58 protein-coding genes (2 of these 58 only partly in view) are annotated in these 55,334 nt (G+C 68.7%); 42 read left to right on the plus strand and 16 right to left on the minus strand.

Annotated elements, in window-relative coordinates; genetic code table 11:
- From ACZZZN_RS16345 to ACZZZN_RS16365, 5 genes are all read left to right on the plus strand, one after another.
- Positions 1-1,591, plus strand: the 3' portion of a protein-coding gene (locus tag ACZZZN_RS16345; protein WP_463506181.1) for an alpha-galactosidase. It extends 530 nt beyond the left edge of the window; the window shows 1,591 of its 2,121 coding nt (coding positions 531-2,121); its start codon lies beyond the left edge, outside the window; the stop codon is at positions 1,589-1,591.
- A 161-nt stretch (positions 1,592-1,752) separates the two neighbouring features.
- The gene (rpmB, locus tag ACZZZN_RS16350) at positions 1,753-1,989 is read left to right on the plus strand and encodes a 50S ribosomal protein L28 (protein ID WP_194762288.1); all 237 of its coding nucleotides are present in this window, start codon (positions 1,753-1,755) and stop codon (positions 1,987-1,989) included.
- Entirely contained in the window at positions 1,989-2,159 is a 171-nt protein-coding gene (rpmG, locus tag ACZZZN_RS16355) for a 50S ribosomal protein L33 (protein ID WP_194762289.1), read from the plus strand. Before rpmB ends, rpmG begins: the two co-directional genes overlap by 1 nt.
- Positions 2,160-2,162: 3 nt before the next feature.
- Positions 2,163-2,468, plus strand: coding sequence for a 30S ribosomal protein S14 (gene rpsN / locus ACZZZN_RS16360; protein WP_017829734.1), 306 nt, complete (start codon positions 2,163-2,165; stop codon positions 2,466-2,468).
- A gap of 406 nt (positions 2,469-2,874) precedes the next feature.
- A complete protein-coding gene (locus tag ACZZZN_RS16365; RefSeq protein ID WP_463506182.1) occupies positions 2,875-3,564 on the plus strand; it encodes an endonuclease domain-containing protein in 690 nt (229 codons plus the stop codon).
- Between the two features lie 184 nt (positions 3,565-3,748).
- On the opposite strand, the gene ACZZZN_RS16370 is transcribed toward ACZZZN_RS16365, so the two are convergent.
- Positions 3,749-4,576 carry an alpha/beta hydrolase gene (locus ACZZZN_RS16370; RefSeq protein WP_463506183.1) on the minus strand — a complete coding sequence of 276 codons (828 nt, stop codon included), beginning with the start codon at positions 4,574-4,576 and terminating at the stop codon, positions 3,749-3,751.
- Between the two features lie 125 nt (positions 4,577-4,701).
- Here ACZZZN_RS16370 and ACZZZN_RS16375 point away from each other — a divergent pair, with 125 nt between their 5' ends.
- The 3 genes from ACZZZN_RS16375 (at position 4,702) to ACZZZN_RS16385 (ending at position 7,991) form a co-directional block, all read left to right on the plus strand.
- On the plus strand, positions 4,702-5,331 hold the full coding sequence (locus ACZZZN_RS16375) for a TetR/AcrR family transcriptional regulator (RefSeq protein ID WP_463506184.1): 630 nt from the start codon (positions 4,702-4,704) through the stop codon (positions 5,329-5,331).
- 187 nt (positions 5,332-5,518) lie between these two features.
- Entirely contained in the window at positions 5,519-5,806 is a 288-nt protein-coding gene (locus ACZZZN_RS16380) for an HU family DNA-binding protein (RefSeq protein WP_120230127.1), read from the plus strand.
- Positions 5,807-5,969: 163 nt separating this feature from the next.
- Positions 5,970-7,991, plus strand: coding sequence for a cytochrome c oxidase assembly protein (locus ACZZZN_RS16385; RefSeq protein WP_463506185.1), 2,022 nt, complete (start codon positions 5,970-5,972; stop codon positions 7,989-7,991).
- 140 nt (positions 7,992-8,131) lie between these two features.
- Here the strand turns inward: ACZZZN_RS16385 and ACZZZN_RS16390 are convergent, their stop codons facing one another.
- A complete protein-coding gene (locus ACZZZN_RS16390; RefSeq protein ID WP_463506186.1) occupies positions 8,132-9,205 on the minus strand; it encodes a hypothetical protein in 1,074 nt (357 codons plus the stop codon).
- A 57-nt stretch (positions 9,206-9,262) separates the two neighbouring features.
- On the opposite strand from ACZZZN_RS16390, the gene ACZZZN_RS16395 reads away from it, so the two are divergent.
- A complete protein-coding gene (locus ACZZZN_RS16395; protein ID WP_463506187.1) occupies positions 9,263-10,663 on the plus strand; it encodes an ATP-dependent DNA helicase in 1,401 nt (466 codons plus the stop codon).
- A 942-nt stretch (positions 10,664-11,605) separates the two neighbouring features.
- Here the strand turns inward: ACZZZN_RS16395 and ACZZZN_RS16400 are convergent.
- From ACZZZN_RS16400 to ACZZZN_RS16410, 3 genes are all read right to left on the minus strand, one after another.
- Positions 11,606-11,905 carry a GIY-YIG nuclease family protein gene (locus ACZZZN_RS16400; RefSeq protein WP_463506188.1) on the minus strand — a complete coding sequence of 100 codons (300 nt, stop codon included), beginning with the start codon at positions 11,903-11,905 and terminating at the stop codon, positions 11,606-11,608.
- Positions 11,906-12,128: 223 nt separating this feature from the next.
- A complete protein-coding gene (locus tag ACZZZN_RS16405) occupies positions 12,129-12,782 on the minus strand; it encodes a biliverdin-producing heme oxygenase (RefSeq protein ID WP_463506189.1) in 654 nt (217 codons plus the stop codon).
- A gap of 73 nt (positions 12,783-12,855) precedes the next feature.
- Positions 12,856-13,167, minus strand: coding sequence for a DUF2470 domain-containing protein (locus ACZZZN_RS16410; RefSeq protein ID WP_463506190.1), 312 nt, complete (start codon positions 13,165-13,167; stop codon positions 12,856-12,858).
- Between the two features lie 89 nt (positions 13,168-13,256).
- Between ACZZZN_RS16410 and ACZZZN_RS16415 the strand changes: the two genes are divergently transcribed.
- From ACZZZN_RS16415 to ACZZZN_RS16465, 11 genes are all read left to right on the plus strand, one after another.
- Entirely contained in the window at positions 13,257-14,549 is a 1,293-nt protein-coding gene (locus tag ACZZZN_RS16415; protein ID WP_463506191.1) for a serine hydrolase domain-containing protein, read from the plus strand.
- Between the two features lie 52 nt (positions 14,550-14,601).
- On the plus strand, positions 14,602-15,618 hold the full coding sequence (gene corA / locus ACZZZN_RS16420; protein ID WP_463506192.1) for a magnesium/cobalt transporter CorA: 1,017 nt from the start codon (positions 14,602-14,604) through the stop codon (positions 15,616-15,618).
- Positions 15,619-15,774: 156 nt separating this feature from the next.
- Positions 15,775-17,121, plus strand: coding sequence for an ABC transporter substrate-binding protein (locus tag ACZZZN_RS16425; protein ID WP_463506193.1), 1,347 nt, complete (start codon positions 15,775-15,777; stop codon positions 17,119-17,121).
- Positions 17,122-17,194: 73 nt separating this feature from the next.
- Positions 17,195-18,106 (plus strand): carbohydrate ABC transporter permease, encoded by a 912-nt coding sequence (locus ACZZZN_RS16430; RefSeq protein ID WP_463506194.1) that lies wholly within the window; start codon positions 17,195-17,197, stop codon positions 18,104-18,106.
- Entirely contained in the window at positions 18,103-19,029 is a 927-nt protein-coding gene (locus ACZZZN_RS16435; RefSeq protein ID WP_463506195.1) for a carbohydrate ABC transporter permease, read from the plus strand. The genes ACZZZN_RS16430 and ACZZZN_RS16435 overlap by 4 nt, the downstream gene beginning before the upstream one ends.
- Entirely contained in the window at positions 19,026-19,721 is a 696-nt protein-coding gene (locus ACZZZN_RS16440; RefSeq protein WP_463506196.1) for a hypothetical protein, read from the plus strand. Before ACZZZN_RS16435 ends, ACZZZN_RS16440 begins: the two co-directional genes overlap by 4 nt.
- Positions 19,718-21,745 carry a glycoside hydrolase family 36 protein gene (locus ACZZZN_RS16445; RefSeq protein WP_463506197.1) on the plus strand — a complete coding sequence of 676 codons (2,028 nt, stop codon included), beginning with the start codon at positions 19,718-19,720 and terminating at the stop codon, positions 21,743-21,745. Before ACZZZN_RS16440 ends, ACZZZN_RS16445 begins: the two co-directional genes overlap by 4 nt.
- Positions 21,742-22,635 (plus strand): family 43 glycosylhydrolase, encoded by an 894-nt coding sequence (locus ACZZZN_RS16450; RefSeq protein ID WP_463506198.1) that lies wholly within the window; start codon positions 21,742-21,744, stop codon positions 22,633-22,635. The genes ACZZZN_RS16445 and ACZZZN_RS16450 overlap by 4 nt, the downstream gene beginning before the upstream one ends.
- The gene (locus ACZZZN_RS16455; protein WP_463506199.1) at positions 22,632-23,633 is read left to right on the plus strand and encodes a hydroxyacid dehydrogenase; all 1,002 of its coding nucleotides are present in this window, start codon (positions 22,632-22,634) and stop codon (positions 23,631-23,633) included. The genes ACZZZN_RS16450 and ACZZZN_RS16455 overlap by 4 nt, the downstream gene beginning before the upstream one ends.
- Positions 23,633-25,246, plus strand: coding sequence for a glycoside hydrolase family 43 protein (locus tag ACZZZN_RS16460; protein WP_463506200.1), 1,614 nt, complete (start codon positions 23,633-23,635; stop codon positions 25,244-25,246). Before ACZZZN_RS16455 ends, ACZZZN_RS16460 begins: the two co-directional genes overlap by 1 nt.
- Before the next feature lie 94 nt (positions 25,247-25,340).
- Entirely contained in the window at positions 25,341-29,177 is a 3,837-nt protein-coding gene (locus ACZZZN_RS16465; protein WP_463506201.1) for a carbohydrate-binding protein, read from the plus strand.
- Positions 29,178-29,242: 65 nt separating this feature from the next.
- Here the strand turns inward: ACZZZN_RS16465 and ACZZZN_RS16470 are convergent, their stop codons facing one another.
- The 4 genes from ACZZZN_RS16470 to ACZZZN_RS16485 form a co-directional block, all read right to left on the minus strand.
- Complete coding sequence (locus ACZZZN_RS16470) at positions 29,243-30,367, minus strand: LacI family DNA-binding transcriptional regulator (RefSeq protein WP_463506615.1); 1,125 nt, start codon at positions 30,365-30,367, stop codon at positions 29,243-29,245.
- A gap of 73 nt (positions 30,368-30,440) precedes the next feature.
- On the minus strand, positions 30,441-30,749 hold the full coding sequence (locus ACZZZN_RS16475) for a transcriptional regulator (RefSeq protein ID WP_463506202.1): 309 nt from the start codon (positions 30,747-30,749) through the stop codon (positions 30,441-30,443).
- Positions 30,746-31,237: a DUF1129 domain-containing protein gene (locus ACZZZN_RS16480; protein WP_463506203.1), complete on the minus strand. Its 492-nt coding sequence runs from the start codon at positions 31,235-31,237 to the stop codon at positions 30,746-30,748. Before ACZZZN_RS16480 ends, ACZZZN_RS16475 begins: the two co-directional genes overlap by 4 nt.
- A 47-nt stretch (positions 31,238-31,284) precedes the next feature.
- On the minus strand, positions 31,285-31,557 hold the full coding sequence (locus ACZZZN_RS16485; RefSeq protein ID WP_463506204.1) for a multidrug transporter: 273 nt from the start codon (positions 31,555-31,557) through the stop codon (positions 31,285-31,287).
- Positions 31,558-31,805: 248 nt separating this feature from the next.
- Here ACZZZN_RS16485 and ACZZZN_RS16490 point away from each other — a divergent pair, with 248 nt between their 5' ends.
- Both ACZZZN_RS16490 and ACZZZN_RS16495 read left to right on the plus strand, forming a co-directional pair.
- Positions 31,806-32,450 carry an MIP/aquaporin family protein gene (locus ACZZZN_RS16490; RefSeq protein ID WP_463506205.1) on the plus strand — a complete coding sequence of 215 codons (645 nt, stop codon included), beginning with the start codon at positions 31,806-31,808 and terminating at the stop codon, positions 32,448-32,450.
- Positions 32,451-32,565: 115 nt separating this feature from the next.
- Positions 32,566-33,237, plus strand: a complete 672-nt coding sequence (locus tag ACZZZN_RS16495; RefSeq protein ID WP_463506206.1) for a GOLPH3/VPS74 family protein — start codon at positions 32,566-32,568, stop codon at positions 33,235-33,237.
- 6 nt (positions 33,238-33,243) lie between these two features.
- On the opposite strand, the gene ACZZZN_RS16500 is transcribed toward ACZZZN_RS16495, so the two are convergent.
- On the minus strand, positions 33,244-33,993 hold the full coding sequence (locus ACZZZN_RS16500) for a DeoR/GlpR family DNA-binding transcription regulator (protein WP_463506207.1): 750 nt from the start codon (positions 33,991-33,993) through the stop codon (positions 33,244-33,246).
- Between the two features lie 69 nt (positions 33,994-34,062).
- On the opposite strand from ACZZZN_RS16500, the gene ACZZZN_RS16505 reads away from it, so the two are divergent.
- Positions 34,063-34,419, plus strand: coding sequence for a DUF4406 domain-containing protein (locus ACZZZN_RS16505; protein WP_463506208.1), 357 nt, complete (start codon positions 34,063-34,065; stop codon positions 34,417-34,419).
- A gap of 10 nt (positions 34,420-34,429) precedes the next feature.
- On the opposite strand, the gene ACZZZN_RS16510 is transcribed toward ACZZZN_RS16505, so the two are convergent.
- Positions 34,430-34,888 carry an META domain-containing protein gene (locus ACZZZN_RS16510; RefSeq protein WP_463506209.1) on the minus strand — a complete coding sequence of 153 codons (459 nt, stop codon included), beginning with the start codon at positions 34,886-34,888 and terminating at the stop codon, positions 34,430-34,432.
- 194 nt (positions 34,889-35,082) lie between these two features.
- Between ACZZZN_RS16510 and ACZZZN_RS16515 the strand changes: the two genes are divergently transcribed.
- Both ACZZZN_RS16515 and ACZZZN_RS16520 read left to right on the plus strand, forming a co-directional pair.
- The gene (locus ACZZZN_RS16515) at positions 35,083-37,365 is read left to right on the plus strand and encodes a beta-galactosidase (RefSeq protein ID WP_463506210.1); all 2,283 of its coding nucleotides are present in this window, start codon (positions 35,083-35,085) and stop codon (positions 37,363-37,365) included.
- A 70-nt stretch (positions 37,366-37,435) separates the two neighbouring features.
- Positions 37,436-38,251: a suppressor of fused domain protein gene (locus ACZZZN_RS16520; protein WP_463506211.1), complete on the plus strand. Its 816-nt coding sequence runs from the start codon at positions 37,436-37,438 to the stop codon at positions 38,249-38,251.
- Between the two features lie 4 nt (positions 38,252-38,255).
- Here ACZZZN_RS16520 and ACZZZN_RS16525 read toward each other — a convergent pair whose 3' ends face one another.
- Both ACZZZN_RS16525 and ACZZZN_RS16530 read right to left on the minus strand, forming a co-directional pair.
- Positions 38,256-39,161: an SDR family NAD(P)-dependent oxidoreductase gene (locus tag ACZZZN_RS16525; protein ID WP_463506212.1), complete on the minus strand. Its 906-nt coding sequence runs from the start codon at positions 39,159-39,161 to the stop codon at positions 38,256-38,258.
- 24 nt (positions 39,162-39,185) lie between these two features.
- Entirely contained in the window at positions 39,186-39,758 is a 573-nt protein-coding gene (locus ACZZZN_RS16530) for an isochorismatase family protein (protein ID WP_463506213.1), read from the minus strand.
- 213 nt (positions 39,759-39,971) lie between these two features.
- On the opposite strand from ACZZZN_RS16530, the gene ACZZZN_RS16535 reads away from it, so the two are divergent.
- The 9 genes from ACZZZN_RS16535 (at position 39,972) to ACZZZN_RS16575 (ending at position 44,040) form a co-directional block, all read left to right on the plus strand.
- Positions 39,972-40,496 (plus strand): Asp23/Gls24 family envelope stress response protein, encoded by a 525-nt coding sequence (locus ACZZZN_RS16535; protein ID WP_463506214.1) that lies wholly within the window; start codon positions 39,972-39,974, stop codon positions 40,494-40,496.
- Entirely contained in the window at positions 40,493-40,681 is a 189-nt protein-coding gene (locus ACZZZN_RS16540; protein WP_201470711.1) for a DUF2273 domain-containing protein, read from the plus strand. Before ACZZZN_RS16535 ends, ACZZZN_RS16540 begins: the two co-directional genes overlap by 4 nt.
- Complete coding sequence (locus ACZZZN_RS16545; RefSeq protein WP_463506215.1) at positions 40,681-41,076, plus strand: hypothetical protein; 396 nt, start codon at positions 40,681-40,683, stop codon at positions 41,074-41,076. The genes ACZZZN_RS16540 and ACZZZN_RS16545 overlap by 1 nt, the downstream gene beginning before the upstream one ends.
- Entirely contained in the window at positions 41,073-41,657 is a 585-nt protein-coding gene (locus ACZZZN_RS16550) for a DUF6286 domain-containing protein (RefSeq protein ID WP_463506216.1), read from the plus strand. Before ACZZZN_RS16545 ends, ACZZZN_RS16550 begins: the two co-directional genes overlap by 4 nt.
- Complete coding sequence (locus ACZZZN_RS16555; RefSeq protein WP_463506217.1) at positions 41,654-42,268, plus strand: hypothetical protein; 615 nt, start codon at positions 41,654-41,656, stop codon at positions 42,266-42,268. The genes ACZZZN_RS16550 and ACZZZN_RS16555 overlap by 4 nt, the downstream gene beginning before the upstream one ends.
- A 20-nt stretch (positions 42,269-42,288) precedes the next feature.
- The gene (locus tag ACZZZN_RS16560) at positions 42,289-42,501 is read left to right on the plus strand and encodes a hypothetical protein (protein WP_463506218.1); all 213 of its coding nucleotides are present in this window, start codon (positions 42,289-42,291) and stop codon (positions 42,499-42,501) included.
- 100 nt (positions 42,502-42,601) lie between these two features.
- Positions 42,602-42,775 carry a CsbD family protein gene (locus ACZZZN_RS16565; protein ID WP_053098095.1) on the plus strand — a complete coding sequence of 58 codons (174 nt, stop codon included), beginning with the start codon at positions 42,602-42,604 and terminating at the stop codon, positions 42,773-42,775.
- A 78-nt stretch (positions 42,776-42,853) separates the two neighbouring features.
- Complete coding sequence (locus tag ACZZZN_RS16570) at positions 42,854-43,675, plus strand: hypothetical protein (RefSeq protein ID WP_463506219.1); 822 nt, start codon at positions 42,854-42,856, stop codon at positions 43,673-43,675.
- Positions 43,676-43,752: 77 nt separating this feature from the next.
- Entirely contained in the window at positions 43,753-44,040 is a 288-nt protein-coding gene (locus tag ACZZZN_RS16575) for a DUF7882 family protein (RefSeq protein ID WP_463506220.1), read from the plus strand.
- A 60-nt stretch (positions 44,041-44,100) separates the two neighbouring features.
- Here ACZZZN_RS16575 and ACZZZN_RS16580 read toward each other — a convergent pair whose 3' ends face one another.
- The 3 genes from ACZZZN_RS16580 to otnK are packed head-to-tail and all read right to left on the minus strand — an operon-like array spanning position 44,101 to position 46,795.
- Complete coding sequence (locus ACZZZN_RS16580) at positions 44,101-44,895, minus strand: DeoR/GlpR family DNA-binding transcription regulator (protein WP_463506221.1); 795 nt, start codon at positions 44,893-44,895, stop codon at positions 44,101-44,103.
- A gap of 12 nt (positions 44,896-44,907) precedes the next feature.
- A complete protein-coding gene (locus ACZZZN_RS16585) occupies positions 44,908-45,564 on the minus strand; it encodes a class II aldolase/adducin family protein (RefSeq protein ID WP_463506222.1) in 657 nt (218 codons plus the stop codon).
- Complete coding sequence (otnK, locus tag ACZZZN_RS16590; RefSeq protein WP_463506223.1) at positions 45,548-46,795, minus strand: 3-oxo-tetronate kinase; 1,248 nt, start codon at positions 46,793-46,795, stop codon at positions 45,548-45,550. Before otnK ends, ACZZZN_RS16585 begins: the two co-directional genes overlap by 17 nt.
- 163 nt (positions 46,796-46,958) lie before the next feature.
- Here otnK and ACZZZN_RS16595 point away from each other — a divergent pair, with 163 nt between their 5' ends.
- From ACZZZN_RS16595 to ACZZZN_RS16630, 8 genes are all read left to right on the plus strand, one after another.
- On the plus strand, positions 46,959-48,257 hold the full coding sequence (locus ACZZZN_RS16595; RefSeq protein ID WP_463506224.1) for a homoserine dehydrogenase: 1,299 nt from the start codon (positions 46,959-46,961) through the stop codon (positions 48,255-48,257).
- A complete protein-coding gene (locus ACZZZN_RS16600) occupies positions 48,254-49,252 on the plus strand; it encodes an amidohydrolase family protein (protein WP_463506225.1) in 999 nt (332 codons plus the stop codon). Before ACZZZN_RS16595 ends, ACZZZN_RS16600 begins: the two co-directional genes overlap by 4 nt.
- Positions 49,252-50,547 carry an MFS transporter gene (locus tag ACZZZN_RS16605; RefSeq protein ID WP_463506226.1) on the plus strand — a complete coding sequence of 432 codons (1,296 nt, stop codon included), beginning with the start codon at positions 49,252-49,254 and terminating at the stop codon, positions 50,545-50,547. Before ACZZZN_RS16600 ends, ACZZZN_RS16605 begins: the two co-directional genes overlap by 1 nt.
- Positions 50,540-51,472 carry an amidohydrolase family protein gene (locus ACZZZN_RS16610; RefSeq protein ID WP_463506227.1) on the plus strand — a complete coding sequence of 311 codons (933 nt, stop codon included), beginning with the start codon at positions 50,540-50,542 and terminating at the stop codon, positions 51,470-51,472. The genes ACZZZN_RS16605 and ACZZZN_RS16610 overlap by 8 nt, the downstream gene beginning before the upstream one ends.
- A gap of 37 nt (positions 51,473-51,509) precedes the next feature.
- On the plus strand, positions 51,510-52,817 hold the full coding sequence (locus ACZZZN_RS16615) for an MFS transporter (RefSeq protein ID WP_463506228.1): 1,308 nt from the start codon (positions 51,510-51,512) through the stop codon (positions 52,815-52,817).
- A 253-nt stretch (positions 52,818-53,070) separates the two neighbouring features.
- The gene (solA, locus tag ACZZZN_RS16620; RefSeq protein WP_463506229.1) at positions 53,071-54,198 is read left to right on the plus strand and encodes an N-methyl-L-tryptophan oxidase; all 1,128 of its coding nucleotides are present in this window, start codon (positions 53,071-53,073) and stop codon (positions 54,196-54,198) included.
- Between the two features lie 14 nt (positions 54,199-54,212).
- The gene (locus tag ACZZZN_RS16625; RefSeq protein ID WP_463506230.1) at positions 54,213-55,163 is read left to right on the plus strand and encodes an ABC transporter permease; all 951 of its coding nucleotides are present in this window, start codon (positions 54,213-54,215) and stop codon (positions 55,161-55,163) included.
- Positions 55,160-55,334, plus strand: partial view of an ABC transporter permease gene (locus ACZZZN_RS16630; RefSeq protein ID WP_431075175.1) — the 5' end (the start) only. It continues 788 nt past the right edge of the window; only the first 175 of its 963 coding nucleotides appear in the window; it begins with the start codon at positions 55,160-55,162; the stop codon falls past the right edge of the window. The genes ACZZZN_RS16625 and ACZZZN_RS16630 overlap by 4 nt, the downstream gene beginning before the upstream one ends.

A 55,334-nucleotide genomic window follows, 5' to 3' on the forward strand; every position in this document is an offset into this window, starting at 1 on the left:
CGGCGCGCACCTGCGACAGGTGCGTCGCGGACGCGGCGGCCACGATTCCCCCTACCTCACGGTCGTCGGAGTCGACGGGTTCGGCTTCCGTCGCGGCGAGGTGTGGGCCGCCCACGTCGCCTGGAGCGGCGACCTCGAGGTCGGTGTCGAGCGGCTGCCCGAGGGTGCAGGCGTGCACGGCGCGGTGCTCGGCGGCGGCGAGCTGCTGCTGCCGGGTGAGATGCGTCTCGCGGCGGGGGAGACCTACACCTCGCCGGTCGTGTACCTGGCCTACGGCGAGAGCGGGCTGGATGCCGTCTCGAGCCGCCTGCACCGCGCCGCACGGGCGCTGCCCGGCCACCCCTCGACGCCGCGCCCGCTCGTGCTGAACACCTGGGAGGCCGTGTACTTCGACCACGACCCGGCGAAGATCCGCGCGCTCGCCGAAGCCGGAGCATCCGTCGGGGTCGAGCGGTTCGTGCTCGACGACGGCTGGTTCACGGGACGCCCCGACGACCGCTCCGGGCTCGGAGACTGGTTCATCGACCGTGAGAAGTGGCCCGACGGGCTCCGTCCGATCGCCGACCACGTGCACGGACTCGGTATGCAGTTCGGCCTGTGGTTCGAGCCCGAGATGGTGAACCCCGTGTCCGAGCTCGCGCGACAGCATCCGGACTGGATCCTGCAGGCGTCGGCGGACTCGGCGACCTGGCGGCACCAGAACGTGCTCGACCTCACGAATCCGGATGCCGCGGCCTTCGTGCTCGAGCGGATCAGCGCGCTCGTGGCCGAGGTCGGCATCGACTTCATCAAGTGGGATCACAACCGTGACCTGCACGCCGCGGTGTCGCCGCTCACGGGGCGTGCGTCGGTGCACGCGCAGACCGCGGCGTTCTACGCGATGCTCGACGCGCTGCGCGAGCGGCATCCCTCGCTCGAGATCGAGTCGTGCGCGAGCGGAGGTGCCCGCGTCGACCTGGGCGTGCTGAGTCGCACTCAGCGGGTGTGGGCCTCGGACTCGAATGACCCGGTCGAGCGCCAGCGCATCCAGCGGTGGACGGGCACGCTCGTGCCCCCCGAGGTCGCGGGTTCACACGTCGGGCCGGCGATCGCCGAGACGACGCATCGCGCGGCATCCCTGCCGTTCCGTATGACCACGGCCCTGTTCGGCCATGCGGGCATCGAGTGGGACATCACGCTGTGCACCGATGAGGAGCGCGAGGCGCTGTCGCGATGGACGGCCCTCTACCGCGAGCTGCGGCCGCTGCTGCACGGCAGCGTCACGGTGCGCTCCGACGAGGTCGACGACGAGACGCTGCTGCACGGGGTGGTCGCGCCCGACGGGTCTCGCGGAGTGTTCGCCTGGGTGCGGCTCGGCACCTCGGTCGACGGGTTCACGCCACGCACCCGCATCCCGGGGCTGGATGCGCCGGCTCGATACCGCCTTCGGGTGCGCGAGGATCTCGGTCAGGTGTCGCGCCATCAGGTCGCCGACCCCGGCTGGGTCGAGATGGGGATCGAGGCGTCGGGGGCGTTCCTGGAACGCATCGGAGTGCCGCTGCCGCTGCTGGCGCCCGGGGCCGCGCTGCTGGTGGACGCCGTTCGGGTGTGAGCCTCTCTCGTGCTAGACTGACTCTTTGTCTGCGCACACTCCTGTGCGCAGTTCGCATGCTGTTCTCCTTCTGGGCCCTGAGCTCGTCGAAGAGGATGGCGTGCAGACAAGGGATCTTGGGTGGGGCCGTCCGGCCTCACGGTATAGAAGGAGTCACCATCATGGCAGCAGTGTGCCAGGTGACCGGAGCTGTTCCCGGCTTCGGTCACAACGTCTCGCACTCGCACCGCCGGACGAAGCGCCGCTTCGACCCGAACGTGCAGAAGAAGACCTATTACGTCGCTTCGCTCGGTCGTAAGATCACGCTCAACGTGTCCGCCAAGGGCATCAAGGTGATCGACGTCCGCGGCATCGAGAACGTGGTCAAGGACCTCCAGGCGAAGGGTGTGAAGCTCTAATGGCCAAGAAGGCTCAGGACATCCGTCCGATCATCAAGCTGCGTTCGACGGCAGGTACGGGCTACACGTACGTGACCAAGAAGAACCGCCGCAACACCCCTGACCGCCTCGTGCTCAAGAAGTACGACCCGGTCGTCCGTCAGCATGTCGAATTCCGAGAGGAGCGTTGATCAATGGCTAAGAAGAGCAAGATCGCTCGCAACGAGCAGCGCAAGGTCATCGTCGAGCGTTACGCAGAGCGTCGCGCCGAGCTGAAGAAGACCCTGGTCGACCCGAACGCCACCGACGAGGCCCGCGAGGCCGCACGCGTCGGCCTGCAGAAGCTGCCGCGCAACGCGTCGCCGGCTCGCGTGCGTTCGCGCGACGTCATCGACGGCCGCCCCCGCGGTGTCCTCACGAAGTTCGGCATCTCGCGTGTCCGCTTCCGTGACATGGCACACCGTGGCGAGCTGCCGGGTGTCACCAAGTCGAGCTGGTAAGTCTCAGCAGACAAGCCTGAAGGGGCGAGGATCTTCGGATCCTCGCCCCTTTTGCGTGTCTGGGGGTCTTCACCCGCAACGTTGTCGCCCCGTGGGGCGGACTTCTCCCTGTGGGGCGGACCTTTCGCGCAGCATCCTCCGCCCAACGAGGAGTTCTCCTCCCTATAGGTGCTCCTGCACATGTGAGGTGAGACCGATGCTTCCCACCAGCCGCCGGGTCCTGGCGATGGTGAATGCCGCTGGCACTGCGTGAGCTGGGCATGATCGGCGGATGGATGTCGTACTCGCACTTTCTGAGAGGCAAGGGATCGCCCGCATTCGAACGCTGCGCCGATCGGGGGTCACGGAATATGACGTGAAAAGAGCCGTCCGGAGCGGCGAGGTCATGTCGGTGTGCCGAGGCTGGGTGGCACTCCGTGATGCTGACCCGATGCTCGTGGCGGCTGCCAAGCGTGGCGTCGTGCTCAGCTGCATCACACTGGCGAAGCGGAAGGGGCTGTGGGTCACCTCTACCGGCGAACCGCACGTGGCGGCACCGTCGAAGTCCGGTCATGCGAACACAGTTCGCGGCGTGGTGCACTGGAGCGTCCCGATCTTTCCGCGAGATCCCGATCGGCTCGAGGATTCCATCGAGAACGCGTTGATCCTCGTCGCTCGATGTCAGCCGCACGAGGACGCGCTCGCGACGTGGGAGTCCGCACTTCGAAAGCGCCTGGTCGACCTGGACGTGCTCGTGAGGGCTCCGCTACCGCCTGCGGCAAGGAGGCTGCTGGAGGATGCGCGACCATTTGCGGATGCCGGAACCGAGACGATCTTCCACACGAGGCTTCGATGGCTCGACCTGTCGATCACTCCGCAGGTCTGGGTGTTCGGGCATCACGTCGACTTCCTGGTGGGGGAGCGGCTCGTCATTCAGATCGACGGCGGCCATCACGTCGGACCCCAGCGGTCGAGCGACATCGAGCATGACGCAGAGCTGACTGTGCGCGGCTATCACGTGATGAGGATCAGTTATCACCAGCTCATGAACGAATGGCCTGCCGTGCAGAACAGGATCCTGGCCGCCATCGCTCAACGCCTTCATCTTGCGGCGTGACTCAGTGTCTCGGTCGCGCCTCGTCGGGCGGAGATCGCCCCGTCGGGAGGAGGATCCCCGCTCAGACATCCGCCCAACAAGGACATGTCCGCCCAACGGGGTGAATCCGGTGCCGGTGCCGGTGCAGGTGCGGGTGCAGGTGCGGGTGCAGGGGATGCGGATGGGGTGGTGGGCACCCCGGGCATCAGGCGACGGATGCCGTCGAGTGCGCGACGGCCCAGGTGAGGGCGTAGTCGGCGATCTCTTCCCAGCCGTCCTGGCTGACGAGGCGGTGGGTGCGGCCGGCGTACTCCTTGCGCTCGACGATCGCGGGGCTGCCGGTCGAGTGGTACTTCTTCTCGATCGCGCGGACGATGGTCGGCGGCACCACGTGGTCGATCTCGCCGGCGATCAGCAGCAGGGGAGCGCGGTCGGTGCGGGCGTAGTCGACGTGCGTGACGCCGCCCTTCTCGTTCAGCACCGAGGTCACGCCCTCGAAGAACACCCGGTTGTAGGAGTTGACGGCGTACTCCTCCCACAGGGCGTCGGATGCCGCACGCGACAGGTCGTTGCCGAACGTGAAGTGGAAGTGGCGCTTCGAGAGCGGCTTGGCGCCGTTGCGGCCGAACGGGTTCGACAGGATCGGCGTGCCGGTCCACAGGGTCGAGAGCGGGAGTGCGGTGACGCCGGCGGTCTGTCCGGGGGCGACGCCGACGTAGGCGGCGCCGAGTCCGCGGTCGGCGAGCATCTGGGTGAGCACCCCGCCGAAGGAGTGGCCCATGATGATCGGCTTCACCGGGAGCTCGCGGATGATGCGCTCGTAGTGGTCGGCGATCTGCTTCAGTCCGATGCCCTCGAGGGCCGACGGGTCGCGGCGGATGTCTTCGACCGAGCGATCGTCGATTCCGGGCCAGCCGGGGACGATCACCTCATGGCCCTGTGCGCGGAAGCGCTCGGCCCAGGTGTTCCAGCTCGCAGGCGTCATCCAGAGTCCGTGGATCAGGACGATCGGGGTCTTGTCGGTGCTGCTCATGGTCTCTTCTCCTGTTTCTGCCCCGCCGTCTGCGAGTGCGTTATGGTGATAATAGACCGAACGTTCTATCTACCGCAATCTATTCCCGAAAATCGCTTTCGGATGACACGATGAGAGGGATCACCATGAAGACCACGACTCCCACCCCCGCTCCGACGTCGATGACGACGTCGACGACGACGCCGCCGAAGCGGCCGAGCGCCGCGCGCACCCGATTGATCGAGAGCGCGACCCGGCTCTTCTACGAAGAGGGCATCCACGCGGTCGGTGTCGACCGCATCATCGACGAAGCGGCGGTCACGCGGGCCACTCTCTACAAGCAGTTCGGCGGCAAGGAGAACCTCGTTCTCGCCTACCTCCGCAACGAAGACGAGATGCTCCGCGCGATGTTCGCCGACGCAGGAGCCGCCGTGGCCTCACCGATCGGCCTCGTCGACGCCGTCATCGACGGAATCGCGGCGGACATCCGCCTGAGGCACACCCGCGGATGCCCGTTCATCAATGCGGCCGCCGAGTATCCGGATGCCGACGGCGCCGTGCGGCAGCTCATCGACGAGCATCGGGAGTGGTTCCGATCGACGCTGCGCGCGGTCGCCGAGGGGGCAGGTCTCGACGAGCCCGACGACGTCGCGGCATCCCTCGTGCTTCTGCGCGACGCCGCCCTGGTGGGCGGATATCTCGACGGCGAGGGGCGCGTCAGCCCGGCGTTCGAGCGCACGGCGCGGGCCGTGGTCGCCGCTCATCGGCCGGTCTAGAGGGCGCAACAGGCGCCACTTTCGTCACATCTGCACCACGACACGCCAAGGAATAGCCCAAAACCCGCGAAATGACGCGGAAATGTCGGTCAGCGTTGATACATTCGAGGCGGTCACTCGACCAACGGAGGGCAGCCGCTCTCCGCACCACAACGATGCGACGGTATCCTCGTCGCTGGAGGATGACATGGCTGACAAGTCCATCACCAAGACCGAGCTCGTCGCGAGCATCGCTTCTGCCACCGGCCAGAGCCAGGCCACCGTCTCGGGTGTCCTCGACGCGCTGTTCTCCTCGGTCTCCGACGCTGTTGCCAAGGGCAGCAAGGTCTCGATCCCGGGCTGGATCTCGTTCGAGCAGGTCGACACCGCAGCTCGCACGGGCCGCAACCCGCAGACCGGCGCCGAGATCAAGATCCCGGCCGGCAAGCGCGTCAAGGTGACCGCCGGTTCCAAGCTCAAGGCTGCCGTCAAGTAATTCGACCGCACCTCTTCGAAGGCCGCTTCCGATTCGTCGGAGGCGGCCTTCGTGCATGTCGGGCGCATCCCGCCCACGACCCCGCGAGCAGCGACGCGAAGGCGGGCTGAGAAGAGGCGAGCAGACGGGCGAGCGGTCAGTCGCCGCGGCTTAGGCTTGAGGGGTGACCTCCCGCCCCGTCCAGACCCGCACGAGCCCCGCGTATCGCGTGGTCGGTCTCGCGATCCTGGCGGGCGCCGGTGTGGTCGGCGCGATCGTCGCCCTCGCGCTGGGCGGCGGTGCGGCGCCCCTGCTGCTGGGCGACCCCGGGCCCGCCGTCCGGTGGGCCATCCCGGTCGTGAAGCTCGCCATGAACATCTCTGCGGCGGCCATGCTCGGCTCGCTCGTGCTGGCGCTGTTCGCACTGCGCAGTGAGCAGAAGTCCTTCGACATCGCACTGAACACCGCGTCCATCGCCGCCGCGTTCTTCACGGTGACCGCCGGAGCGAGCGCTTTCCTCGCCCTCGTCGCGGCCTTCAACCCGAAGGTCAGCGCCGATCGCCAGTTCGGCGAGCAGCTCGGGTTCTTCCTGCTGCAGACCGCTCTCGGACAGTCCTGGCTGATCACGACGATCATGGGTTCGGTCATCACGGTGCTCGCGTTCGCGTGGCGCACCTGGACGCCGACGCTGATCACGGCGTTGCTCGCCGCGGCATCCTTCCTGCCGTTGGCGACCCAGGGGCACTCGGGCGACCTCGCGGGGCACACCGTCGCGGTGAACGCGATCCTGCTGCACACCATCGGCGCCGCGGTCTGGCTCGGCGGGCTCATGCTCGTCGTCATCCTGCGTGACCGATCGGGCGTCGGAACGGCGGCGCTCGTCAGCCGCTACTCGAGCCTCGCGATCGCGGCGTTCGCGGTCGTCGCGGTCTCGGGGCTCGCCCGTTCGGTGGTCGCGCTCGGCGACATCAGCGAACTGCTGACCCCGTACGGCGGCATCCTGATCGCGAAGGCCGTGCTGCTCGTCGCCATGGGCCTGCTCGGCGCCTGGTACCGCATCCGCCTGATCCCGCGACTCGAGGGCGCCAATGCGGCGCGGTGGTTCTGGATGCTGGTGCTGTGCGAGGTCGCGCTGATGGGCCTCGCCTCGGGGGCGGCGGCGGCCCTCGCGCGCACGCCTCCGCCGACCGGCGAGGAGGCCGCGTTCGTGCAGACACCGGCCGAGAACCTCACCCGCTCGCCGCTGCCGCCGGAGTTCACGATCGACCGCTGGTTCACCAGCTGGGACATCGACATCCTCTGGCTGATGGCCGCCGGCTTCGGAGTGTTCTTCTACCTGGCCGGTGCGTATCGACTCCGCAAGCGCGGCGACCGCTGGCCGATCCATCGCACCGTCTTCTGGGTGCTGGGCATGCTGATGCTCGTGTGGGTGACGTGCGGACCGATCAACGCGTACCAGGAGTACCTCTTCAGCGTGCACATGCTCGGTCACATGATGCTGTCGATGGCGATTCCGCTGCTGCTGGTCTCCGGGGCTCCGATCACCCTGGCGCTTCGCGCGATCCACAAGCGCGACGACGGCACCCGTGGCGGCCGCGAGTGGATCATGTGGGCGGTGCACTCGCCGTTCTCCAAGGTCGTGACGCATCCGTTCGTCGCGGCGGGCATCTTCATCCTGTCGCTGTGGGCGTTCTACTTCACCGACCTCGTGCGCTGGTCCATGTACGAGCATCTCGGGCACGAATGGATGATCGCGCACTTCCTGATCTCGGGATACCTGTTCGTGCTGAGTCTGATCGGCGCCGACCCGGTGCCGTACCGTCTGCCGTACCCCGGGCGCCTCATCACCCTGATCGCGATCATGGCGATGCACGCGTTCTTCGGCGTCGCGATCATGATGCAGGAAGGCCTGATGGTCGCCGACTGGTTCGGTTCGATGGGGCGCACCTGGGGGCCGACCCCGATGGACGACCAGTACATCGGGGGTGGCGTCGCCTGGTCGATCGGGGAGATCCCGACATTGATCCTCGCGATCACCGTCGCGATCCAGTGGAGCCGCAGCGACACCAAGCTGCAGAAGCGCCGCGATCGGCACGCCGACCGCACGAACGAGGCTGAGCTCGAGGAGTACAACGCTCAGCTGGCGGCGCTCGCCGAGCGCGACCGTCGGGCAGCCGAGCGCGAGGCCGCACGCCAGGCGCGCTGACCGCGCCGGACGTCTTCTGCTCGACCGGTTCGCCGCCTCCGCGTGGGGAGGACTTCTCCGCGTGGGGAGGAGGATGCCGAGGCAGGACACCGCCCATCACGGAGAAGTCCTCCAGACAGGTGGTGGAGACGCGGGACCGCTCAGTCGACCGGTGCCACCTCGTCGGGCGAACCGACGCGGATCGACGCCGACCCGTCGGGCAGGATCGTGACCGAGCCGTTCACCCGGAACGGGACGTCTTCTGCGATCGCCTGCACCTTGCCGTCGAACAGTGACCGGATCTCGACCTCGACGTGCGCCACGGCATCCGTCGCAGGGATCTGCCAGTGTCCGCCGTCGGGGGTGACCGTGACCTGCGGCTGTGCCGCGATCGACCACTGCGGCAATGAGGCGAGACGGTTCGACACCTCGAGGCCGAACGGGCACGCGGTGGGCTGCAGCACCTCCTGCTCGGTGCATGCGAGGAGGAACTCCTCGACGCGCTGCTGCACGACCGTGACGAACTCGTCGGTCGGATCGGTCTGCACGTCGACGGGCGTCGCGGCCATCGGTGAATCGGCGAGCACGCCGACACCCCGTGACTGCGAGATGGCGGTGTCGACGGTCACCGAGTAGAGCCCCGGTGTGAAGACGAGCATCGGCAGCGGGTCGAGAGGGCCGGCGTCGACGCCGGCGATCGAGATCTGACGGCGGTCGACCTCGAAGCCGTTGACGGCGAACTGATCGGCCCCGCGCAGCGTGAGTTCGACGACGGCCAGCGGGCTGGTGGTGAATCGCCAGTTCGGCGTCACTCCCGCCCATCCGTCCTGCGCGACGGTGAAGGTCGTGGTGCCCGCGTTGCCGCCGGCCTTGTACGAGACGGTGACCGCGGTCACGTCGCCGTCGGGCTTCTCCGCCACGATCTCGACGTCGGTGAGCGGGGCGAGTGCAGCGTTGCGCAGCATCGCCTCGGATGCCGTGGGGTCGACGCCGGCCACCTCGAGCGTCTCGCGATCGACGGCGACTCCGGGGATCCGCAGGGCATCGGCCGCGCGGCCCTCGGAGAGCAGGTCGAGGTAGCGCACGACGAACGCCGAGGGTCCGTAGAACTGCTGGTAGAGCGTCGCACCGCCGGCGGCCAAGGCGGCGACGAGTGCGATGCCGACCACGGTCAGGATCGCGAGGTCCGCAACGAGCCGCGAGCGCCTGGGCGCCTGGGAATCGACTCGGTGCATGGCGTCAGTCTAGGAGTGCGGCCTGGGACGACGCCGAGCGCCCCGTAGCATGGAGACGTGTCGCTTCCCGCCCTGTCCGACGAACAGCACGAGCTGTTCCGGCTGATCGAGGACACCAGCGAGCATGTCTTCATCACGGGCCGCGCGGGCACCGGAAAGTCCACTCTGCTGCAGTACTTCTCATGGAACACGAAGAAGCAGATCGCCATCTGCGCGCCCACCGGTGTCGCCGCTCTGAACGTCGAGGGGCAGACGATCCATTCGCTGTTCCGTCTGCCGATCGGCCTGATCGGCGGCTCGGACATCGACCAGAACGACAACACGCGCCGCATCCTCAATGCGATCGAGACGCTCGTGATCGATGAGATCTCGATGGTCAACGCCGACCTCATGGATGCGATCGATCGCTCGCTCCGGCAGGCGCGAGGCAAACGTGGCATCCCGTTCGGCGGAGTGCAGATCGTCATGTTCGGCGACCCCTACCAGCTCGCCCCGGTGCCCCCACGGGGTGACGAGCTGCGCTACGTCAAAGACCACTACCGCTCGTTCTGGTTCTTCGACGCGAAAGTGTGGGCAGGCCCCTGGAAGGACGACGAGCCGGACCCTTCGACAGGCTCAGGGCCCCAGCAAAGTGACGGCCTGTTCGTCGTCGACACCCGTGCAGAACTGCATGTGCGCGAACTGGTGCATATCCATCGGCAGTCGGATGACGGGTTCAAGGCCATGCTCAACGCCGTGCGGTACGGCCGGGTGACGGCCGAGATCGCCAGGGTGCTCAACACCCAGGGAGCGAGGACGCCCCCCGACCCCGAGCCGGGCGAGGTGCCGATGATCACGCTCGCCACGCGCAACGACATCGTGAACACCATCAACAGTCGCCACCTCGCCGCTCTCCCCGGCAAGGAGCAGACGGCGAAGGCCGAGGTGAGCGGCGAGTTCGGTCGCGGTGAGGCGTCGCTGCCCGCCGAGCCGGAGCTCAAGCTCAAGATCGGCGCTCAGGTCATGTTCCTCCGCAACGACACGTCGATGTCGGGGGAGCCGCCCCGATGGGTCAACGGCACGATCGGCACGGTCGTGCGGATTCTCGGCGAGACCGTGCGCGTCGAGATCGACGGCGATGAGGTCGATGTGGAGCCAGCGGTCTGGGAACGGTTCCGCTACTCGTACGAGGCGGCGACCAAGAAGCTCAGCCGCGACGTGGTGGCCGAGTTCACGCAGTTCCCGCTGAGGTTGGCGTGGGCGGTGACGATCCACAAATCGCAGGGCAAGACCTACGATCGGGCGATCATCGATCTGGGCTCCGGCGCGTTCGCACCCGGGCAGACCTATGTGGCGCTGTCGCGTCTCACCTCGATCGACGGCCTGTACCTGTCGCGCGCACTGCGTCCGAGCGACATCCGCGTCGACGAAGACGTGCGCCGGTTCATGCGCGCCGCCTGGCTCGCTGCGCAGTCCTGACGGGGCCGCCCCTCCGGTCGTCGAGCGAGGCGAGACGTGGTCGCACCTCCGGTCGTTGAGCGAGGCCCGCGGAGCGGCCCGAGACGAAACGTGGTGAGGTTTCGAGGTCGGCTTGCGACGTTTCGTCTCAGTCGACTTCGTCGTCTTCGCTCAACGACCGAGTCGAGGCCCGAGGCGAGACGTGGTGGCACCCTTCGGTCGTTGAGCGAGGCCCGCGGGGCGGCCCGAGACGAAACGTGGTGGGTGTGCGAGATCGGCTTGCGACGTTTCGTCTCAGTCGACTTCGTCGTCTTCGCTCAACGACCGAGTCGAGGCCCGAGGCGAGACGTGGTCGCACCCTCCGGTCGTTGAGCGAGGCCCGCGAAGCGGCCCGAGGCGAGACGTGGTGAGGTTTCGAGGTCGGCTTGCGACGTTTCGTCTCAGTCGACTTCGTCGTCTTCGCTCAACGACCGTGCGAGGCCCGAGGCGAGACGTGGTGGCATCCTTCGGTCGTTGAGCGAGGCCCGCGGAGCGGCCCGAGACGAAACGTGGTGAGTTCCGAGATCGGCTCGCGACGTTTCGTCTCAGTCGACTTCGTCGTCTTCGCTCAACGACCGAGTCGAGGCCCGAGGCGAGACGTGGTCGCACCCTTCGGTCGTTGAGCGAGGCCCGCGGAGCGGCCCGAGTCGAAACGTGGTGAGTGTGCGAGATCGGCTTGCGACGTTTCGTCTCAGTCGACTTCGTCGTCTTCGCTCAACGACCGTGAGGAGGCCCGAGGCGCGACGTGGTGGCACCCTTCGGTCGTTGAGCGAGGCCCGCGGAGCGGCCCGAGTCGAAACGTGGTGAGGTTTCGAGGTCGGCTTGCGACGTTTCGTCTCAGTCGACTTCGTCGTCTTCGCTCAACGACCGTGACGAGGCCCGCGGGGCGGCCCGAGACGAGACGTGCTGCGCTGCGAGGATCGGTCAGCGAGCGGCTGCTCGACGGAGCCTGTCGTTCACGCTCCACTGCCGTACGGCATCCACTCCGCCTTCGATGAAGGCCAGCCGCTTCGCATGACTCCATCCCTGAAGCCGCTTCTCCCAGGCGAACGCCTCGTCGATGCGCGCGTACTCCCCGCTCCAGATGAGCTCCACCGGCAGGCGGCGCCTGGTGTAGGCGCTACCCATGCCCTCCTCGTGCTGCACGACCCGACGGTCGAGATCGCGCGTGCTGCCGACGTACAACGTGCCGTCCGCGCAGCGGAGTATGTAGACGTAACCCATCTCCGGACGATACGCGGGGGCACCGACGTCGGTGGGTCGGGACGTTTCGTCTCGGTCGACGTCGTCGTCCTCGCTCAACGACCGGGGGTGACCGGGGGTCAGGCGACGTCGGTGGGGGTCGGGGCGTTTCGTCTCGGTCGACTTCGTCGTCCTCGCTCAACGACCGGGGGGGCGGGACGTTTCGTCTCGGTCGTCGTCGTCGTCGTCGCTCAACGACCGGGGGTCAGGCGACGGCGGTCGCGCGGGCCCGGTCGAGGTCTTCGAAGAGCTCGGTGTTGAAGCGGTATGCGAGCAGCACCTCGTCGATCACACGCTCGCGCTCGGCGTCGTCCCACGGTGCCGCGTCGAGCTGCTCGCGGTAGACGTCTTTGAAGGCGGCGGGGTCGGCGATGTCGTCGAACAGGTAGAAGCCGATGCCGTTCGTCTCGAAGCCGAAGCGCCGGGCCATGACCCGACCGATGAACACGCCGCCCGACAGGTCGCCGAGATAGCGCGTGTAGTGGTGTGCGACGAAGCCGCCGGCCCAGGTCGCGCCGACCTGGCGGATGCGTTCGACATAGCGCTGAGTGGTGGGCAGCGCGACGATCAGCTCGCGCCAGTCCGACCCGAGCAGGAAGGAGAGGTCGGCCTCGAGCGCCGGAAGGCGGGTCAGCTTGTCGCTGAGGAAGACCGAGGCCACCGGGTCCTTCCGCATGCGCTCGCCCGCCGACTCGAGCGCCTCGTAGATGAAGTAGTGCTGCGCCACGAGCGAGATGTAGTCCTCGCGGGAGCCTTCGCCCTTCAGCAGGTCGGACATGAAGCCCGCGCCTTCGCTGCGGGAGTGCGAGCTGGAGGAGCGCTCGCGGAGCGCGGCGGAGAAGGAGATGATCTCGGACATGACCCCAGTGTAAGGGTGGCCTAACTTCGAGGGAACCCCCGTTTCCCTCGGGGGGCCGCGATTCCTCGAGGTGCTACGCGTGCGGTCGCGGCTCGACGCCGAGTCGCTCGCAGGCCAGGTCGTACAGGGCGACGACCTCGCGGCGCACCGCCGGTCGCTCCGAGATCGCGCCGCCCGGCCACTCGACGCGAAGCTCCGACACCTCGCCGGCACGGGTGATGTCCCACACACCGGCGTCTCCGTCGAGACCCGTCATCACGGCATCCGTGATCTCGCCACCCGCGGGCGCGAAGGCGCGGGCGATGAGCAGATTGTCGTCGGTGTGGTCGCCGTTCATGTGACGCAGGATCGCCGAGACCACCTCGGCGTCGAAGATATGGGGCATGGTGATCACCCTATGGGCGGGGCTCCGATGCCGACTTTCAGGATCTGCGTTCTAGACTCGGGAGACACGTCTTCCGGGGGTACCCTTTCATGCAGCTTCTCTCGTCGCGCAGGTTGCGCGCAGCAGTGGCCGGCGCGGCCGTGCTCGGGCTCTTCCTGACCGGATGCACCAGCGAAACCACTTTCAGCTACACGCCCAAGGCCCAGGTCGAGGGCGAGCTCCCCGACGACACGGTCGCCGCGATGACGGATGCCGTCAACAACGCGATCGCCGCATCCGGCTCCTCGGGCGCTGTCGTGGGCGTGTGGGTGCCGTGGAGCGGCAGCTGGGTCACCGGCGTCGGCGCGCAGGACCCGGGTGGCGAGGGCGGCGAGATCAGCACCGACATGGCCTTCCGCATCGGCGACGTGACCCGTCTGATGACCTGCGACGTGCTCTACGCGCTGGTCGATGAAGACATCGTCGAACTCGACGACAAGGTGCCCGACTACGTCTCGGGTGTGCCTGACCTCGAAGAGATCACGCTGCTCGACCTCTGCAACGGCACCAGCGGCGTGGGGTCTTCCGAGGAGATCGCGCAGGCGGCCTGGCGCAACACCCCCGAGCGCGTCTGGGCTCCGCTCGAACTCGCGGCGTACGGCCTCGGTGCCGAGCGTTCGGTGCCGCACACCACGTACCGCGGATCGGACGTGAACTATCTGCTGCTCGGCATGGCGCTCGAGCACGCCACCGGCCTCACGGCGCCCGAGCTGATCTCGGAGTACGTGACCGAGCCGCTCGGCCTCGGCGCGACCTCGCTGCCGCGGACCACCCCGGCGCCCCCGTCGACCGGTCCCGTGATGAACGGGCACTACCTGTCGGAGATCGAGGGCGGATACGACTGCGCCGCGCCGATCGACATCACGACGCTCTCGTCGAGCACGGGCTACACCGACTCGGGAGTCGTGTCGACCATCGACGACCTCGGCCGCTACGCCCAGGCCCAAGCGGCGCAGGCACTGCGCACCCAGGAGGAGCCCGCTCGCTACGGCGCACCGCTGCCCGCATACGAGGGCGCACCGTCATGGCTGCAGGCCACCGGTGGCGCGCTCATGGTCGGCTCGCTGATCGGTCAGCAGGGATGGACCCCCGGTTACGTCACCGCGGCCTACTCCGATCCCGCCACCGGCTTCACGGTGGCCGTGTCGCTCAACAACTCGACCACGGGCGGCAACATCATCGGCAACCTCGCCTGGGAGCTCGCCGCCATCGCATCGAAGGCGCCGGCGGCCGACGGACAGACGGCGCCGGAGTTCGGCCTGCCCTTCACGGCAGAGCAGTACCACCAGGCGATCACGGATGCCGCGATCCCCTGCGTGGCCCCTGCGCCGGTCGAGGGCTGATCCGCCGCGCGGCCGACCATCCGGTCGTCTGCGACTCATCGAGGAGGCGCCGATGGCGATCATCGACAATGCGATTTACGTCGACGGCGTCCGCACCGAGAACCCGCGGAGCCTCAGTGAGACCTTCGAGGCGATGCGCGAGCGCGGTGGACTGAGCTGGATCGGCCTGTACCGTCCGAGCGAGGCGGAGATCCGCGAGGTGGCCGACGAGTTCGGCATCCACGCCCTCGTCGTCGAGGATGCGCTGTCGGGCCACCAGCGATCGAAGCTCGAGCGCTACGACGATGTGCTCTTCATGGTGCTGCGTTCTGCCCGCTACCTCGATGCGAGCGAAGAGGTCGAGTTCGGCGAGATCCACGTGCTCGTCGGCAAGGACTTCGTCGTCACCATCCGGCACGCCGAGTCCCCGGATCTCGCGCGGGTGCGCCGCCGCCTCGAGGGTGATCCCGCGCTGCTGAGGCTCGGGCCGGAGGCCGTGCTCTATGCGATCCTCGACGAGGTCGTCGACGAGTACGCGCCGGTGCTCGCGGGGCTCGAGAACGACATCGACGAGATCGAGAGTCAGCTCTTCGAAGACGGGGTCGACGCGACCCAGCGCATCTACGAGCTGGGCCGCGAGGTGATCGACTTCCAGCGGGCGGTGCAGCCCCTCGCCGGGATGCTCGACGCGCTGCTGCGCGGATCGGCGAAGTACGAGGTCGACGAAGAGCTGCAGCGGTATCTGCGCGATGTGCTCGACCACACCCTGCGCGTCTCGGAGCGCGCGAATACCTTCCGCACGGTGCTCGACAACGCGCTGACGGTCGAGTCGACGATCGTCGCCCGGCGTCAGAACGAGGAGATGACGAGGATGACGGAGCTCAGCATCCGTCAGAACGACGAGGTCAAGAAGATCTCGGGGTGGGCGGCGATCCTGTTCGCGCCGACCCTCGTCGGCACCGTCTACGGCATGAACTTCGACCACATGCCCGAGCTGCACTGGGCGTTCGGGTACCCCATGGCGATCGCGCTCATGGTGGGCATGGGCGTCGGTCTGTACTGGGCCTTCAAGCGCAAGGGCTGGCTGTAACCACCCGATTCCGGGCACGCTGAACGTCGCCAGGGTTGATTCTCGCTGTTTCACGAGTAAAGTGCAACTAGTTACAGAAAGTGCTTGGAAACCGCTATCCCGTCGGCTACCGTCGGTGTAGCCGACGAGAGTCCGGCACGAATCAAGGGAGATCACATGCACAACGCAATGACGCGGACGGCACGCAGCCGCCTCCTGCTGGTGACCGCCGGCCTTGCGACCTCTGCTCTCGCGCTCGCCGGATGCGCCGGTGGCTCGGGCGACGCGGCCGAGTCGACGGAGACGACCACCATCCGGTTCCTCTACGCGACGGGTGACGACACCTGGAACTCGGTCGTCGACAAGGTCGTCGCCGCCTTCAACGAGCAGAGCGACACCACCGAGGTCAAGCTCGACCCGCTGCCGGCCGGCTCCGACTACGCCACGGCGCTCAAGACCGTCGATGCCACCGGCAACTGGCCGGCGGTGGTCGACATGCGCGACACCCTCACCTACGTCAACGCCGGCAAACTCGCCCCCGTGCCCGAAGAGGTCACCGCGCTGCTCGAGCCCGACGCCTTCGCCGCCGCGGAGGACGGCAACGTCTACACGGTGCCCTCCAGCGCCCTCAACGGCGAGCTCGGCATGAACATCGTCTACAACAAGACCTACTTCGAGGAGAACGACCTCGAGGTGCCCGAGACCTACGGCGACTTCATCGATCTGCTCGATGAGATCAAGGCCAACGGCGATGTGCCGCTCGCCACCGCTGCGGCAGAGGTCTGGCCGTCGGATCAGCTGTGGAAGCCGCTCGCAGCTCCCGTGTTCGCCGAGTACAGCGACGAGGGCGGGTTCTGGAATGCGGCAGCGGCGGGTGACGCCTCGGTCGCCGACCTGAAGGCCCCGCTCGAAGAGCTGAAGATGATCATGGACGACTACGTGCTCGAGGGGTGGCAGTCGACGGCGGATGCCCAGACCACCACGCTGCTCGTCAACGAGCAGGCCGTGATGGCGACGTCGTCGGCAGGGCTCGGCCGCCTGATGGACATCAACAAGGTCGACCCGGAGTTCGACGCGGGGCTGTTCATCATCCCCGACGAGGACGGCAAGATCAACGTCCTCAAGAACAGTGTGATCGGCGACACCGCCGGCGGTCTCGCGATCTCGTCCCAGGCCGCCGAGAACGACGACGAGTACGCCTCCGCCGTCGAGTTCCTCACCTACTTCTACTCGGTGGATGCCGCGAACCTCATGGAGGAGAGCGGCTGGATCTCGCCCAACATCCTGGCTTCCGACGAGGTGACGCGCAACGACACCATTCCCGGGGCCGAGGACTTCTTCGCCCTGCTCGAGAACCCGGATCTCGTCTGGTACGAGAACGCCCCGACGCTGAGCACCTTCAGCTCGGTCAACACCTTCTTCCGGCAGTCGCGCATCGAGATGCAGGACGACCAGACCACGATCGACGAGACGATCGCGAAGGTCCAGGCAGAGCTCGACGCACAGGTCGCTGCGGCCGGTTGAGTCCGGCGCCGAGGGCGCGGACCCGACCGCGCCCTCGGCATCCCCGCGAGCGGCGATCGATCAAGGAGAGAACATGAGTGCACACACCGAGGTCCGCGTGCGACCACGATTCAGTCGAGGGCGTCTGGCCATGCTGGGCTTCGTCGTGCCCGCGCTGGTGATCTACCTCCTGATGGTGATCATCCCCTCGCTGCAGACGCTGCAGCTGAGCCTGACCGATTGGGACGGCATCAGCGACGACTACGACTACGTCGGCATCCAGAACTACGAGGACATCGTCGCCAGCGGGCGGTTCTGGAACGCGGTGCGCAACACCCTCATCCTGGGGCTCGGCTCGGCCCTGATCATCAACGTGATCTCGCTGGCCGTGGCGCTCATGCTCGACAAGCTCAACCACGCACAGGGCTTCTTCCGCACGGCGGTCTACCTGCCCGCTCTCGTCAGCGCCTTCATCATGGCGACGATCTGGAAGTACCTGCTCAACTACAACTTCGGCTCCGTGAACACGGTGCTGCGAGACATGGGGATGCCCGAGTGGGCCCGCGACTGGCTGGGCGACAGCAGCATCGTGATCTGGGTGATCCTCTTCATCACCTGCTTCACGCTCGGCGGCAACACCACCCTGATCTATCTCGCGAACCTGCAGTCGGTGCCACAGGAGCTGATCGAGGCCGCGCGCATCGACGGTGCGAGCGGCGCGAAGGTCTTCTGGAACGTGACCTGGCCGATGATCGCGGGTGCCGTCACGGTCAACATGACGCTCGCGATGATCGCCGGCTGGGTGATCTTCGACCAGGTGCTCGTGCTCACGTCGGGAGGCCCGGGGTTCGTCAGCGAGACCATGGCCTTCTTCATCTACAAGGTCGGCTTCGGCGAGTACCGGGCCGGGTTCGGGTCGGCGGCCGCCGTCGTGCTCTTCATCGTGGTGATCGTGAGCACCGTCGCCGCGAACGCCTACATGCGCAAGAGGGAGATCCAGGCATGACCGAGACGATGACCCAGGTCACCATGAAGATCGAGCCGGAGGCGCGCCCTGCGGGGATCGCCCGCATCCCCCGTGCGCCACGCGTTCGCCGCGAGAAGAAGAAGTGGTCGATCGGCGAGATCGTCGTGATGGTGGTGCTCAGCATCCTGGTGCTGATCGTCGCGTCGCCGGTGATCTACGCGCTGCTGAACTCGTTCCGCTCGTACGCCGAGATCACCAAGGACCCCATGGGCCTGCCCACGTCGTTCGCCTTCGACAACTACGTCGCGCTGTTCCAGCAGACCGACTTCCTCGAAGCGGTGCTCAACACGCTCATCATCACCGTCGGCACGGTCGTGATGCTGGTGATCATCGTGCCGATGGCCGCCTACGGCATCGAGCGGGTCGGCGGACGCACCTCGCGCTTCCTCTACGTGCTGTTCATCGCAGGGCTCATGATCCCGTTCCAGGTGCGCATGATCCCGCTCGTGAAGGGCTTCGACGACGTCGGTCTCTACAGCACCCTGCTCTCGGTGATCCTGGTGCATCTGGGAGGGGCGGCGAGCTTCGGCATCCTGCTCTACTGCAGCTTCATCAAGGGCATCCCGATCGAGGTCGAAGAGGCCGCGCACGTCGACGGCGCAGGGCGCCTGCGCACGTTCTGGCTCATCGTCTTCCCGATGCTGCTGCCGGTCACCTCGGCCTTCGTGATCATCCAGTCGCTCGGGCTGTGGAACGACTTCTTCATCCCCCTGGTGTTCCTCGACTCGTCGTCGGCCGGAACCATCAACGTCGCGATCAACCGCATGGTCGGTCTGCTCACCTCGCAGTGGCAGCTGATCTACACGGGAGCGATCCTCGCGATCGTGCCCTCGGTGGCGATCTTCGCGGCATTCCAGCGCTACTTCATCAAGGGCATGTCGGTCGGGGCGGTGAAGGGATGACCACCGTGACCACCTCGCGCCTCGGCCGCCTGCTCGGCTACGACGGCGTCATCGCGACCCTGCTGCTCGGGGCGTTCCGGTACTTCCTCGTGTCGCTGTCGTTCGTCGCCTGTCTCGTGCCGATGCTCGCCTTCCAGGCGCTCGTCGGCTGGCAGGCCACCCACATCGCCCTCTGGCTCGGCGCCGCCGCGGTGCTGCCCACAGCCCCCGCACTGCACGGGCTGGTGCGCGCGGCCGCCGGGCTGCTCGATTCCGATCCGCACGTGGCGCAGATCTTCTGGCGCGGATTCGCGGATGCCGTGCGCCACCGCTGGGGCTCGGCTCTGGCGCTGAGCGCCGCGGTGCTCGTGCTCGGGTACGACGTCGCGCTGCTCGGAGCGGATGCCGGAGTGCTGCTGGGCGCTGTGGCCGTGGCCGCCGTGGTCGCCGCGACAGTCGTCGCCACCGCGTTCCTCTCCGACTCACCACTGCGCGGGGCCGCGTTCGCGCTCGCCGCGGTGCGCATCGTGATGCAGCGTCCTCACCTCGCGCTCGTCTGGCTGCTGCTCGCCGTGCTCGCAGGTCTCGCCACCTCGCTGCCGGTGGTCGGTGCGGTCGCCTGGCTGTCGACCCCGGCGCTCGCCGCCGTCGCCGCGACGATCTGCACCCGCACCCTCGGCTTCGAGAGCGCCCGTGAGCGGGTCGGCGCATGATCGCCCGCATCGGCGGATTCACCATCGCCGGCGGCTCCGACGGCCCCGTGACCCTGGCCGTGGGGGACGCCCACCCGGCCGCGCTCGTGGAGATCTTCACCGCCGCAGAGCAGCGTGAACGCACGAGCCAGGCGTACGTGCGCTCGGCTCCGGGCGCGCGGCTGCGCCTCGAGAACGCGGATGCCGCACCCGACGCCGTGACGCTCGTGCAGCGCGACGAGGTCACCGGTCTCGAGGTGACGAGTGTGCTCGCCCTGTCGGGCACAGCCGTGCGGGTGCAGCACACGCTGCGCGGCACCGTGCCCGAGCCGGTCGTCGTCACCGCGGTCAGCTCGGCGACCGTCGGCGTCGGTGCGGGCCCGTACGCGGGGGAGGAGTACGACCTTCTCACCGCGCGCAGCGAGTGGCTGGCCGAGAACCGCTGGCACGGTCGCGCGCTCACCGACGAGCTGCCGCCGCTGTCGCTGCCGATCCACGCGCAGGACGGTCGGGGCCACGCCGCCCTGACCAGCCACGGCGCATGGTCGACGGGCGAGCACCTTCCGGTCGGCGCCCTGGTGCACCGAGACGGCTCGGCCCTCGCCTGGCAGATCGAGAGTGGAGCAGGCTGGCACGTCGACCTGAGTCAGGGCCTCGAGGGGCTGACCCTCTCGCTGCTCGGTCCCACCGATCTCGAGCATCAGTTCGCCCACGTGCTCGGGCGGGGCGACGACTTCACGACGGTGCCGGTGGCGCTCGCCGCGTCGAGTCAGGGCTTCGAGGGGGCGATCGCCGGGCTCACCGCGCATCGACGCGCGATCCGTCGCGTCGACGGCCCGGACCTGCCGATCGTCTACAACGACTTCATGAACACGCTCATGGGACAGCCATCGTCCGAGGCGCTGCGCCCGCTGATCCGTGCCGCCGCCGAGGCGGGCGCGGAGGTGTTCTGCATCGACGCCGGCTGGTTCGCCGACCCCGAGATCGGGGACTGGTGGGACACGGTCGGCGAATGGCAGGAGGCCCCGAGCCGCTTCGACGAGGCGGGGCTCCGCGGCATCATCGACGAGATCCACGCGGCCGGCATGCGCTCGGGCCTGTGGCTCGAGCCCGAGGTCGTCGGGGTGAAGAGCCCCACTGCACAGGCGCTGCCGGACGACGCGTTCTTCCAGCGGTTCGGCGTGCGGGTGCGCGAGCACGACCGCTACCACCTCGACTTCCGGCACCCCGCGGCACGGGCGCATCTCGACGAGACGGTCGACCGGATCGTGCGGGACTACGGCGTGAGCTTCCTGAAGCTCGACTACAACATCAACCCCGGTGCCGGCACCGAATGGCAGGCGACGGCGGCCGGAGACGGCCTGCTGGGCCACGTCCGCGCGCTCGGCACCTGGCTCGACGACGTGCAGCGACGGCATCCGGATCTCCTGATCGAGAACTGCTCGTCCGGCGCCATGCGCGCCGACTACGCCCTGCTCTCGCGCACGCACCTGCAGTCCACCAGCGACCAGCAGGACTTCCGGCTGTATCCGCCGATCGCAGCGTCGGCTCCCGCCTCGATCCTGCCGGAACAGGCGGGCGACTGGGCCTACCCGGCGGTCAGGATGACGGATGCCGAGACGGCCTTCACCCTCGTCACCGGACTCAGCGGACGGCTGTATCTGTCGGGTTTCCTCGGCGAGCTGCGCCCGGAGCAGCAGGCGCTCGTGGCCGAGGCCGTCACCCTGCACAAGACGCTGCGCGGCGGGTTGGCGGAGTCCGACCCGTTCTGGCCGCTCGGCCTGCCGACCTGGGATGCCGAGGTCGTGTGCCTCGGGCTCCGTGCGCACGAGCAGACGCTGCTCTTCGTCTGGGATCGCTCAGAGGAGCCGAGCTCCTTCACGATCCCCGGTGTGCGCGAGGGGGAGACGCTGTTCCCCGCGAACGCGGCGGCAGGCGACTCCGCCGGCGCGTGGACGATCGAGAACGGTGACGACGGCATCCGCATCGAGACCCCGTCAGGACTCGGCGCACGAGTGCTCCGCGTCTCGGAGGACCGCTCGTGACCACCACCATCCGCACCGGCGAGCTGTTCGCCGACGATCGCGGGCGCACCGCGCAGCTGCACGGCATCGGCATCCAGCGGGTGGGTCGTCACTGGTACGCCTGGGGCGAGGACAAGACCGCGGGCGACCGGTTCACGGCCGTGGCCTGCTACCGCTCCACCGATCTCGCCACCTGGGAGTACCTCGGCGACGCGCTCGCCGCGGGCTCGGGAGACCTCGCGCCCGATCGCATCGTCGAGCGACCCAAGGCGCTGCGTCGACCGGACGGCCGCTGGGTGCTGATCCTGCACATCGAGAGCGCGGACTACTCCGACGCCAGGGTCGGATACGCGATCGCCGACGACCCCCAGGGGCCCTACGACTATCTCGGCAGCGAACGCCCCCTCGGCAACATCAGTCGCGACATCGGGGTGTACCAGGAAGACGGCATCGGCTACCTGCTCTCCGAAGACCGCGAGAACGGCCTGCACATCTACCGGCTGCGCGAGGACTACTGCGGTGTCGAGTCGATCGTCGCCACGCTGCGTCAACAGGATCGTCCGGAGATCGGCTACGAGTCGCCGACCCTCGTGCGCCACGACGGGCTCTACTACCTGTTCGGGTCCGACCTCACGGGGTGGGACCTCAACGACAACAAGTATTCGACCGCTCCGGCGCTCGAGGGGCCGTGGTCGCCCTGGCAGGACATCGCTCCGGCCGGCAGCCGCACCTTCGACTCGCAGGTGAGCGTGGTGCTGCCGGTCGACGGCGGACACGTGTACATCGGCGACCGCTGGGATCGGGACGATCTCGCGTCGTCGGCACCGATCTGGTTGCCGCTGCGGGTCGAGGAGGGTCGCGCCGAACTGATCTGGCGCGACGACTGGAGCATCGAGGAGCTGAAGAAGTGAACGACCGACCCCGCGCGATCGTCGCGATGAATCCGCCGGCGCTGGCCGAGAACCTGTTCGGTCCCCACCGTGCCCGCCTGTCGGGTCTCGTCGATGTGCCTGCCGAGGTGCTCACCGAGTTCGAGAGCGACCACGCGTCTCGCCTGATCGGCGACGTCGAGATCCTGCTGGCCGGATGGGGATGCCCTCGGGTCGATCGCGAGATGCTCGACCGGATGCCGAGCCTGCGTGCCGTCGTCTTCGCCGGCGGCACCGCCAGCGCCGTGCTCGACACGGTCGAGGCAGTGCGGCGGGGCATCGTGTTCACGAACGCGGGGGAGGGCAACGCGCAGGCGGTGGCCGAGTACACCGCGGCGACGATCGTGCTGTCGGGCAAGAGGGCGCGGTACGCCGAGCAGATCTACCGTGAGGGTCGGGCGTTCGTCGATCGTGAGGCCGATCTGCTCGACACCGGCAACTACGGGCGCACGGTGGGCCTCGTCGGCGCCTCGCGGATCGGTCGCCGGGTGGCGCAGCTGCTGCTGGCGACGGATCTGCGGGTGCTGATCTACGACCCCTACGCCTCGGAGGAGGAGGTCGTCTCGCTCGGCGGGCGCAAGGTCGAACTCGACGAGCTGCTCGCCGCCAGTGACATCGTCTCGCTGCACGCCCCGGCGACGCCGGAGACCGAGCGCATGATCGGCGCCCACGAACTCGCCGTCATGCGCGACGGAGCCGTGCTCATCAACACGGCCCGCGGCTCGCTGATCGACCACGACGCGCTGCGCACGCACCTGCGCGTGGGGCGGATCGACGCGATCCTCGACGTCACGGAGCCCGAGCCGCTCGCGGCCGACGACGAGCTGTGGAGCCTGCCCAACGTCACGCTCACCCCGCACATCGCCGGCGCCACCGGCAACGAGCTGCACCGACTGGGGCGTGACGTGATCGACGAGGTCGTTCGTTTCATCGCGGGCGAGGCCTTCGTCGGTTTCGAGCGGGTGCCGGGGGTCGTGTGATGGGAGTGATCCGCAATCCGATCCTGCGGGGCTTCAACCCCGACCCCTCGATCGTGCGGGTCGGCGACGACTACTTCATCGCCACGAGCACGTTCGAGTTCCACCCGGCGGTGCGCATCCACCACTCCACCGACCTCGTGCACTGGACGGTCTGCGGGCATGCGCTCGACGAGGGCTTCGACCTGCGCGGCATTCCCGATTCGGGCGGCGTGTGGGCGCCGAGCCTCTCGCACTCCGACGGCCTGTTCTGGCTCGCGTACTCGGTCGTGAGATCGATGGACGGCGACGACAAGGACATCGACAACTACCTCGTCACGGCCGAGAGCATCGAGGGGCCGTGGAGCGAGCCCGTGCATCTCGGCTCGCGTGGATTCGACTTCTCCCTGTTCCACGACCCGGACGGCACCCACTGGATCGTCGGCGTGCAGTGGGACCAGCGGCCGGAGCATCCGTCGTTCGCAGGGCTCGTGCTCGAGCAGTATCTGCCCGACGAGAAGCGCACGTCGGGCACGGCGACCGTGATCCATCAGGAGCCGACGCTGGTCGAGGGACCCAACCTCTATCGCATCGGCGACTGGTACCACCTGCTGATCGCCGCGGGCGGCACCGGCTGGAACCACGCCATCACGGTGGCACGATCGCGGGAGATCGCCGGACCCTACGAGCGCGACACGCAGCCGTTCGTGCTGACCACCCGCGATGCCCCTGGCCTGCCGTTGCAGAAGGCGGGGCACGGTGAGCTGGTGCAGACTCCGGGCGGAGAGTGGATGCTGGTGCACCTCGCCAGCCGGCCGACGCTGCATCTCGGGGAGCGGTACAGCACCCTCGGGCGCGAGACCTGTCTGCAGCGCGTCGTGTTCGACGACGACGGATGGCTGCGGCTGGCGCAGGGCGGACATCATCCGGACATCGAGGTCGACGTCGGCGGCGACGCCGCCGCTGGCCCTGCCTCGCGCGGCTTCGTCGAGCGTTTCGCCGCGCCCGCACTCGACTCGCGCCGGTGGTCGACGCTGCGTGCTCCGCTCACGTCCGACGTGGCGGACCTGACCGCTCGACCCGGATGGCTGCGGCTGCGCGGCGGGCATTCGCCGGCATCCGTCTTCGATCAGTCGATGATCGTGACCAGGGTCGAGGAGCACCGGGCGACGTTCGAGGCCACGGTCGATGCCGTGCCCACCAGCACCCGCGAGCTCGCCGGAGTCATCGCCTGGTACGACCGCAGCGGCTGGATCTGGCTGCAGCTCGGCTGGGATGCCGAGAACGGTCGCCACCTTCGCGTCGTGAGCCGAGACGGAGCGCGAACCACCCGCTCGGCGCCGATCGCGGCGCCCGAGGGGCCGGTGCGGCTGCGGGCCGACCTCGACGGACCCGACCTGCGGTTCGCCGTCGCCGCGGTCGGCGAGGATCACTGGGTCGACGTGCCCGGCATCCACCCGGCCTGGACGCTGTCGGACGACCATGGCGACCGGCTGCGGTTCACCGGCCTGTTCTTCGGCATCCGGGCCGACGACCTCGACGGCCGCGGGTGGTCCGCCGATGTCGCGGATGTCTCCCTGAGCTTCGGCGCCGCTGGCCGTGCCGACGACGATGCCCACTCGGCGGGGGAGGACTGACCCCCGCACCTCTGAACCCCTGACCGTCGCGAAGTTCCTGCTCCTGCATGCCCTCGCGCCGTCGATCGACGGCGCCGTCACGGAAGAGAGATCGATGAAGATCGAACGACGCAGTATCCGAAAGACAGTCGGTGCGTTGACCGCCGGGGTGATCGCCCTCAGCGGCGCGCTCCTCGTCGCGCCGCCGGCCGCCGCATCCGCCGCCGCCCCTGAATCCGCCGCCGCGCCACTCGTCGCGGCCGCCGCGCAGACGCCTGCACCCGAGATCGTCGAGACGGTCAGCGACGCCGGCTTCGCGCATCCGGGGATCGGCTTCACGGCCGACAATCTCGAGAACATGCGCACCCAGGTGCTCGCCGGGGTCGATCCGTGGGCCAGCTACTACGACGCGATGGTCGACACCCGCTATGCGGCGCGCGACTACCGCGTCGAGAACGCGCAGCCCGGCACCGACCTGCCGAAGAACGACGCCTACGCGAGCGTCGGGATGCGGTCGATGGCGCAACGCGACGGCATCGGGGTGATGACCCAGGCGCTCGAGTACGTCGTCACCGGCGACGAGCAGTACCGTGCGAACGCTTTGCACGGCCTCAGGGCATGGAGCAGTCTCGATCCCGCGAAGTACGAGTACTTCGCCGATGCGCACATCCATACCGGTGTGCCGCTGTACTACATGCTGATCGCGGCCGAACTGATCCGCAGCACCGACCCTGCGAACGACTCGCTCGACGGCTACGACCTGCGTTGGACGGATGCCGACGAGCAGCGCATCGAGGACAACCTCGTGCGGCCGGTGCTCGACACCTTCCTGTCCTCGAAGAACCGACTGTGGAACCAGCACCTCTACGGCGTGATCGGCATGATCTCTGCGGCGATCTTCCTCGACGACGCCGACCTCTATGCCGAGCGGGTCGAGTGGTTCACGGTCAACGCCGGCTACGAGAGCGAGCACGACCTGTACGGCGGCAACGTGAACGGATCGCTGGAGCAGCTGTTCCGCGAGGTCCCCGCCGACGCGCCAGGGAACACGACCGGCGCTCCGTTCGTGCAGCACATGGAGATGCTGCGCGACCAGGCGCACGGTCAGGGAGACGTCGACCTCTTCGTCGCCCTCGCCCGCATCGTCGACGCGCAGGGCACGACCCTCGATCCGACCGCCGGCACCGTGTCGGATGCTGCGGATGCGGTCTCGCCCTATGACTTTCTCGACCACCGCATCCTCGACGGCGCCGACACCTTCTACGCCTTCATGATGGGCGAGGAGGTGCCGTACATCCCGGCGAACGAGGGCGGTGCGATCTCGCAGGCGTATCGCGGTCGGCTGCAGGATCCGCTCAGCGAGGCGTATCTGCAGTATCGCTACGTCGCCGACGTCGACATCGCCGCCGAGGCGCCCCATGTCGCCGAGCTCTACGAGCAGCGCGATGGGCCGCTGTACTACTACGGCACCGGCGTGCAGAACTTCTGGAACGACCGGGGATCCGACTACACCGGCGCCGAGTACTGGGTGGCGTTCCCCGAGGAGCTCGCCGAGGTCGACGATTCCGTCGCGCCTCTCGCGCCGAGCGCCGAGCTCTCGGTGGGCACCTTCGGCACGCCCCTCGGTGCGGGTGCCGCGCGGGGAGAAGACGCCGACACCTCGTTCATCCGGCTCGATGCTGCCGCAGACGCAGCGAACCTCGCGGTGCGCCGCGCCATCTGGGGCGACCGCGCCGCGGCCCAGTCGCTCGTCGGACTGAAGGTGCGAAGCGACGGAACCGCCCGACTGCAGGCCTCGCGCACGGCAGATGAGTCGCCGTTCGCCGAGATCGTCGTCCCCGACACGGGTGGCGAGTGGCGCTACGTCTGGCTGGATCTGGCGCTCACGAAGACCCCGGGTGCGGTGGGCGAGAACATCCTGTTCCTCCGGGCGACCGGATCGGACGCGACGGTCGACGTCGCGGGTCTGCTGGCGCAGGCGAACGGTGTGCTCACACCGCCCGTGTTCGCGGATGCCCCCGCGCTCGACGCCGTGCTCGTCGCGGGCGAGCAGTGGACGCGCGGGGTCGCGACCTCGGATGCCGCCGGTGAGACCGTGACCCTCGCGCTGCAGGATGCTCCCGCGGGGGCGACCCTGCAGGGCGACACGATCAGCTGGATCCCCGCGCAGCCGGAGGCCGCGCAGATGACCGTCGCGGCGTCGGACGGCACGACCATCACGGCGCTGCCCGTGACGATCACGGTCGTCGAGAGTCGAGACGCAGCGATCGCCGAGCTGGTCGGTCGTGTCGGCGCGAGCGGCGAGTACACCTCGGCGAGCTGGACCCGGTTGCTCGAGGCGCGCACGAATGCCGAGCAGGGAGTGCCGGATGCTGACGCCGCTGCCTTCGCGACGCTTCTCGAAGAGCTCGGCGATGCCGTCGCGGGTCTCGTGGTCCTCACCCCCGTGCTGGCCGACGGAACGCTCGACTACCGCTCGCTCGTGAGCGCCGCGCCGCTCACGGCCGCCCAGCTGACGGCGATCACCGACGGTGACAACCAGACGACCTGGGGCGACCAGCGCGTGCCGAGCATCGTCTTCGACGTCGGTTCGGCGTTCCGTGTCGGGGTCGACCGGTTCGGCTTCCAGGCCAGGGACACGTTCGCCAACCGGGCCGAAGGGACGAACGTCTACGGCTCGGACGACGGAGCCACCTGGACGCTGCTCACCGAGCATCCGAACGCGGGTCAGGACTCGTCGATGGAGTGGATCGATGTGCGCGAGGAGGTGCAGGGTCAGCCGTTCCGGTTCCTCAAGTTCCAGGTCGACGAGCCCGGCGTGCCGTCGGATCCCGCGTATCCGGGAATCTGGAGCATCGCCGAGATCCGCATCGACGGCTCGCGTACCGAGGCCGTCGGCTCGATGGACACCGTGTCGCTCTCGTCGGCGGATGCCGTCGCCGGTCGCATCGTGGCGGGCGACGACGTCGAGGTGCGCGTCACCGGCCCGTCGGGCAACACGGACGTGAGGGTCACGGTTCTCGGCGCCCCGGCGACGGTGACCTCGACGGCGGCCGGAGAGTGGGTCGCGACGGCCGCGGTTCCCGACAGCGCTCAGCGAGGTGCACGGGTCGACTTCTCCGTCGACTTCACCACCGCCGACGGGCGGGATGCCGACACCATCCACGCCACGACCGACGGATCGAGACTCTTCCTGTCGAGCGACGACGGACGCATCGACTCGGCGTTCCGAGAGGCGACGGTGCTGCGCCCCGACGGCGTGGTCGATGCCGCCTGGACGCAGTACACGGCGAGGATGCTCGACGGCGATCCTGCGACGCACTCCGACACCCGGCTGAACTCCGGGCTGTACGGCAACGTGTGGGACTTCGGCCCCGACACGACGGTCTCGCTGAGCGGCGCGGAGATGCTCGTGCGTCAGGACGGGTACGGCACCTCGCGCATCGCCGACATGAGACTGGAGGGCTCGAACGACCTGCAGACGTGGACGCGACTCACGCCCGCGGCCCCGGCCAAGACGCTCGACTGGCAGCAGTGGGCAGTGGAGGACGACACGTCGTTCCGGTACATCCGCCTCGTGAACGGCCAGATCCTCAATGTGGCCGAGCTCATCGTGTTCGGCGAGGTGTCGACCGCTCCGGCCATCCCTGCCTGGGACGCGGCCACCGTCTATGACACCGCCGACGTGGTGTCGCATGACGGAGCCGTCTACACGGCGCAGTGGTGGACGAAGAACGAGGCGCCGGGCAGCACCGCCACCGGGTCGTGGATGCGGCAGGGTGCGCCCGTGCCGGCGGCGGGCGATGCCGTGCGGTCCTGGACCGCGTCATACGTCTACGTCGGCGGAGAGGTCGTCGCCCATGAGGGTCACACCTTCCGCGCGACGTGGTGGACCCGCAACCAGGAGCCGGGCGATGCGAACGGCCCGTGGGAGGATCTCGGCGCCTACTGACCGGATGCACGGGGGTGGCGCGGCGGGTCGTGCCGCGTCATCCCCTGCCGCGTCATCCCCTGCTGTCAGGCTCGCGCCGGACCGGTCGATCCGCGGATGATGAGCTCGCTCGGCAGCACGACCGGACCGTCGTAGGTGTCGCCGACCGCGATGCGCCCGGCGAGCTCGCCGACGTCGTGGAAAGGGGCGCGCACCGTCGTGAGCGAGGGGGTCAGGTCGGCGACCAGTTGCATGTCGTCGTAGCCGACGACCGAGATCTGCGCCGGGATCGCGATGCCCGCGCCGTGCAGTGCGCGGCAGATGCCCACCGCCATCACGTCGGTCTGACAGACGATGGCGGTGACCTCGGGGTGGCGCTCGACGAACGAGATCGTGGCTGCGGCCGCCTCATCAGACGAGTTGCCGCTCTTGACGGTCAGCTCGGCGTCGAACTCGATGCCCGCGTCGGCGAGCCCGTCGTGGTAGCCGAGGAAACGCTGGTGCGGGGTCGTCATCTCATCGAGCGAGCCGATGAACGCGATGCGACGATGCCCGAGCCCGACGAGGTGCGCGACGCCGCTCTGCACCCCACCACGGTGGTCGTAGTCGATGGACGCGATCTGCGGGTGGTGGGGGAGCGCGGCGCGACCGCACAGGATCAGCCGGGCACCCACCCGTGCGAGCGTGGTCGCGTACCCCTGCGCGCGCTGTTCGAACTCCTCGTTCGCGGGTGTCGACCCGACCAGCAGCACCGCGGCGACCCGCTGCTCGCTGAGAGTCTCGATCAGCGCGGCCTCGCGGTCGAGGTCTCCGCCCGTCGTGCACATCGTGAACAGGTGCCCGTTCGCGGTCGCGACGTCTTCGGCGCCGCCGGCCATCGTCGCGAACGTCGGGCCGACCATGATGCTCGACACGAAAGCGATGCTGCGGCGTCCGACACCCATCATCGATCGGGCGAGTCCGTTGACGACGTAGCCCAGCTCTTCGGCGGCGGCCAGCACGCGAGCATGGCTCGCCGACTTGCCGGCGGCGCGGCCGGCAAGGACGCGGGAGGCGGTGGCGCGCGAGACATCCGCCAGGCGCGCGACATCGGCGAGGGTCGCGCCGCCGCCGCGCTCCGGTCCGGGCGAGCTTCCCGGCGCGCGGGAAGGTCGTCGTCGAGGGCGGTGGTCACAAGGGCAATCTACCCCGGAGTCGGGGCCCGCCCGCAGCGGACGCGCAACTAGTTCCGAGTCGACGGTGGTCGCCTGGCATCCGGGCGGTGCGCGGTGATGCCGCCGCGCCTCAGTCCGCGGCGATGCGAGTGAGCTCGGCGAGGTGCCCCTCGAAGGCGCGGCGCCCCTCGGGGGTGAGTGCGATCCAGGTGAGCCGGCGCGCGTCGGCGCGTCCCGGTGAGCTCTCCTTGCGAACGGCGAGGTAGCCCGCGTCGACGAGCACCTTGATGTTCTTCGAGAGTGTCGCGTCGCTGATGTCGAGGGTGTCGCGCACGGCGGCGAACTCCACCTCGGTGATCCTGCGCAGCAGTCCGGCGATCCGCAGTCGGATCGGTGAGTGGATGATGTCGTCGAACCGGGGGGCGACCTCGGCGCTCATGCGGCACCGTCGGTGGTGCGGGCCAGCTCGCTGCGCAGCATGTCGTCGTAGCGGCGGCCGAGGATCACGGTCGCCACCGCAGCGAGACCCGCCGGGATCAGGACCCACCACGGCGATGCTCCGATGAACTTGATGGCGAGGGCGGAGACCATCCCGATAGCGAGCACGGCGATCGTGGAGATCAGGATCCTCGTGCTGCCGGGGCCGCTGCGGTAGGAGGTCGAGATGCCGTACAGCCGGCTGTAGGTCAGTGTGAGGGCGGGGATCGCGATGATCGCGAGTGCGACCAGGATGATGCTCGCGACGCCGGGGAGCGCCTGCGATCCGATCATCGTGAAGATGATGGCAGCGAGCCCGACGTGGTACCACCAGGGCGTCACTACCCGACGCGCGAGGATCTCGCCGTCCTGGTTCAGGCGGTCGAGCGCCTCCCGCGCCTCGGCGGAGGTCGGCCGAGGCGGCTGCGAAGCCGAGAAGTCGTTTTCCATATCGGAAAGCGTAGTGATCGCTTTCCGGATTGGCAAGTGTTGTTCGGTCAGGTCCTGTCGGCGGCGGCGTTGTCGCCTGCGTCGTCGCCCGCGGGCTCGGCGCCCGGTCCGGGGCCCGGCCGCACGGCGGCATCCGGAAGGATGTCGATACGTGTCGTGCCGTCATGCTCCGAGACCTCCACGCGCGGCGCGGCGTCGGCCTCCGTGGCATCCGGTGCCGAGGTCAGCTGATCGTGACGCTTCTGCTCGCGGGACATCTCGTCGTGGCTCTCGTGGCTCTCGTGGCTTTCGTGGCTTTCATGGTTCTCGTGGTGGGTCATGAGCTGACCGTAGGAGTCCGGGGTCGAGGAGGCGACGGGGTTGACAGGGCTCTCCCGCGGCTCGGTGGTCGTTGCGCCCGCTCCCTCGTCACATATCGGCATGCTGACTCAGGATTCCAGCGCTGCGCTCACCGGTCGGCGTGTCGCGCCGCTAGATTCGGCTCGAAATGGAGGGTGCGTCGGCCGGGGTGTGCGTGTCGACGGAGTAGTCGCTCTCCACTGACACTCACAAAAAAAGGGGCACACGCATGACCGGAACACTTCGCAAGGCGGTCGCCGAGGCGATCGCGACCTTCCTCTTCGTCCTCGCCATCATCGCGGCGGTGAACAGCGGGAGCCCGCTGACTCCGCTCGCGATCGGCTTCACGCTCGCTGTTCTCGTCTACGCGACGGGGCACATCTCGGGCGCCCACCTCAACCCGGCCGTCTCGGTCGGTGTCTTCCTGCGCGGCGGCCTCAGCGTCGTCGACTTCATCGCCTACCTCGTGGCGCAGTTCGTCGGTGGCGCGCTCGCCGCGCTGGCGAGCCTCGCCGTGTGGCCCGCCGGGGGCGAGGCCATGGTGATCGAGGTCGGACCGGCGTTCTTCGTCGAAGCGCTGTTCACACTGATCCTCGTGTACGTCGTGCTCAACACCGCGACGTCGAAGGACACCGAGGGCAACTCCTTCTACGGCCTCGCGATCGGTGGCACCGTCTTCATCGGCGCGGCGACCGTCGGATCGATCTCGGGTGGCGGCTTCAACCCGGCCGTGGCGCTCGGCCTCTCGGTCGGCGGCTACTTCGACTGGGCATCGCTGTGGCTCTACATCGTCGCCCCGGTGGTCGGTGCAGTCATCGCCGCCGTGCTCTTCCGCCTGCTCAACACCGACGACGCCAAGAAGATCGGCGCCTGACGGTCGCGTGCCGATTCGAGCGCCGCGTCCTCCTCGGAGGGCGCGGCGTCCGTGCATCCACAAGTCATCCGATCGGGGGATGCCGCGGCGTGAGCGGCCGTCGTAGCGTGGATGCATGCTGATCGTCGAAGAACTCCACATGCTGCTCCTTCGGCCCGACGGCCGGATCGAGAGCTCTGTGAGCGTCAATCGTCTCTATGGTGAGATCGCCGCCGTCATCGTCGATCTCGCGCTGCACGGGCGGGTCACCGTCTCGACCGAGAAGAATCCGGTGGTCGACGTCGTGTCGACCGAGCCGACCGGGAATCCGATCCTCGACACGACACTCGAGAGGCTCGTACCGTTGCGTGGCAAGCGGCTGCAGTCGCTCGTCACGCGCCCCAAGCTCGACCCGCTCGAGATCGTCGTCGAGTCGCTCGTGGTGCAGGGCGTGCTGATCCGCGGCGAACGCGGGTTCTTCGGCTGGGGCTCGGCGCGCACGCCGGAGTCCGACCCCGCACCCGAGCACGTGCTGCGTTCTCGGCTGGCCGCCGTGCTCGCGGGCACGGCCGCGCCCTCGCAGGCCGACCTCGCCCTGCTGTCGATCCTGCAGAACCTCAACGCCGCACACGCGATCCTGCGCGACGAGTGCGGCGGGGTCTCGTCGCGCGACCTCACGCGTCGGATCGACGAGCTGACTGCGGGATCCACCACCGGGGATGCTGTGGCCAAGGCCGTGAACGACGCGATCGCCGCCGCGATGATCGCCATCATGACCCCGACGATCGTGGCGGCCACGATCACCTGACGTCTGTCAGCGCAGCACGGGCACCCGCTCGGCGAGGGCGTCGATCACCGGTGCGGTGTCGTGAGGGTCGACGACGATGCCGGCCACCGCGTCGAGGTCGAGCACGGGAAAACGCGACACGGATCCGATCTTCTCCTCGCTGCCGAGCCCGAAGGTCTGCGCGCAGCGTGCGGCGATCGCCCGTTTCGTGACGGCGTCGTCGAGATCGCCGGTGGTCAACCCGTGCGTGGGGTCGATGCCGGTGACGCCGAGGAAGAACGCATCGGCCGCGAGATGCTGCACGGCCTCCATCGCCAGGGGGCCGCTCGCCACCATCGAGAATCGGGCGAGTTCGCCGCCGATCATCACGATGCGCGCGTCGGAGTGCTCGGCCGCAGCGAGCGCGACGGCCGGGCTCGGTGTGATCACGGTGAGGCCGGCGCCGTGGGGCAGCATCTGCGCCATCGCGAGGGTGGTGGTTCCGGCATCCAGCACGATCGTGGATGCCGGTGCGATCAGTTCGACGGCGCGGCGGGCCACGCGCTGCTTGCTGTCGGTCGACAGGGTGAGGCGCTGCTCGACAGGCCGGTCGGCGGCGGGGATGGGGAGGGCGCCGCCGTAGACGCGCACGAGCTCACCCGCATCGGCGAGTTCGCGCAGGTCGCGGCGGATCGAGTCCTCCGACAGTCCGAGGTCTCGCGCCACCTCCTTCGCCACGACGCGGCCGTCTCTGTGCAGGATCTCCCGCAGCAGGTCCTTGCGCTGTGTACCCAGCATCCGACTCCCTGAATCATGTTTTTTCGTGAAGTTGCACGTTCTTGCACGGTTAACGCTACAGTCTTCCGCATGACATCTCCACTCCTGATCCTGATCGCCGGCCCCTACCGCTCGGGCACCGGCGGCGACCCCGCACTCATCGCCCGCAACCTCGAGCGCCTCGAAGAGGCCGCAGCCCCCATCCACCGTCTCGGGCACGTGCCGATGATCGGCGAATGGGTCGCGCTGCCGATCCTCCGCGGGATGGACGAGACGGATGCCGCCGGCGGCGACGTCATGTACGAGACGGCCCATCGCCTGCTGCAGCACTGCGACGCCGTGCTGCGCCTGCCCGGCGAATCGACCGGCGCCGACAAGGACGTCGAGATCGCTCTCGAACGAGGCCTGCCCGTGTACCGATCGATCGAGGAGATCCCCGCCGTCTGAGCGACGCGGGCTAGTCGTCGGCCCTCACCATGGTGCCGGTGGGTCCATCCGCCGGGCCGTAGAGCCCGAGGGTGGAGTCCAGCGCCATCGCGCCGTCTGACAGTACGAGCCACGCGTCGAAGCCCTCCGGGCATCCCTTCTCGGTGCTCATCTCGAACTGCAGCCGGATGGCGCCGCCCGAGATGTCGCTCCACGTTCCCGAGTGCGTGTTGCATCCGTCGAAGCCGACCATCGTGCCGTCCGCGCTCAAGGTCAGCGTGACATCGGGGTCGTCCGGTGACACCCAGTCTCCGACCAGGTCGTCACGAACGTCGGCGGATGCCGACGCGGATGCCGACGGAGCGGGCTGCGCGGTGGCGGATGCCGCCGCGGGCTCGTCCGGCTCCTGCGCCGTGCACCCCACCAGGGCGGCCGCGACGACGATCGCGACCAAGAGGCAGCCGCCCAGACCTGAACGCTGTGATCTCATCGCGCTCTCCCTCATCGGAGTGGAGCACGCCGTCTCGGATGCGGCATGCGGTCGAATCGATGCACGGCGGCGTGCGCCCTGCAAGCATCCGGCCGCAGGGCCACCGATATTCACCGTGACCGCTGCTCCGTCATCGATCGCCGTCGGAGATCCGTAGGCTCGGGAGAGCACGCCACGGACTTCGAAGGAGAATCATGCCCGCGACGTCGACACTGCGGACTCTCACCCTGCGCGACGATCGGCCGCCCCTCATCGAGCCGACCATGAGCAATACCGAGGACCCGCATGAGCGGCTGCGTCTCACGAGCCGGTGGATCGAGATCGACGGCACGCCCACGGTGCCCGTCACCGGCGAGATGCACTTCAGCCGCATCCCGCGCAGGCGGTGGGAGGAGGAGCTGCGGCTGCTCGTGGCATCCGGTCTCACCTCGGTGTCGACGTACGTCTTCTGGATCCATCACGAGCGACAGCGCGGACAGGTGCGGTTCGACGGCGATCTCGACCTCGCGGCGTTCCTCGAGACGGCCGAACGCGTGGGCATCGACGTGATCCTCCGCATCGGGCCCTGGTGCCACGGCGAGGTGCGCGGCGGAGGGCATCCCGATTGGGTGGTCGCCGCTCTCGGTGACCGTGCGCGCACGAACGATGCGGAGTACCTCGAGCTGGTCCGTGACTGGTTCGGCAGCATCGCCGATCAGGCGCGCGCCTTCTGCGGACCCGACCGCCCGATCGTCGGCATCCAGCTCGAGAACGAGCTGCACGATCAGCCCGACCACATCGCGACGCTCAAGGCCATCGCCCGCGACGCCGGACTCACCGCTCCGCTGTGGACCGCGACCGGCTGGGGCGGTGCGATGCTGCCCCCGCACGACGTCTTCCCCCTGTACAGCGGATACGCCGACGGCTTCTGGGCAGGTCAGGGATCCACGTGGGACGACAGCTTCCGCGACCACTTCCGCTTCACGCACGTGTGGGACGACCCGGGGGTGGGCGGTGACTTCCGCGACGCGGATGCCGAGATCGTGGTCCGGCCGGTCGACCCGGAATTCCCACCGTCGACCTGCGAGCTGGGTGGCGGCATGGCGACCGCCTATCACCGGCGTCCGATCGCACGCGGTCGGGACATCGCGGCCCTCGCCAACGTGAAGATCGGCAACGGCTCGGCCTGGCAGGGGTTCTACATGTACGCGGGAGGGGTGAATCCGGAGGATGGGCTGCAGGAGAGCCTGGCCACGGGGTATCCGAATGACCTGCCGCGCTTCGACTACGACTTCCAGGCCGCGTTCGGCGCGACCGGGCGGCCGGGGCCGAGCCTCGGTGTGCTGCGCGATCACAACGCGTTCCTCGCCGCGTTCGGGCCCTTCCTCGCCGACACGTTCAGCGCACTTCCCGATGACGCGCCGGTCGAGGTGCACGACCTCGACTCGCTCCGGTGGGCGGTGCGCGGCGATGGAGCGAGCGGCTTCCTCTTTGTGAACACGCATCAGCCCCACGACCCGCTCTCCGGCTCGCCCGCGGTGCAGTTCCGGATTCCGCTCTCCGGCGGCGATCTGGTCGTCCCCGACCGCCCCATCGACATCCCGAGCGGAGTGATCGCGCGGTGGCCGCTGCGGCTCGACGTCGCCGGGGTGCGGCTCGAATGGGCGACGGCATCCGTATCGGGTCTCGTGGCGGGCGCGGGTGGGGAATCGCCGACTCTGGTGCTGCGCGCACATGACGGCGTCGCCGCGCGCGTGCAGCTCGATGCGGGCGTGCACGCTCTGCTCCGAGGCGTCGCGGTGGATGCCGCAGCGCCGCTCGACCTGGAGGCGGGCGATGTCCTCCTGGTCGACGATGCGCTGCGCATCCTGGTCGTCGGGGAGAGTCAGGCGGAGCGGCTCTGGTACCTCGGTGCCGAGCTGATCGATTCGACGGAGGCCGTGTGGCGGGAGCCGGGTGGCCTCGTGGTGCGCGCGGAGTATGAACCCATGAGCTTGGTGTGGCGAGACGGGCGCTTCGTGCCGCTCGAGCTGCGCACCGATGCGCACCCCGGAACGACCCGGCTGGTGCTCGACGAGGTGCGGCCCGCCGGTGACCCTCCGGCCCGGTACGGCGAGTCGATGGGTCGTTCGGCCGCGCCGGATGCCGCGCAGTTCGACGAGGTCGCCGGTGTCTGGCGGGTCCTGCTGCCGGCACCGCGAAATGGTGCGGACGGCGACCTCGTCGAGCTCGTGATCGAGTGGGAAGGTGACGTGGCTCAGCTGCGTGCCGATGGCGTGGTCGTCCACGACCGTTTCTGGGATGGTTCGATCTGGCGCCTCGACATCACCGAGCTCGCCTCCACGGTCGACCTCACCCTGCACGTCGCGCCGATCGCCGCGCACAGCGTGATCGACCTCGACGAGTCCGTGCGCGCACGCGTCGACGAGGCGGGACGCCTCGGATCCGTCATCCGCGTCGACCATGTCGTGTCGTCGCGGTGGACCGCGGCGCTGTGACCGCGTCGCAGGGCGAAGCGTCGGATGAGGATCGTTGCGATGCCCGGCGGATCCCTGTGAGACTGGGGCGATGACGGACGGTCTCGAGTTCCCTCGCCATGTCTTCGATTCGCTCGGTGCGGATCCCATCGCCTGGGAGGACCGCATCGGCGGCGCGATCCGCGTGGTCGAGAAGCGCCCGGAGGGCGGACCCATCACGGTGATGACCTCGGGGGCGTCGCTGATGCCCACGGACTCGGGCGAGCGCGTCGAGCTGGCGGTCGAGGTGCTCGACGGTCAGCAGGGTGCAGCACGGATCGCGCTCGGCATCGTGTGCGACGACATGCACACGAACCGGCGGGTGCCGCCGGTCGGCGCACCGTGGCGCAACACCGAGCCGTTCCTCACCGGCACGCGCATCTCGGCGATCATGGTCACGCCGTCTCGCTGGGGGAGCTCGTTCGACGAGGTGCGCTCCGACGACGGCGCGGTGATCGGCCACGTGCGCACGCTGCGTCTGCTCACGGATGCCGAAGCCGGTGTCGTGTCGGCGCAGGGGTGGGAGGCGCTGGTCGCCGCCGCCGGGTCTGTGGATGCCCTGCTCGACGTGACCCGCGACGATGCCGTCTCCTCACCGGGGCTGGCGGGAAACGCGCCGGTGTTCCTCTCGAAGCTGCACGCGGAGCATCCGCCGCGCTGGATCACCTTCACCGGGCGCGACCTGCAGTCGGTCACCGGGCTCGAGTCGGAGGCCTACATGAACGACTCCGCGAATCATGAGGTGTGGTCCGTCGATTCGTTCGTCGCCCGATTCCCGTGGGTCGAGGGATTCGTGCGCGAGGCGAAGACGGGCCAGACCGGACGGTTCACCGACGCGTCCGGCGCGTATGTGATCGAAGACGCCTGAGTGCTCAGACCGCGAAGCGCACTCCGGTGAGCTCCTCGGCCACCGTCCACAGCTCTGCGCCGACGTCGCGCGACCGCACCTGATCGCTGGCGCGCACCCGCGTCGGGGCGCCCCGGAACTCGAGCAGCCCGCCCGGCCCCCAGTAGTCGCCGCCGGTGGCGTCGGCTGCGACGGCCGCATGCACCACGGGCGCGGCTCCGGCATCCTTGCCCTGCACGAGCGGGCGGCTGAGCGAGGCGAGTGCGCGCGTCACCGATGAGACATGGGCGAGCCCGTCGCGGTGCGGGGTGAGCGGATCGACCGCGTAACCCGGATGCGCGCACAGCGCAGACCGCGCGGTGCCACGCCACCGACGGTCGAGCTCGAAAGTGAGAGACATGAGCGCGGCCTTCGACCGGCCGTACTGGCGCAGCGATGCCCCGGCCCAGGGCTGCGCCAGCGTCGGCGGATCGATCTCCGCGAAGCGGTGCGCCAGCGAGCCGACCGCGACGACCCTGGCGCCGCCTCCGAGCACGCCTCCGAGCTGGGCGAGCAGCGCGAAATGACCGAGCGCGTTGGTGCCCACCATCAGGTCGAGACCGTCGGCGGTGCGCGCAGCACGGTCGGCCGCCTTGACGCCGGCGTTGCAGATGACGGCGTCAAGGCGTTCGTGCAGCGACGAGGCCGCAGCGGCGATGCTCGCGAGCGACCCGAGATCGACCTGCAGGATGCCGAGATCGGCGCCAGGCACGTGGGAGCGGATCGCAGAGACCGCGACCTCGGCGCGCTCGGTCGACCGGCATCCGAGCAGCACGCGGGCGCCGCGTGCGGCGAGGATCTCGGCGCACCAGTATCCGATGCCCGCGTTCGCGCCGGTCACGAGTATCGTGCGACCGTCGAGGCGGGGGAGTGCGGTCGGGGAGGAGAGCATGTCCTCCAACCTAGGCGCTGGGCCTCAGACGGTGACGCCCACGCGGTCGGCCGTGCGGATCACGGTCGCGAACCCTCGAGCGGCGAGGATGCTCTCGGTGCGGCGCAGGATGTCGTCGCCCGAGACCGCCGACAGGGCGCCGCTCGCCTCGATCGGAGAAGTCGTCGTCGCATCGGTCACGAACTCGACCGCGAAGCCCAGATCGCTCGCCATACGGGCGGTCGTCTCGCAGCACTGCTCGGTGCGGATGCCGCACACGACCACCGTCGCGACGTCGAGGTCGCGCAGCTGCCGCTCCAGATCGGTCGAGGTGAAGGCGTTCACCGTGGTCTTGGTCACGGCGATCTCGTCGTCATGCGGATCGAGCTCGGCGAACACCCGCACGAAGCCGAGCTCGGGATCGAACACCCCACCGGTGCCGGGCTCGGAATGGGTGACCCACGCCACCGGGTCGCCGACCCGACGTGCGTGCTCGACCAGACGTGCGATGTTGTCGACGGCATCCGGGTTGGCGGTGGACGCCCACTCGTCGGGCCGCTGACGGAACGATTCCTGCGCGTCGATGACCAGCAGGGCGGTGGAGGAAGCAGTGTTCATCCGTTCATCCTCGTGCCGAACGGGGGCGAGCGACAGGGCGCGCTCGGTCATCATGCGCACGTTCTCCGCCATCCGGAATCGACCCCCAAAGATTCTTCCGACGAATGTGTGACGAATTCCCATCCCCGTGCGTCCTATCTGTGAGCGACCGAAACGCTCCCGGTGAGGCCACCAGGTCTCGCAGCCGGAACAACGTGAGACGAAGGACTTGTCATGGCAACTCAGGATCAGAACACCGCTGCCGCTCCCGCCGAGAAGGAGCTGGCTCAGACCACCGCCGCGCCGAAGGCGCCGGGCTCCACCTCGCGTGTGGACCGCTCGTCGTCGTTCTCGTCGTCGCGGATCCCCGCCGACACGGATGCTGCGGGCAAGACGGTCATCGCCGACGGCGTGGTCGCCAAGGTCGCCGGCATCGCCGCCCGTGAGGTCGCCGGAGTCTTCGCGCTCGGCGGCGGTGGAGCACGCGCCTTCGGCGCGATCCGCGACGTGATGAACGCCACCGACCTGTCGCAGGGCGTCAAGGTCGAGGTCGGCGAGACCCAGGCCGCAGCCGACATCACGATCGTCGTCGAGTACCCGGCGCCGATCCAGGAGGTCGCGGGCAACGTGCGTGCCGCCGTCGCCGGAGCCATCACCCGCCTGGTCGGACTCGAGGTCGTCGAGGTCAACGTCGAGGTCAACGACGTGCACGTGCCGGGTGACGACACCACCGAGAACGAGGAGTCGCGAGTCTCATGACACCGACCACCACCGGCGCGCTGATCGGCGCGCTCCTGGCTCTGGCTGCGCTGATGTTCGGGTTCTGGGGATTCCTCCTCATGGCTCTGTTCGCCGGCGTCGGCGCGATCATCGGCAGGATCATGTCCGGCAAGATCGACGTCCGCGGCATCGCGGACGCCTTCACAGGGCGGCGCACCTCCTGATGCGCGTCGACCAGCACATCGCCACCGGTGGCGGCCCCGCGGGGGTCGCCACCGGAGAGGCCACCGTCCCGGGGCGCGTCGACGTGAAGGAGCGCGTGTACCGCACGGTCACCGAGAAGGCGTCCGCAACCCTGATCGGTGTGCCGCGCGGTGACGTGAAGGTCGATGTCGTCGAGCATCACCGCGGGCTCAGCGTGCGCATCGCGACCCCGTTGCCTGTTCCCGATCTCGACGACACCGTCGCGATCTCCCAGAGCGTCCCGGTTCTCGAGCGGGCCCGTCAGCTGCAGGAGCAGCTGCAGCGGGATCTCTCGGGGGTCCTCGGACGCGATGTCACCCGGATCACCCTCACCATCACCGGTGCCACCATTCCCGAAAGGAGACGAGTGCGATGACCACCCCGGTTCTGCGCCGTGTCGTACGGCGCGAGACGCACTCACCGCGCACCGTCGCGATGTTCGTCGCCGTCGTGCTCCTGATCCTCGCCCTCGCGTACATCGGGCTGGAGATCGTGCTGAGTCTCGCCGCACAGCCCGCGCTGCTTTTGGGCCCTGCGGCGGCGGGCGGATGGCTGGTGGGGCTTCCCACCGCGCAGCCCGCAGGCCTCGTGATCGCAGGCAGTGTCGTGCTCGCCCTGATCGGCCTGGTCTTCATCGTCCTGGCCGTCACGCCCGGTCGGCTCTCGAAGCACACGCTCGAGGCGGGTGATCGAGCGGTCGTCGTCGACAACGGCGTGATCGCCAGCGCGCTCGCTCAGCATGTGTCGGAGGAGACGGGTCTCGCCCGCGAGAACGTGACCGTCGGTGTCGGCCACCGCAGCGTCGACATCACCGTGCGCCCCGGCGCCGGCATCCCGCTGGAGGCGAGCGCCGTGCAGTCGGCCGCCGAGGCGCAGCTGCAGAACTATCGCTTGGGCACGGCCGTGCGCACCCGCGTGCGCATCGAGCGCCCCACCGAGACGGAGGACGAGCTGTGAACAACACCAATCGTGCACTGAACCGCACGCTGCTGCTCATCATCGGGCTGCTGTTCCTCGCGCTCGGAGCACTCGGCATCGCGATCATGAGCTGGCCGACGGCGGCCGACGTCTGGACCTCGGCGGGCGACGGCGCTCTCTCCTGGCTCGACCAGGCGATGGCGGCCACCGCGATCGCGGGAGGCGCTCTCTCGTGGATCGGCATCGGCTCCGTGGCGGCCATCGTCGTCGTCATCGTGCTGCTGGTCGTCGCCCTCGTCAGCATCGCCGGCCGCCGCTCCCGCACCGCGTTCCGTTCGACCGGTGAGCAGAACCCGCTCGGACGCGTCACCGTCACCGAGTCGTTCGTGTCGGATGCCGTGAAGAACTCGCTCGCCACGCGTGACGAGATCCTCTCGGCTCAGGTCACCGCCAACGACATCCGGCGCCAGCCCGTGCTGCACGTGGCGGTCACGCCGCGACAGAACACCGACCCGCGTGAGCTCGTCGATCTCGTCGACCGACTGCTCACCAACCTCGCCACCCTGACCGGGCGCGAGACCGCGACCTACGTGTCGATCCACACCGGCCTCCGGGCGCGCCTCGCCCAAGACCAGCGACGTCTGTCGTGACCGGAAGACAGGAGAACACCATGCGAAACAAGATCCTCCTCATCGGCGCCGTGGCCTTCGTCGCCTACATCCTGGGCAGCCGGTCGGCGACCGTGCAGGTGAACAAGGGCGAGTCGGTGCGACACCAGCTGGTGCGCATGTGGAACGACCCGAAGGCGAAGAAGGAACGGAAGAAGAAGGCCGAGAAGGCTGCCAAGGCGGCCGAGAAGGCACTCGACAGGGTGCGCCGCTGACACCTGTCCACACACTTATCGTCGGTCGCGAAGAGCAACGGCGATAAGACTGCGGGAGTCCTCCCGCAGTCAACGATCACCCCCACGAAAGGAGCTCCTCATGGGACTCGATGACAAGATCAAGAACGCCGCTCAGGACATCGCCGGCAAGGCGAAGGAAGCGATCGGCAACGCGACCGACAACGACAAGCTCGCCGCCGAAGGCAAGGCCGACCAGGTCAAGGCCGACGCGAAGAAGGCCGGCGAGAACGTCAAGGACGCGTTCAAGAAGTAAGCCCCCCTGCGCGGGCGGGTGGAGGGCGATTCACACCTCCATCCGCCCGTTTTCGTGCGCCGAGGATGACGTGAGACGATGCCTCAGATGGATGCCGCTGCCGAGAGAGAGCTTCGCGAGCTTCGGGCTCGCGCCTACGGCCGCGATGCCGATATCGCGATGGATGCCGCGGCTGCTCGGCGGCTGCAGGAGCTCGAGTCCGAGCTGATCGCCCCGGTGGCCCCGGTGGCTTCGCACGCACCAGCGCCGGCACCAGCGGTGGCGCAGGCGGAGCACGCGCCGGACGACGCCGACGGACTGATCGCGATCGAGAGGTCTGCGAACGACGATGCGGCATCGCCGGATGCCGAGACCGAGTCCGCCCGCCGCGATGGGCGGCGCATCCGCCGGCGCGCGACCTGGTGGGCGGCATCCGTCGTCGCATCCGCCGCCGTGGCCGCAGTCGTGACCTTCACGCTCTCATCCACCGTGCCCGTGTCCGCATCGTCGGGAGCGCCGCAGATCGAGACGCTCCGGCTCGAAGCGGCGTCGGACCGCATCCCGGCGGAGTGGTTCGGCGTGCAGGACGACACGATCGGGGCCGACTTCCTCGGGTTCACCGTCTTCACCATCCCCGGCTGGTCTGTCGAAGACGACTCCGGTTCCGAGGGGCCGAACTGCATCGCGGTCGTGAAGACCGCTCAGATCCCGCCCGTCGACGACTTCGACCAGTACGACTGGACCTATGGCGGCGACTTCTACTCGGCGTGCGGCATCGGCGTCTTCCCCGCGACGGTCGAGGTGCCGATCCGAGGGGGCGCTCCCGACGAGGTGCTCGAGCGGTACCCCGCTGCCGAGGCGTTGCAGTTCGTGCTCGACGACGACCGGGTCGGGGTCTTCCTCGACGAAGGTTCCGACTGACACCTGCGGTGCATACTCATCACGGAGCGGATGGCAACCCCGTTCCCCCGGGGGAAATCCGCGACTAGCCTCGCGGGATGGGAACCCTTGAGTACAACAGCTCGCATCCGGCCATCGACATCGACGATGTGACTCTCGCACATCTCAAGATCGTCATCGGCACGAAGCTCCGCCGGCAGGAGAGCTTCATGATGACGTGGACGACCGGGGGGAAGGGCCCGGCCCGTCTGAGTGCATGGATCCACCCGAGCATCCCTCTCCTGATCGCGTTCGACGACGCGAAGCACGCTCCCATCGACGCGGAACGCGTCACGAAGATGATGGAGCACCTCAACGCGCACGGCGAGATCGTCGTGTCCCACTGACCGACTTCGGACGCTCGGTCGGATGCCGGTGGCGGCGGCGTTCGTCGGCAGAAGCTCTGACTAGGTGCGAACGACCGAGACGCCCAGTTCTTCGATGCCCGAGGCCGTGGCGTCGCTGAGCCCGGCATCCGTCACGATCAGGTCGAGATCGGTGAGGTCGAGCACGCGGTACCGGCCGAACGTGCCGTACTTCGAGCTGCCGGCGACGAGCACCGTCTCGCTCGCGCTCTCGAGCGCCGCGGTCTTGGGGGCGATCTTCGATTCGGTCGGGGTGGTGACGCCGCGGCGCAGATCCCACGACGACGACGAGAGGAAGGCGATGTCGATCGACAGCTCGTGCAGGGTGAGGGCGGCGAGGCGTCCGGTGGTCGACTGGTTGGCCTTCTCGACCCGCCCGCCGATCGCGATGATGTCGGCCGTGGGGTGATCGAGGAACGCGGCGATGATCGCCAGGTCGTTCGTCACGACGGTGAGATCCTGGATGCTCTCGAGGTGCGGGCGCATCGCCTGGATGGTCGTGCCCGCGTCGAGGTAGATGGTCATCGACTCGGTGACGAGGGATGCCGCGTGGCGGGCCATGGCATCTTTCTCGGCGACGTCTTGGCGGGCCTTCTCGAAGCGCGAGGGCTCGGCGACCAGGCGTGAGGCGATCTTGGCGCCCCCTGGCGTGGCCAGCACTCGTCCGGCCTCTTCGAGCACCGAGATGTCGCGACGGATCGTCATGTGGCTGACGCCGACGAGGTCTGTGAGCTGGCGATAGCTCAGCACCCCTTCACGGCGGAGGTGCTTGACGATCAGCTCGCGGCGCTGCTCGGGAATGAGCGGCGTCGATGCGGCAGAGGCGGGCTTCGTCATATCGTGGTCAGCCTAGCGAACGAGGGCGGCGCTCTCGGTCCAGGGAGTGCCCCACCGCGCGGCCAGTGCGGCGACGTCTTCAGCGGGCAGCAGGCGCCGGGGCTTGCCGTCGGTGAGCAGGGTGATGCGGCACGCCTCTTCGAGCTCGATCGCCGCCTCGATCGCGGCATCCAGGCCCGGCGCCGAGACGATCTGGCCGTGGTTGGCGAGCAGTGCGCCGTGGAACGGATGCGGCAGTGCGAGCAGCTGTGCGGCGAGGTCGGGGTCGCCCGGCACGCGGAACGGGACGAGGGGGCTCTGCCCGACGCGCATGACGAAGTAGGGCGTGAGGGGCGGGATCGCACTCGTGTCAGACCAGGGGTCGAGGCAGCTCGCCGCGACGGCGAACGGGGAGTGCAGGTGCACGACCGCCGAGTGGGAGGCGTTCTTCTCGTAGAAGGCCAGGTGCAGGGCGAGCTCTTTCGAGGGCTTCGCGCCGCGCACGAAGTCACCGTCGCGCGTGACGACCGCGATGTCCTCTTCCGACAGGCGGCCGAGGTCGGTGCCCGTGCCCGTCATGTAGACCAGGTCGTCGGCGAGGATGCTGACGTTGCCGCTGCTGCCGGGGCTGATCCCCGCTGCCGCGACGCGGGCGCCCGCGGCGATCAGATCGTCAATCGGTGAGGTCATCGAGCGCCCTCCAGGCGGTGGTGAACATGTCTTCGGAGCCGAAGTTCCCGGACTTGAGTGCGATGGTGAGCGGGCCGTGCGCCGAATCGGCGGCGCTCCAGCAGACGCCGGGCGCGATGCGCGGACCGATGTGCAGACGCTGGATGCCGAGGTGCTGGACCACGGCTCCCGAGGTCTCGCCGCCCGCGACGATCACCTGGGTGACGCCGAGGCTCTCGACGGCGCGGGAGACGATCTCCGAGAGCACTTCCTCGATGTGGCCCGCGACGGTGTTGCCCGAGGACCCGCGGCGGATGTCGTCGAGAGAGCCGACCGAGTAGACGACGGGGATCTCGTCGGCGGCCAGGCCCTGCAACCACGACACCGTCTCGGCGATGACGCCCTCGGGGTCTGTCGCGACGGCTTCGATGTCGAGCTTGCGGGTCGGCAGGGTCTCGGAGGCGTGGGCGATCTGCGCGCGGGTCTTCGCCGAGGCGCTGCCGCACACGATCAGGCGTCGTCCTGACACCGGCTCGATCTGCGAGAGCGCGCCGGGTCGTGGGCCGGTCATCCCGAGAGCGAGGCCCGCTCCGCCGCTCACCACGCGCCAGTCGGAGACGGCGGTGGCGATGGTCTCGAGGTCGGCATCGGTGATCGCGTCGACGACGGAGTATCCCGCAGTCGTCGAGGCCAGTGCACTGCGCAGCGCGGCCGGCCCGGCCCAGACGGTCGGTGCGGCCACCTCGTGGATCTCGCGGGTGGTCTGCGGGGCCAGGATGTCGCGCAGTCGTGACTGCGTCATCGGCGTGAGCGGGTGATGCCGCATGGGGGAGTGCTCGAGCAGCTCGTCGCCCACGAAGAGGTGACCGCGGTAGACGGTGCGACCGTTGTCGGGGAAGGACGGCACGACCACGGTGCGCTGCTCGCCGAGCTCGTCCATCACGGCGTCGAGGATCGGACCGATGTTGCCCCCGGGCGTGGAGTCGAAGGTCGAGCAGTACTTGACGTAGAACCGACGCGCATCGAGCGCCTCGAGGGATGCCACGGCCCGCACGCTCTGCGCGACGGCGGTGGCGACCGGGGCGGTGCGCGTCTTGAGTGCGACGACGACGGCATCCGCATCGCCGAGGGTCTGAGGGTCGAGAGGGGCATCCTCGATCGACACCACGGCGCGGAAGCCTCGCTCGCGCAGGGCGATGGCGAGATCCGTCGCGCCGGTGAAGTCGTCTGCGACTGCGCCGATTTCGATCACGCGTCCTCCTCGGGTAGGTGACACCATTTGACCACGTGTGAATCCATGTGAACAAATTTGATAATTCTGTATGACTGTGGAAAAGTGATCGACGCCCACGGGAGAACCCGCTCCCCGGGCATCGCACGACCGCACGGAACGTCCCGTGCAGAGGGGACCACCGATGACCCGCACTCCTGTTCGCGTCGCTCTCACCGGCGCACGCGGAGGCTTCGGCCGCACCTTCCTCGCTCAGCTCCGGTCGATCGACCGGATGACGGCGACGCAGCTCATCGACCCCGATGTCGACGGCGTGCGCACCCTCATCGCCGATCTCGACGGTCTTCCCGACGCCGAACCGATCCCCGGCCATGACGACGTCCGCTGGGACGAGATCGACGTGCTCGTCGAGGCTTCCGGCCGCGTCGAGGCGGGCTATCGGTATGCCGCAGAGGCGATCAGCCGAGGCATCCACGTCGTGATGGTCAGCAAGGAGATCGAGAGCGTGGCGGGTGTCTCGCTCGCGAAGGCCGCGCGAGAACGCGGTGTCGGCTACCTGCCCGGAGACGGCGACCAGCCGGCCAACCTGCTGCGCCTGCTCGACTGGGTCGAGAAGGTCGGTCTGCACGTTGTCGCCCTCGGAAAGTCCGGCGAGTACGACCTCGTCTTCGACCCCGCCACCGGCATCCTCGACCAGCAGGGCGAGCGGATCGACGCCTCGGGTCTCGGCGATCACCTGTTCCTCGCGGACGACATCCACGAGACCCTTGCTGCACGCGCCGCGATCGTGGCCCCGCTCAAGCGAGCTGCCGCCGCCGACTCGTGCGAGATGGCCGTCGTCTCGCTCTACTCGGGCGCCACTGCCGACACCGAGCGCATGCACTACCCGGTCGCGCGTCCCAGCGAGCTGGCCGACATCTACGCACGCCGCTCCGACGGCGGCCTGATCGACACCGAGCGCGCGGTCGACGTGTTCTCCGCCCTGCGCCTGCCCGGTGAGACGAGCTTCGCCGGCGGCGTCTTCACGATCGTCACGACGGGAGACGATGAGGTCTGGAACCTGCTCGCGGGCAAGGGGCACATCGTCTCGCGCTCGGGCGAGTACGCCTGCATCTATTGGCCGTACCACTTCATGGGCGTCGAGACGCCGCTCACGATCGACGCCGTCGCCACCGGCGCGACACCGTTCGCCGCACCGCGCCACCACACCGTGCTCGCGGCTCGGGCCTCCGAGACGCTCGCAGCCGGCACGACGTTCGAGGTGCGTGGGCACCACCACGAGATCGACGGCGTCCGCCCCGTGATCATCGACCGCGCCGATGCCCTCAGCGACACCGACGATGCGCTCGCGGCCGCCTACTACCTGCTCTCCGGTGCGCGACTCGTGCGCGACGTCGCGGAGGGCGAGCTCATCCGCATCTCCGACCTCGAGGGAGTCGCGGACGACGTGCGTGCCGCGTTCGTCGAGGGCGTCCGGCTGTGACCGTCGAGGCTGCTCGCCGCATCCGCGCGGCGCGTCTCCCCGAGGGATACGAGCTGCGGATCGTCGACGGGCACCACCACTTCTGGGATCTCGACGGCGACGGCCACTGGCCGTGGATCCAGGACGAGTACAACGAGGACTTCTTCCTCGGCGACTACAACGCGATGCGTCGCACCTTCCTGCCGCGTCAGTACCTGGCGGCGACCGAGGGCTGGGATGTCATCGGCACCGTGCATTGCGAGGCCGAGCGCGGCCGCAGCGAGCAGGTGGAGGAGGACGACTTCCTGCAGACGCTCAGCGACGCGACCGCCGGACGATTCCCGCTCGCCGCCGTCGCGCACGTCGGATTCCTGCAGGCCGACCGCGACGAGGTGCTGACCGCTCACGCACAGCGCTCGATCGTGCGCGGCATCCGCTCGAAGCCGGTGATCGCCGCTCGCGCCGACGAGCGCGCGACCGGCGCCGGCACGCTCCATGATCCGAAGTGGGTCGAGGGGATCGCCGCTCTCGCGGCACACGGATTCTCGTGGGATCTGCGCGTCCCGTACCACCACCTGGCCGAGGCGGCCGACGTGCTGGCCGACTTCCCCGACCTCCCCGTCGTCGTGAACCACTGCGGCCTGCCGCTCGATCGCTCCGCCGAGGGACTGCGTCTGTGGCGCGACGGCATGGAGCGCCTCGCCGCGCTGCCCGGCACCGTCGTCAAGGTGTCTGAGCTGGGCCTCTACCGCAACCGCTGGGATCGCCCGTCGAACGAGGTCGTGGTCAGAGACACCCTCTCGATCTTCGGTGCCGACCGCGCCCTGTTCGCCTCGAATCTGCCGGTCGCCACGCTCACCGCCCCCGACTTCGACGAAGTCATGGACACGATCCTCGCCGGTGCCGCAGGCCTCGACTCTGCGGGCCTCGATGCGCTGTTCCACGGCACCGCCGCGCGGGTCTACCGCCTCGATCTCTCTTCCCTTCCCTCCGACTCGCTCTCCAAGGACCACTGATGACCACCGTCGACCAGGGCACCGCCGCCCGCACCGCACGCCCCACGAAGATCCGCTGGTGGGTCATCGTCGTGCTGTTCGTCTTCTACACGATCAACTGCATCGACCGGGCCTCGCTCTCGGTCGCCCTGCCCACCATCAGCGCCGAGTTCCTGCTCGAACCCGCCGTGCAGGGCCTCATCCTCTCGGCGTTCTTCTGGACGTACTGCCTCTTCCAGATCCCCGGCGGCGCGGCCGCCGACAGGTTCGGACCGCGCAGGGTGATCGGCATCGCCGCCGTCATCTGGGGCTCCTTCACCGCGCTGGCCGGGCTCGCGGTCAACGCCGTGATGCTCGTGCTCAGCCGTCTCGGCCTCGGCGCCTTCGAGGCACCGTACATGCCGTCGGCCAACAAGCTCGTCACCCGCTGGCTGCCGGCGAAGCACCGCGCCACCGGTGTCACCCTCATCGACTCCGGTGCGCCGCTCGGATCGGCCTTCGGTGCGCTCGTCGTCACGGGCCTGATCACGGCGACGGGATCGTGGCGCTGGTCGTTCATCATCATCGGTCTCGCCACGGTCGTGATCGGCATCGGCGTCGCCCTCTTCATCCGTAACCACCCCTCGGAGCATCCGCTCGTCAACCGCGCCGAGGAGGAGCTGATCCGCTCGGGCGGCGTCGAGGAGCGCGTGGACGAGGAGCCGCCGGGCATGAGCCGGGCGACGGTCTTCTGGATGGTCGTCGGCCGCATCGGCTGGGCCATGGTCTTCTGGGGTCTGGTCACCTGGGGCCCGACGTACCTCTCGCAGGCTCGGGGCCTCGACCTCGCGGCGATGGGATTCGCGACCTTCCTCATCTTCCTGTGCGGAGCCTGCGGTGAGATCCTCAGCGGCATCCTCGCCGACACCCTGCAGAAGCGCATGTCTCCGAACCGCGCCTTCAAGCTGCTGTTCGGCGGATCCGGTGCCCTCAGCCTGCTCGCGCTCGCCGCGCTGCCGTTCGTGAGCGATGCCGCGACAGCGGTGACCCTGCTCTGCATCGGAGTGTTCTTCAACCTGTTCGGCGGCCTGTACTGGACGATCCCCGGTCGTCTGGCCAAGCCCGAGCGTGTGGGCGTCGTCGGCGGCGTGATGAACTTCGCCGGCACCTCGGCGGGCATCGTCGTGCCGATCGTCGCGGGCCTGCTGGTGCAGTTCACCGGCGGCTACACCGCCGTGCTCATCTACCTCGCGGTCTGTGCCGCGATCTATCTCGTCGGCTCGCTCTCGATCGACTTCGAGGGGCGCGGGGTGCGCAAGGCGGCCGTGCATGCCTGACCTCTACGACGGGCCGATCATCGACTCGCATCACCACGTGTGGGATCTCGGCCTCGGCCGGCACCCGTGGCTGGCCGCGGGTGCGAGCGTCGCCCACCGCTACGGCGACTACGAGCCCATCAAGCGCGACTACCTGCCGGCCGACTATCTGCGAGACATCGCGGGAACGGGCGTCGTCGCCTCGGTGTACATGGAGGCCGAGTGGACGCCGGGCGACGGTATGGCTGAGGTGCGCACCGTCGAGCGGTATCGCGAGGAGTCGGGCGTGCCAGGGGCGATGGTCGCGCAGGCCTGGCTCGACGCTCCGGATGCCGCCGATCGCCTGTCCGAGCTGGCCGCCGTGCCCGCGGTCAAGAGCGTACGGCACAAGCCCGGTGGGGCGACGTCGCGCGCTGACGTCGAGGCGGGCGTGCGCTCGCTGCTGAGTGACGACTCCTGGCGTGCGGGCTACGCGCTCCTCGCCGAGCACGGTCTGCACTTCGACCTGCAGACGCCGTGGTGGAACCTCGACGAGGCGCACCGTCTCGCCGCCGACTTCCCCGAGACGACGATCGTGATCGATCACGCGGGCGTGCTCGCGTCTCGCGACGACGAGACGGTCGCCGCCTGGCGCGCCGCCCTCGAGCGGGTCGCCGAGGCACCCAACGTCGTGATCAAGGCGTCGGGGCTCTGCGTCGCCGGGACGCCATGGACCGTCGAGGCCAACCGCGGTCCGATCGAGGATCTCGTGCGGATCTTCGGTGCCGAGCGCGTCATGTTCGGCAGCAACTTCCCCGTCGACGGCATGTTCATCGACTTCCGCGGCCTGGTCGACGGCTACCGCGAGATCCTCTCCGCCTTCGACGCCGACGCCCAGCGTGCGGTGTTCCACGACACGGCGCAGCGCGTGTACGACCCCAGACCTCTCACCGACCAGACCTCCTGACACCGACCCGCTCCCTGACGAACGACCAAGGACCCCCATGAACGTCAACGACGACAAGCTCTTCCGGAAGGTGATGCTGCGCGTGCTCCCGCTCGCGATGCTCGGCTTCTTCCTCTCGTACCTCGACCGCGTGAACATCGGATACGCGCAGGCGACGATGAGTGCCGACCTCGGCTTCTCGAACGTCGTCTACGGCCTCGGCGCCGGGCTGTTCTTCATCGGATACTTCATCTTCGAGATCCCCTCGAACCTGATCCTCGCCAAGGTCGGCGCACGCCGCTGGATCGCGCGCATCATGATCACCTGGGGCCTCATCTCGGGCCTCATGTTCATCGTCGACAGCGAGTGGATGTTCTACCTGCTGCGCTTCCTGCTGGGTGTCGCCGAGGCCGGGTTCATCCCCGGCATCCTCTTCTACATGGCGCACTGGTTCCCGGCCAGCCGGCGCGGCCGCGCCTGGGGCATCTTCTACATCGCCCTCGCATCGTCCGGCCTGATCGGCGGACCGGTCTCCGGGTTCATCCTCAGCGGTATGGACGGCGTCTGGGGCCACGCCGGATGGCAGTGGCTGTTCGTCATCGAGGCGATCCCGACCGTGCTGCTCGGCATCGTCATCCTGTTCTGCCTGCAGGAGGACTACCGCACCGTCACCTGGCTCACCGAACCCGAGCGTGATCGTCTCGGCGCCCTGCTCGCGGCGGAGCGCGTCGACGAGGCCGAGACCCCGCTGCGCAAGGTCTTCACGAGCAAGCTGATCTGGCTGCTCACCGCGGTCTACTTCTCGTACAACTTCGCCCTCTACGGCATCAGCTTCTGGCTGCCGACCCTGATCGGCGACCTCGGCATCACCGACACCGTGCAGGTCGGTTTCCTCAGCGCCCTGCCGAGCCTCGCCGCGATCGTGTCGATGGTGACGTTCGGGTTCCTGTCGGACCGTGCGGGCGAGCGCCGGAAGTTCATCGCCGCGGCCTTCCTGCTCAGCGCCACCGGCTTCGCGATCTGCATCATCGCGGGCACCGATCCGGTCTGGGGCATCATCGGACTCTGCCTCGCGAACGCCGGAGCCCTGTCGATCCCCGCGATCTTCTGGAGCTTCCAGACCTCGATGCTCGCCGGAACCGCGCTCGCCGGCGGAATCGCGCTCATCAACTCGACCGGAAACCTCGCCGGTTTCGCGGCGCCGTACCTGATCGGCTTCGTGAAGGACACCACCGGAGTCGCGACGATCGCGCTCTACATCACGGGCGCGATCATGATCGTCGGCGCGATCCTCACCATGACCGTGCGCCAGCATCGGGCGGTCAACAAGGCGGCGGATCTGCCCTCGGAGCTCGTCTCGAAGTAGTCCCCAGCGGCTCTCCCCGGGACCGGTGAAGCCCCCGCACGCGACTGCGTGCGGGGGCTTCGTCGTGCGGTCGGAAACGTGTGTGAAACCTCGTCCACTTCTTCGTGACACATTGCCGTCGTGTGCGTATCGAACGCACATTCCTGCGCGCACAACATGGGACATCGGCCCATAGTCGCGGTCATGCGGCGAGCCGCACACTGAACGACAACAGGCCGATGTGCTGCACCGGCCGAGTGAGAGACGGAGCATCATGGAGTCGTTCGAGGTCGCAGTCGTCGGGATGGGAGCGCTCGGCAGCGCAGCCACCTACCACCTGGCCCGTCGGGGAGCGAAGGTGGTCGCGCTCGAGCAGTACGAGCTCGGGCACGTTCGAGGCGCCTCGCACGACACGTCGCGCATCGTGCGGACCTCCTACGGCTCGAGCGCCTACGTGCGTCTCGCCCAGTCCGCCTATCGTGACTGGGCCGACCTCGAGCAGGAGTCCGGAGAGCGTCTGCTGACCATCACCGGCGGTGTGATCCTGCTGCCGACCGACGGCCCATACTCGGCGTCGGACTTCACCGCCGCGCTCACGGAGTGCGAGGTCGAGCACGAGCTGCTCTCGCCCGACGAGGTGCACGCGCGCTGGCCGCAGTTCCGCGTGCCCGAGAACGTCGAGACCGTCTACACCGCCGACACCGGGATCGCCCATGCCTCGCGCACCGTCGCCACGCTGCAGATGCGCGCCCGCGTGCACGGCGCCGACATCCGCGACCGCACTCCGGTCGAGCGTCTCACCCCGGACGGCGACGGCGTGATCGTGCACACCGCGAACGGTGACATCCGCGCCGGAAAGGTGATCCTCGCGACGGATGCCTGGACCAACACGCTGCTCGACCCGCTGGGCGCGACGATCCCCCTCGACATCATGCAGGAGCAGGTGAGCTACTTCCGCCCTGCCGAGCCGGACGACTACGACCGCGCGGTGTTCCCCGTCTGGATCTGGGAGGACCACGAGTGCTACTACGGGTTCCCCACCTACGGCGAGCCGACGATCAAAGCGGCCCGTGACGTGTCGGAGAACCGGATGACGCCCGAGACCCGGTCGTTCGTGCCCGATCCGGAGCTGATCGAACAGCTCACCGGGTTCATGCATGACGTCATCCCCGGGGCGGGCCCCGAGCTGCGGACCGTCACCTGTCAGTACGCGCTGACCAAGGATCGCCGGTTCGTGCTCAGCGCGCTGCCGCAGCATCCCGACATCATCGTGGGCCTGGCCGCCGGCCACGGCTTCAAGTTCACCCCGGCACTCGGCCGTGTGCTCGCCGAGCTCGCCCTCGACGGGGAGTCGACCGACGATCTGAGCGAGTTCGCGGCCGCCGACTCGATGCTCGTCTGATCCGGGATGCGACGGTGACCCGGTACATCCTCCAGCGGCTGCTCTCGTCGCTCTTCGTCCTCTTCGTGCTGTCCATCCTCGTGTTCTCGATGGTGCGGATCATCCCCGGCGACCCGCTCGCCGCGTTCGCGGACCCCGCGAACCCCGATCCCGCCAAGCTCGCGGCGCTGCGCACCGAGCTGGGCCTCGATCAGCCGTGGATCACGCAGTACTTCGTCTGGCTGCTCGGCGTCGTGCAGGGCGACTTCGGTCGCGCCATCACGGTGCCCGGCGAGGTGTCGGACCTCATCGCGACGCGGCTGCCGCTCAGCCTCACGCTCGCCGTGATGGCGACGCTCTTCGGCACCGCCCTCGGCATCCCGGCCGGAGTGCTCGCGGCGACCCGCTGGCGTCGCGCACCGGACAACGTCGTGCGCGGCATGTCGTTCGTGCTTCTCGCGACACCCCCGTTCGTGCTCGGAACGGTGCTGATCCTCGTCAACTCGCTGACTCTGCGACTGCCGCTCGTCGGCTACTCGGGGGCGGCGGATGATCCGCTGCGAGCGATCGGGGTGCTCATCCTGCCCGCTCTGCTGATCGGCATCGTGCTCGCCGCGATCATCGCCCGGTACACGCGTGGCACGCTGCTCGACACCCTCGGCCAGGACTTCGTGCGCACGGCTCGGGCCAAAGGCGCCTCACCGGGCCGGCTGGTCGGGAGACACGCTCTGCGCAATGCGCTCATCCCGGTGATGACTGTGATCGGCATCGAACTCGCGGCGCTGGTGGGAGGCACCGTCGTCATCGAAGCCGTCTTCTCGCTTCCCGGCATGGGGTCGCTGCTGCTTACCGGCATCCGCTCGTCCGACTACCCGATCATCCAGGCCACGGTACTGCTGATCGGTGTCGTCTACGTCGTGATCAACTTCGTCGTCGACCTGCTCTATCCGCTGATCGATCCCCGAGTGAGGGTGCACACGCGATGACCGTCACCAGAGAACTCGCCCTCGCCAAGGTCGCAGGCAAGCGGCCGGCACGTCGCCGGTTCGGCCCCGCCTTCTGGAGCGGCGCCGGAATCCTCGGCGTCATCCTCATCGTCGCCGGATGGATGTCGATCTGGCCGCCCTACGATCCCTTCGTCGCGTCGGGACCCGCCT

Source organism: Microbacterium sp. AC145 (genome assembly GCF_979258505.1).

Excerpts from the sequence above, each read along its gene's own strand:
- ACZZZN_RS16445 (WP_463506197.1), top strand. The coding sequence starts at position 19,718 with ATGATCGCCCGCATCGGCGGATTCACCATCGCCGGCGGCTCCGACGGC.
- ACZZZN_RS16400 (WP_463506188.1), bottom strand. The coding sequence starts at position 11,905 with ATGGGTTACGTCTACATACTCCGCTGCGCGGACGGCACGTTGTACGTC.
- ACZZZN_RS16545 (WP_463506215.1), top strand. The coding sequence starts at position 40,681 with ATGCGCGTCGACCAGCACATCGCCACCGGTGGCGGCCCCGCGGGGGTC.
- ACZZZN_RS16615 (WP_463506228.1), top strand. The coding sequence starts at position 51,510 with ATGAACGTCAACGACGACAAGCTCTTCCGGAAGGTGATGCTGCGCGTG.
- ACZZZN_RS16475 (WP_463506202.1), bottom strand. The coding sequence starts at position 30,749 with ATGAGCGCCGAGGTCGCCCCCCGGTTCGACGACATCATCCACTCACCG.
- corA (WP_463506192.1), top strand. The coding sequence starts at position 14,602 with ATGGCGATCATCGACAATGCGATTTACGTCGACGGCGTCCGCACCGAG.
- ACZZZN_RS16515 (WP_463506210.1), top strand. The coding sequence starts at position 35,083 with ATGCCCGCGACGTCGACACTGCGGACTCTCACCCTGCGCGACGATCGG.
- ACZZZN_RS16460 (WP_463506200.1), top strand. The coding sequence starts at position 23,633 with ATGGGAGTGATCCGCAATCCGATCCTGCGGGGCTTCAACCCCGACCCC.
- ACZZZN_RS16560 (WP_463506218.1), top strand. The coding sequence starts at position 42,289 with ATGCGAAACAAGATCCTCCTCATCGGCGCCGTGGCCTTCGTCGCCTAC.
- ACZZZN_RS16530 (WP_463506213.1), bottom strand. The coding sequence starts at position 39,758 with ATGAACACTGCTTCCTCCACCGCCCTGCTGGTCATCGACGCGCAGGAA.
- ACZZZN_RS16430 (WP_463506194.1), top strand. The coding sequence starts at position 17,195 with ATGAGTGCACACACCGAGGTCCGCGTGCGACCACGATTCAGTCGAGGG.
- ACZZZN_RS16580 (WP_463506221.1), bottom strand. The coding sequence starts at position 44,895 with ATGACGAAGCCCGCCTCTGCCGCATCGACGCCGCTCATTCCCGAGCAG.
- ACZZZN_RS16540 (WP_201470711.1), top strand. The coding sequence starts at position 40,493 with ATGACACCGACCACCACCGGCGCGCTGATCGGCGCGCTCCTGGCTCTG.
- ACZZZN_RS16415 (WP_463506191.1), top strand. The coding sequence starts at position 13,257 with ATGCAGCTTCTCTCGTCGCGCAGGTTGCGCGCAGCAGTGGCCGGCGCG.
- rpmG (WP_194762289.1), top strand. The coding sequence starts at position 1,989 with ATGGCCAAGAAGGCTCAGGACATCCGTCCGATCATCAAGCTGCGTTCG.
- rpsN (WP_017829734.1), top strand. The coding sequence starts at position 2,163 with ATGGCTAAGAAGAGCAAGATCGCTCGCAACGAGCAGCGCAAGGTCATC.
- ACZZZN_RS16435 (WP_463506195.1), top strand. The coding sequence starts at position 18,103 with ATGACCGAGACGATGACCCAGGTCACCATGAAGATCGAGCCGGAGGCG.
- ACZZZN_RS16565 (WP_053098095.1), top strand. The coding sequence starts at position 42,602 with ATGGGACTCGATGACAAGATCAAGAACGCCGCTCAGGACATCGCCGGC.
- rpmB (WP_194762288.1), top strand. The coding sequence starts at position 1,753 with ATGGCAGCAGTGTGCCAGGTGACCGGAGCTGTTCCCGGCTTCGGTCAC.
- ACZZZN_RS16525 (WP_463506212.1), bottom strand. The coding sequence starts at position 39,161 with ATGCTCTCCTCCCCGACCGCACTCCCCCGCCTCGACGGTCGCACGATA.
- ACZZZN_RS16610 (WP_463506227.1), top strand. The coding sequence starts at position 50,540 with ATGCCTGACCTCTACGACGGGCCGATCATCGACTCGCATCACCACGTG.
- ACZZZN_RS16370 (WP_463506183.1), bottom strand. The coding sequence starts at position 4,576 with ATGAGCAGCACCGACAAGACCCCGATCGTCCTGATCCACGGACTCTGG.
- ACZZZN_RS16405 (WP_463506189.1), bottom strand. The coding sequence starts at position 12,782 with ATGTCCGAGATCATCTCCTTCTCCGCCGCGCTCCGCGAGCGCTCCTCC.
- ACZZZN_RS16495 (WP_463506206.1), top strand. The coding sequence starts at position 32,566 with ATGCTGATCGTCGAAGAACTCCACATGCTGCTCCTTCGGCCCGACGGC.
- ACZZZN_RS16380 (WP_120230127.1), top strand. The coding sequence starts at position 5,519 with ATGGCTGACAAGTCCATCACCAAGACCGAGCTCGTCGCGAGCATCGCT.
- ACZZZN_RS16595 (WP_463506224.1), top strand. The coding sequence starts at position 46,959 with ATGACCCGCACTCCTGTTCGCGTCGCTCTCACCGGCGCACGCGGAGGC.
- ACZZZN_RS16550 (WP_463506216.1), top strand. The coding sequence starts at position 41,073 with ATGACCACCCCGGTTCTGCGCCGTGTCGTACGGCGCGAGACGCACTCA.
- ACZZZN_RS16425 (WP_463506193.1), top strand. The coding sequence starts at position 15,775 with ATGCACAACGCAATGACGCGGACGGCACGCAGCCGCCTCCTGCTGGTG.
- ACZZZN_RS16505 (WP_463506208.1), top strand. The coding sequence starts at position 34,063 with ATGACATCTCCACTCCTGATCCTGATCGCCGGCCCCTACCGCTCGGGC.
- ACZZZN_RS16485 (WP_463506204.1), bottom strand. The coding sequence starts at position 31,557 with ATGACCCACCACGAGAACCATGAAAGCCACGAAAGCCACGAGAGCCAC.
- ACZZZN_RS16535 (WP_463506214.1), top strand. The coding sequence starts at position 39,972 with ATGGCAACTCAGGATCAGAACACCGCTGCCGCTCCCGCCGAGAAGGAG.
- ACZZZN_RS16490 (WP_463506205.1), top strand. The coding sequence starts at position 31,806 with ATGACCGGAACACTTCGCAAGGCGGTCGCCGAGGCGATCGCGACCTTC.
- solA (WP_463506229.1), top strand. The coding sequence starts at position 53,071 with ATGGAGTCGTTCGAGGTCGCAGTCGTCGGGATGGGAGCGCTCGGCAGC.
- ACZZZN_RS16480 (WP_463506203.1), bottom strand. The coding sequence starts at position 31,237 with ATGGAAAACGACTTCTCGGCTTCGCAGCCGCCTCGGCCGACCTCCGCC.
- ACZZZN_RS16500 (WP_463506207.1), bottom strand. The coding sequence starts at position 33,993 with ATGCTGGGTACACAGCGCAAGGACCTGCTGCGGGAGATCCTGCACAGA.
- ACZZZN_RS16605 (WP_463506226.1), top strand. The coding sequence starts at position 49,252 with ATGACCACCGTCGACCAGGGCACCGCCGCCCGCACCGCACGCCCCACG.
- ACZZZN_RS16465 (WP_463506201.1), top strand. The coding sequence starts at position 25,341 with ATGAAGATCGAACGACGCAGTATCCGAAAGACAGTCGGTGCGTTGACC.
- ACZZZN_RS16585 (WP_463506222.1), bottom strand. The coding sequence starts at position 45,564 with ATGACCTCACCGATTGACGATCTGATCGCCGCGGGCGCCCGCGTCGCG.
- ACZZZN_RS16440 (WP_463506196.1), top strand. The coding sequence starts at position 19,026 with ATGACCACCGTGACCACCTCGCGCCTCGGCCGCCTGCTCGGCTACGAC.
- ACZZZN_RS16410 (WP_463506190.1), bottom strand. The coding sequence starts at position 13,167 with ATGCCCCATATCTTCGACGCCGAGGTGGTCTCGGCGATCCTGCGTCAC.
- ACZZZN_RS16510 (WP_463506209.1), bottom strand. The coding sequence starts at position 34,888 with ATGAGATCACAGCGTTCAGGTCTGGGCGGCTGCCTCTTGGTCGCGATC.
- ACZZZN_RS16390 (WP_463506186.1), bottom strand. The coding sequence starts at position 9,205 with ATGCACCGAGTCGATTCCCAGGCGCCCAGGCGCTCGCGGCTCGTTGCG.
- ACZZZN_RS16570 (WP_463506219.1), top strand. The coding sequence starts at position 42,854 with ATGCCTCAGATGGATGCCGCTGCCGAGAGAGAGCTTCGCGAGCTTCGG.
- ACZZZN_RS16375 (WP_463506184.1), top strand. The coding sequence starts at position 4,702 with ATGAAGACCACGACTCCCACCCCCGCTCCGACGTCGATGACGACGTCG.
- ACZZZN_RS16520 (WP_463506211.1), top strand. The coding sequence starts at position 37,436 with ATGACGGACGGTCTCGAGTTCCCTCGCCATGTCTTCGATTCGCTCGGT.
- ACZZZN_RS16575 (WP_463506220.1), top strand. The coding sequence starts at position 43,753 with ATGGGAACCCTTGAGTACAACAGCTCGCATCCGGCCATCGACATCGAC.